The sequence below is a fragment of the Prochlorococcus marinus CUG1433 genome (genome assembly GCA_017644425.1).
GTDB classification, from domain to species: domain Bacteria; phylum Cyanobacteriota; class Cyanobacteriia; order PCC-6307; family Cyanobiaceae; genus Prochlorococcus_A; species Prochlorococcus_A marinus_U.
Genome location: JAEPLN010000001.1, coordinates 1 through 55761 on the forward strand (window position 1 = coordinate 1; position 55761 = coordinate 55761).

A 55761-nucleotide genomic window follows, 5' to 3' on the forward strand; every position below is an offset into this window, starting at 1 on the left:
AACCAGAAGAAATTGAAGTTAAAGAAGAATCAATAGAGGCAGAAGTAAAAGTATCTGAACCAGAAGAAATTGAAGTTAAAGAAGAATCAATAGAGGCAGAAGTGAAATCAATTAAACCAAAAAAAAGAGCAGCTAAAGATGAAATATTAGACGTAGAAGTGAAATCAATTAAACCAAAAAAAAGAGCAGCTAAAGATGAAATATTAGACGTAGAAGTTAATTCTGATAATAAATGAGATTTAAATTAAAGAATACCAAACGGAGTTGAAATCTAAAAGTTAGTTATTAGGAACAAAATATCATTACTTTAATTCAATTTAAAACGTCTTTATTTAATAATCTTGTGAAAGTTATAAAAAATATTTTATGAATCTAATGCTACTTCAATAGCTGCTATCAAGTTTTCGTCAAATGGTTTAACACCTGGTTTAAATCTTGCAATTACTTTACTATCTTTTCCTATTAGAAATTTCTCAAAATTCCATTCAACGTCTCCTTCAGGTTCAACTTTGTTAAGAGTTGTGTAAGGCTCTGTTGTATTACCTTTAGCGTGAACTTTTTCATAAATTTCAAACTTAACTCCATATTTTGTGGAACAAAATTCTTTTATTTCTGAAAGAGAGTCTGGTTCTTGTTTTCCAAAATCATTACATGGAAATGCAAGTATTCTTAGGCCTTTTCTTGAATATAAATCATGTAGCTTTTGAAGATCCTCATACTGAGCAGTATTCCCGCAATAACTAGCTACGTTAACCACTAAAATTACTTCCCCTGAGTATTCACCAAGTTTTATAGATGACCCATCTGCTGAAAGAACGGTAGTATTTTGAACGTCTACTTGCATGTCTTAAAAAAATCACCCCTTGAAGATAACATTGTATAGCATTTTTTGTGTCTAAATTATTCAATCGTTTTTAAGCCATTTCTTTTGTAAATTTTAATTTTTCATTTTTTTAACACTTTATAATTAATAATATTAGTTAATTTAAATTTGGACCCTTTAGACCCACTCACTGAAATTATTTATTCCGGTCAAGGTTTTTCACCTGCAATTGCTTTAGAAAGAATTGTTTGGGCAATGATTGGAGTCTTTTTTTTAGGAGCAATTTCAAGATCAATTACTAATAGTATGCGAAGACAAAATTGGATTGGTGAAAAATCTTTATTCAGTTATTCTAAAGATAAGAAAATTAAAGATGATTCATCTAAGCAACTTTCTGGTGATGATGACTAATTTTTAGAATTATGACAGATTCAATATTTTCTAAAAAAAGAATTTTATTACTAGGTAGTGGCGAGCTTGGAAAAGAATTAGTAATAGAGGCCAAAAGATTAGGATTAGAGGTAATTGCAATTGATAAATATAAGAATGCACCTGCAATGCAAGTCGCAGATTATTCAAAAGTAATTGATATGAGGGATAAAAGTATCTTAAAAGATGTTATTAAAGAATTTAAGCCTGACTATGTTGTGCCAGAAATAGAGGCACTTTCAATTGAAGCATTAAAAGAATTAGAAGATGAAGGTTTCAAGATTGTACCAAATGCAAGGACTGTAGAAATAACAATGAATAGAGACAAAATTAGAAACTTAGCTTCTAAAGACTTAAAAATAAACACTGCAAAGTTTGACTATATTTATGAATTTGATGATCTAGAAAAAAAAGCAGATGAAATTGGTTTTCCACTTTTACTTAAGCCATTAATGAGCTCTTCAGGTAAGGGACAAAGTTTGGTTGAATCAAAAAATGATTTATATAATGCGTGGAAACAGGCAAAATCAAATTCTAGAGGAAATGTTAAAGGTGTAATTATTGAAGAATTTATTAATTTTGATTCAGAGTTTACTCTTCTAAGCGTAAGAAAAAACAGTGGTGAAAATATTTTTTGTTTACCAATTGGACATATTCAATCTGATGGTGACTATCAATGCAGTTGGCAACCTATAGAGATCAATGAGTCTTTAATGATTGAGGCTAAGAGAATCACAACTAAAATATTAAATAACCTAAATGGGGCTGGATTGTACGGGGTAGAGTTTTTTATAAGAGGAGATGAGGTTATATTTTCAGAATTATCTCCAAGACCTCATGACACGGGTATGGTCACATTAGTTAGTCAGAATATAAACGAATTTGAATTACATTTAAGGGCGTTTTTAAATTTACCAATACCTTATATAGATTTAATAGAACCCTCTGCAACCAGAGTTATACTTTCTAACCAAGAATATATGAATCCTATTTATGAGGGTATTAATGAAGCATTAGTAGTTGAAAAGACAAAAGTGCTTATATTTGGCAAGCCAGTCTCCAGAAAAGGTAGAAGAATGGGTGTTGTGCTCTCATCAAATTCTGATATTAATTTGGCTAGAAAAAATGCAGATGAAGCTGCTCGTAAAATAAAAGTCAGTACTAAATAAATATTAAATAAAAATAACGAAAAAAATACTTATTTCCTTTGTTTTTGTTCTCAGTTTCTCTGGGTATTATTTAAATATGTTCTCTCTTTCTCAATGATAGAAAATTATAAAGGTTGGGATATAGCTTTAAATTGGGATAACAAAGACTATCTCGATAAGAATACTTCTAATGGCAATTTTTTTAATCAAAAGGAAAAATGGATTGGTGTTCACTTAAATGGTGAAAAAATCTATGGTTCTTCTCTAAAAGAAATTAGGCATATTATTGATTATCCTAGTTTGCATGCAAAGTAAGTTAAAAGATTTTTTTAATTATCCTGATTATTTTCATTATCTTCAATTAGTTCATTAGCAAGTTTTCTTAAATCTCCCTTAATTGAGACCCATGTAAAAGCGATTATAAAAATTGAAGCAGATATTGCAACAGTGATTTTTTCGATAGGGGACATCCCAAGTGCGATAGCAAACATTTCAAAGCAAATTATAATTTTTCATTATATTGAATTTTTTTAAATAGTCTGAATCAAATTTGTTTTTGCAATGCTATTTAATTATTCAAAATATAATATTTTTAATTTAAATTACTTATTTTATGTTTTGTTACTGATTTCAATTTTATTCAGTAAGATTAGATTATGGAAAAAAAAAATGCCCGCAATGTAAAAATTTAATTTTAAAAACTTCTCCAACTTGTCTATATTGTGGAAGACCTAATAAATTTATAACTAAGGAATACGTCAATAAAAAGTGGAATAAAGATTATAATGAAAAGGCATTGGATCATATCGTTGTTAACAAATATCTTTTATTAATTTTATTATTAATATTTACAATTGTTATTATTATATTTATTTAAATATCATTAATAAATCAATCTATAATTGCATCTAATACTTCTTTTGTATTTGTTGATAGTTTATTTTTTTTAATCTGCTTTATTGTTTCTTTCATATTACTTTTGTAAGGGTCCGAATAATAATTGTATCTACTAAATACTTTCACAAAACGGGAAATTACAATTGGATTTAATTTATCAAAGTCAATAATCTTTTTTGCGATATATTTATAACCAGAACCATCCATTGCATGAAAAGTACTATTTCTTGTTACGAAAGTATTTAATATAGCTCTTAAAGTGTTAGGTGATTTTGAATCAAAAAGCTTATTTTCAAATAATTTTTCAATGCTCCCTGTTTTTTCATCAATTTCTATTGATGCATTAAATGAGAACCAACTATCCAATACGACACTATTATTTTTCCATTTATTGAAAAATATATTTGAAATAATTTCTCTTTCAGGACAATTAATCCTACTGAAAGAATTCAATGCAGCTTTTGCAAGCGTCATCGAATTACTATCGATATAATTAATTATTTTGCTTTTAATTTCCTCATCATTACTGTGTAAGAGTAGTTTCCAAATAGTTTCGATTAGTTTTCTTTCATTTTTACCTTCTGGCCAAACTTTATCTAAATTCTTCTCTATTTCTTGGAGCTTAAAATATAATTCTTTTTTTAATTTGGTACCGAATAAATAATTTAGTTCGTCAATAGTTTTATAAATTTTTAGAGGGTCTATATTTTCCATCTCTGATTCAATTTCAGCAAATGTTGGAATACTTAGTAATTCTGATAAAAGAGATAAATTTATATCTTTATTTTTTATAAATGAAATTAACGTGCTTATTAATTTATTTTCAATTTCATGATCTGGTTTCTTATCTAATCTGCATAAAATGATTTTTTTATAAAATACTTTTACTGTATTAGATAGTATAAAAAAATCTTTTTCATATTTTAAGATTGAAAATTTTTCATCCAAGGAAGTGTCTGATTCCCACTCAACAGGTGCTGAGAATTCGCGAAAATAAGTTACTAAAGGAATTTTGAGTTGAGATTTTACATTCCTAAAAATAAATTCTTGTTTTTTTGTTTTTAAAACAACTGTTTTTTCTATTTTTTTATTTTCACCGCAAAATATAGCTAGATTTATGGGAATTATTAGAGGTAAATCATTATATGGGTTTTTCTTCAATGGATTACTTTGAGAGGCTTGAATTGTAAGTTTTTCGTTTGTTTGATCCCAGATTCTCTTGAATTTAACTTTTGGTGTGCCATTTTGCTTATACCAGATTTTAAATTCTTTAGGATCGATTTCTTTATTATGTTCTAAAATTTTATCGACAAATTGGTCAATTGTTGCAGCCTTTCCATCATATGTTGAGATGTAATTACTAAATCCTTTATAGAAATTTTCATCTTTAACAAGCTTGTTAAGCATTCTAATTATTTCTGATCCTTTTTCGTATATCGTGGTGGTATAGAAATTGTCAATTTCTTTATATTTTTCAGGCATTACAGGATGAGAAGTTGGACCTGAATCCTCTCTAAATTGATTTCTTCTAAGAAATTTTGCATCCTCAAGTCTCTTGATTTCATGATTATGAAGATCTGCAGTAAATTGTTGATCTCTGAATACTGTTAAACCCTCTTTTAAAGATAATTGAAACCAATCCCTACAAGTCACTCTATTACCCGTCCAATTATGGAAGTATTCATGGGCGATCACACCCTCTATTCTTTCTAATTCATCATCAGTGGTTGTTTCAGAATTAGCGAGTATTAGTTTTGAGTTGAAAATATTGAGACTTTTATTTTCCATTGCTCCCATATTAAAGTGCCTGACTGCAACTATATTGAATAATGACAAATCGTATTCAAGGTTATATTTGTCCTCTTCCCATCTCATGGATTTCTGTAAGGAACTTATCGCATGTTGAACAAATTTTTCATCGCCATACTCAACATAAATATTTATTTTTACTTTTTTATTCGATTTTGTTATGAAATTGTCTTTAACACAATTAAGTTTCCCCGCTACCAATGCAAATAGATATGAGGGTTTAGGATATGGGTCTTCCCAAATTATTTCATGTCGATTGTTTGTAAGATTATTCTCTTTTATGACGTTACCATTTGAAAGTAAAACAGGATAATCATTCTTGTCTGCTTCAATTCTCACGGTGTATTTGCTAAGAATATCAGGCCTATCAGAGTGAAAACTTATTCTTCTAAATCCCTCTGCCTCACATTGCGTAGTTATAATTCCATTGCTTTCATACATTCCTAGAAGTGATATATTTTCCTTTGGTTTAATTATTCCTTCTATTTTTAATAAAAAATAATCTTTATTTATATTTTTTATTTCTAAGTTATTTTCTTTCTGTTCGTAGTATTCCTCTTCTAATAGTGAGTCATCTATAAATATTTTTTTTAATAATATGTCCGTACCATCAAGAATCAGTTTTTTGGTATTTTTATTTTTCTTAACCAATTTTAGTTTCGTCGTAACATTAACAGCATTTTTTTTAATTACGAAGTCCAAAAATGTTTCTGGAATTTCATAATCAAATACTTTGTATTCTTCAAGTTTTACATATCGTGAAATGCTCTTTTGGTTTTTTGGGTTGTTCATCTTTACAAAGAAGTTCAGAGGTCAAATAATCTAGAATACTTTTTTTAAAATTATAAGTTAGAACTTTAATCTTCTGATTGACAAAAATGCGTTTTAACTTCTCCAGAAGGAAGTAGTTCGTATAATGAAGGATTATTAACATCAAGCGATCCGTCATTATTAAATTGGTACCTCCAGTCCCATTTTTTATCTGTAAAGGAAATATAATCTTTCCTTAGAGAGTATGGAAGCATAAGCTTTTTTTTATTCCAATTAATATTTATAAATGCGCCTGGCTTTAACTCAGATATCTTTTCTACTAGGGAAAAGTCACCATTAATATTATTTCTCATAACAAGATCAAGCTTTGAATTCTCACATATATAGCTACTATTTAAAGCTAATAAAAGTAATGAAGTAATTAAAAATGAATGAATTTTTTAACTCCTTATTATAAAAAATTTAATTTCAAGCTAAGTGACTTAATTAAGGATCTTTCTAGATCGATTAAATCATAATAGATTGCATACTCTTTAGATCTACAAGATTACAATTTAATTCCTCTTCATAATCCTGAACTGAAATAAAATTATTTAATAAACCTGAATATTTTGCATCTCCCCCTATGGTACTTGAAAGTATATATTTTGGATTGAATTTTTTAATCAATTTTGGGATTACATCAGCACCTTTTACAAAAGGACCTACTAGGGGTAATTCTAAATTTTTTGTAGGAGTAATGACTGCATCAAGACTTTGCTTGTTTAAATTTTCATCAAGGTAACCATGGGGTTCTATATAAAAACCATTATCTTGATCATCTTTAACAATATATCCGTTTTCTATTTGTGGTACTGGAGCCCCAGCAGTAGCCTCAAAATTTAAATTAAAATAATTTGTCTTTTCAGTTGGCTTAAGCACTTTAATTGAACTAAAACCAATTTTTTTTAATGTTTCAACAGCACTTTTAGGGCAAATTATAGGAATATCCTTGCTGAACATTTCTAATGTTGGAACATGACAATGGTCAGGTAATCCTTGGGTTAACAAAATAATATCTATTTTTTTATCTATTGAAATTTCTTCTTCTAGTGATCCTTTAAAAAACCACTCACCTGGAGGAAATATTAAATCTCCTTTGAGCCAAGGATCTATTATTAAATTCGTTTTTTTAAATTTTATTAGCCAACCATTTGAACCAAGGTAGGTCGCTTCAAAAGTCATTATTAATTTATTATTTATTCGACTATAGGGTAATTTTGGCTTTATCGAGAAATTACAAATTTAGATTAGTTTGCTTCATTTAAGATTTGAAATGACTTTCTTTTTAGATTAAATATTAAAACTTGATTATCTTTATAACTAATCTCAAAGTTTTCTTTTTCTAGCATTCGTATTGGTATTAGAGCTAGTCCTCCTGTTCCTGAAAATATGATTGGCATGGTGCTATTTTTAGTCCCATTCATTTTTTGTAAGTCTATAGCTTGAGAAACTATTTTTCTTGCTTTATCAAATCCGTAATCTTCTATTAATTCAGGCCATAAAAAGTTAACTGATTCATATTTCGAAAACTCAATTTGTACTGTTTTCATTAAAAAATAATAGATATATAGTGATTAATTAATTACGATATTTACTTAATTACTATTTTTAAACCTATCCATGACTAGTTGCAACATATCAACTACATCACCATCAGTTAAATTTAAATCCTTCTTTAAATCATTGCAAGTTAAATTCATTTCAAGTGCCGCTTCAGCCATATGATTAACTTTTTGGTTATCACCGCCCAATGAAATAAAGGGATTGAAGTTTTCTATCATTTAATATTTGTTGTTACCACTTAGTTCTAGCTAAGAAATAATTAATTATCATTTATTGATACAGAAGCTTATAAATATGTTATTTAATATTTAGAAAGTTTTTATTTTTAAACCAGGGATATTGATACACCTTTTGATATCAATGCGAATCTTCTGGCTCTGACTAGTAAAGGAAATATCAAATTTGTTCGTTTATTTGATTTAAACACTCTAGTAAGTAACAAAAGTAAACTACTTGAGGGATTATTTATCTGTTTGCAAATAGTATTAATTGCGTCTGCCCCATGAAAGATATTTTCATCTTTCAGGAGAATAGCTCCTTTATCTAGGTCATAACCTTTATCTAGGAGGGATTTAATTAGAGTTAAATTTTTACGACCATCAAGAATTTTAATATTATTTAACTTGCTTTTAATCTCAAGGAGCTCAGCAAAATGATTGCAGAACGGGCATTCTCCATCATAAATAAAGGTATAGTTGGAAGTCATTTGAAAAAAACAGTTTTGATGGTCTTAAAGTGCGTCAACAAAATAGTAACGCATTGATAATAAAACAAATAATAAAAATTTTGTGGATTTTTTATGATGGAATAGTTAAACGGTTCTAATAATTACGAAGAAATGTCTCAATATAGATATATTTTTCATAAAAATCTGTATGCTAACTCGGAGATATTATGTTTTAAAATCATGAATTTATTAGCTTCTTTTGCTTTAGGTGGTTTCAATCCATGGGCAGCAGGCTTTGGAATTGGTTCTTTAGTCCTTTTTGGTCTTGTTGGTCTAGTGGCGGGTCCAAACCTAAAGAATTTTGACCCTGATGCATAAATCACCATATTTAATATAGATTTTAAAAGACTCATTTGAGTCTTTTTTTTTGCGGTTTATTAAATTTATTTTTAGAATCAACCTAATCTATATTCTGCCAAAGAAATGTTGTTAAATCCTTTTTATCCATTTACTTTTTTGAAAATCTCTTCTCTTAAGGCTACTATTGTTTTTTTATCAATTCTTTTAATTAAATCAAATTTACTTAGATTAAAAGGGGGGCTAATAGGAGGTCTTTTTGCATTGATACTCATATCGGGGATTTTTGCCTCTAGTACAATAGCTTTAGGATCTTTAGTTTATGCTTATCGATTAAAGAAGAAATCTAATTCTGATGATAATCAAATGCAGGATTTAGAAACTGTTAACGTCTAAGATCTTTTGTAATGAATTTCACTTGGATAACCTAAAATGGAGTTCCAGGTACAAAATGCAAGACTAAAAATCCAAAACCGGCAGCAAAAACTATTGATACTGCGATGATTAGAAGGCCCGATGCCATACCCCCTTCGTTAAACGCCATTTAGTTAGTTATTTTTAAACTAATAATAGAACATATTTGTTCCCAGGTAATAGTTTAAATTACTTATATATCATCCAAATTTATTATTAATGGTATACAAAAGTAAAAAGATGGAAGTTAATGAGATGATAAAACCAAATATTATTAATGGTTTAGATTTGACGTTTTCTTCTTTGTTAAGCTTATTTTTAGAAGAAGAAAAATTTCTATCTTTTTTTTTATAAATAAGATTGGAAAAAGGTTTAATCACGATAAATTCTAGATTTAAACTAATTACCCTAAAGTTTTGAACAAATCTTTATGGTAATCAACAACATTTTGACAACTTATTACAGGTGTAAATTCCATATGGATGCCAAATTTGGCTCTCCATGGAGCAAAATGCTCGAAAATCTCTTTATCGCTCTCTGCCTTACATAAGCAAACTACTCTACCCTCCCCTGGAGCATGAACTCTAAATAACATCTCAAATTTATCTGTTTTATCTGATTTTGCAATTTCACCGTTTTCCCAAGCTTCTACAAATAATTGATAAGCTTTCACTTGATTCTCAATATCTGGGAATTGGCAGTCAGCAAGAAATAATTGCATTGGAGTATTCTTAAGGTTTAAATCATTATCCCTCAAATACTTATTTATTAATGGGACTGTTTGAATTTGAAGATCAGAAAAAGAATATTTTCCTAAATAAAGTGAGAAGAGAGAGTCTCAAGGAATTTTCCAATATCTTTTTTATATAAACTATCTGTTATTTTCAAAGAGAATAATTCATAATCATTTATATCTTTTTTTTTATCAAAATTAATATTCCCCTTTAATGAAATATTTTTCATGGAAATAGTTGATCACTATTTAAAATTTAAACAAATATACGTAAAGGGCAAATTTCTTTACATTATGTTTTTTATGAAAGAAATTTCTAATGCAATTAGGAAAAAATTTATTTATGAGTTAATTAATTTTTCTAGGATATATAAGAAAAAATTAGTTAAAGAAAAAATTACAGTTAATAGAGATGCAAAAACGGGTAATAAATTGAACCACAATTGCGAAGTTGTCATTTTTGAATCAATAGGCAGAAAATTGGTTCTTTTTTTAATTCTTATTTGTAACCAAAAAATAGATAATGGATAAATAATTCTTGAGAAATTAATTATCAATGAAGGCAAAATACCTTGGTTTGAATAAAGTATAAATCCTGAAAAAAGGTATAACACCCAAATTAGCACCCTTTGAATCAGAACAAATCCCTTGCTTTTGCCAGACATTATTAATTAATTAATTTTTATAATTTTAGTCATTTTATATCTTTCAAAAAAAATGTTATTTATATTAACTTTTTCTTTACGTATAATTTTCCATTCATTTTTAAGAAATAATTCATAACTTATTAAGCTTGCTTCAGTATAAAGAGAGTCTAAACCTTCTTTCTTTGCTTCATCTTCTAATTTATGGAGTAACTTAGAGCCGTAGCCTTTTCTTTGGAATTTACCTTTACAGTAAAATAGCGCAATTCTATCGGAGGGATGTCTTGTGGCAAAAGCAATAGTAATTCCATGTTTACTTATAAGCCATCCTTTTCCTTTAATTATTGACTTATCAAAATTTGGGTTATTCCAAGCTTGGCTTGACCAGGCTCTTTTTTGATCTTGACTATAAATTTTTTCATCTAAAGATTGAATTGAATCAAAATAAACCTTCTTTAATTCCAGTTGATCTTTAATGGTAATTTGTCTTAAATTCATATAAAAATCCATTATTCAATATGCTTAGTAAAAATATAGTCGCAATTGGGGGAGGAGGGTTTGGACGTTCATTAGGCTCTCTTGAAATTGAAAAATATATAGTTTCTTTAAGTAATAAAAATAGACCTAAAATTTGCTTTATTCCAACAGCTTCTGGGGATAGTAGTTTGTACAAACTAAATTTTTATAGAGCGTTTTCTAAACTTGATTGTATAACAAGTCATATTGATTTCTTCTCTAGAACAGAAAACTTAGAAGATAAAGTTTTAACTCAAGACATTATTTATGTTGGCGGAGGAAATACAAAAAGTATGTTAGCTGTTTGGAAAGAATGGAATTTACATAAAATTTTGCGAAATGCTTATGAAAAAGGAATTGTAATGAGTGGTGTAAGTGCCGGTGCTATTTGTTGGTTTGATAAAGGAATAACAGATTCTTATGCTGAAAAATTAGCCATAATTGATTGCTTAGGAATAGTTGAAGGCATTGCCTGCCCGCATTTTGATGAAGAAAAAGAGAGGGAACCTTATGTTAATGATGTTATAAATAGAGAAATTATTAAATCTTGTATCTGTATTGAGGGTAATTGTGCCTTGCATATCAAAAATGATTTTCAATATTCCTCGATAGATTTTGGTAAAGGTAAAAAATGTTTTAGAGTCAATAAAGAAAATAATAATTTAAAGAAAGAAATCCTTTAAAAAGCTTTATTTTAAATATATTTTAGATATCTTCATTTTTTGAGATAGAAGTAAATTCAATACCTTTGTACTTTATAAATGAAGCTGTCCATACTTCTTTAGAAAGATTGCCAAGATATTTTAAGAATTGTTGTGTATCTCCGTCTCTTATCCATTCAGATTTGATAAACGGAAGCTCCTTCTGCATCCTTTTAGGATGCATATGAACTAAAAGTAACCCTTTATCTTCAGAGACCCTTTTCAATGCACCTTCATCACTCCTTTGAAAAACTCTAAGCAGAAGATTTAAAACAACTTCTTCTCCAAGTTGTTTAAAATTTTCTGGATTGTCTAAACTATCTTTAACCTCTTTTCCTCCAAGAGGCATTGCTCTAACCAAGTTTTGCTCTATTAATGCTATTGCAATTAGATAATCTTGACTGGCCATATTCTAAAATAATACTTTTTTGTTATTCTAACCTCTCGAGTTCATGAAAATCCTTCATGGATTAAATATCTTTGATAAGACGAAAGGAAATAATTTATTAATTATTTTCCAATATAATTGGACTATTATTTTTATTTAATTTGTAAAATTAAATATTTTTTTTGTTATGAGGTTTTTTTTATTTTTATTTTTCGGGATTTTTGTAGGTCTTTATTTATCATGGCCAGGTTTAGTAATGCCAGAAAATTGGAAATGTTTTAATCAAATTATTGCAAAATCTGCAGAAGATAAAATTTCTCTAAAAGCTGTATTAGAGATTTCCCCCAGTTATTTTCTAAAGGCTAAAAATAAAAAGTCGACTTCAAAAATAAGAATCGTAGCAGATGCGTGTTTTCGTTAATATGTTTAGTGATTAAATATAACTACTAAATAATGAACGATAATATAAGATTTGAATTATCATTTAAAAATATTTCTCAGTTAGACAATAAACTTAATTTCTGTAAATTAAATAATATAAAAAATATCAATATTCCATGTAAAGGACTCATAAAGAAGGATTTATTTAATTCAACTATTAAATATATATCTAAAGAATATAGAGAATTTAATGTGACTTATCACTATAGTCTTTATCATCAATATTCAAAAAATAAAGAAAAATCGTATCAAGATTTTTTAGATTTTGTTAAAAGTTCTCAGACTAATAAAAATTATGAAATTCTGCTTGTATCCGGATCAATTAAGAAAAAAAATTTTGACTCAGTTGATGTATTAGCTAATTTAAAAAAAGAAAAAAATTTAAAAGTTAAATTAGGCATAGCTTACAATCCATATTTGAAAAAATATTATAATGTTTCTTCAGAAAGAGAAAGGTTCGAAAGAAAAATTTCGACTGGATTAATAAATTCAATTTGGTTTCAATATGGCACAGATATTAAAGTTCTTCAGAGTGAGTTGAATTATCTCAAGAAAATAGCAAAAGATGAAAGATTAAATCTATTTGGAAGTTTATTTATTCCTTCTAAACAATTTATAGCGCGTTTTAAATTTCGTCCTTGGAAAGAGGTATATATATCAGAAAAGTGTTTGTTTGCATTAGATAATTTTTTTGATTTTACAAGTCATTTAGTTAGTTTTTATAAAAATAATAATATTACTCCTATAATTGAATCTGATTTTTCATCATCAGAGAAACTTGATTCTGTTTATAGTTTTTTAGAAAATGAAAGATAATTTATGTCAATATTAAACTTATGAAAAGTGATGTTACTTATGACTTATTAATAATAGGTGGAGGTATATCAGCGAGTGTTTTCGCTTCGAAGTATATGAAAAATAATGTTACAAAAAAAATTGGATTAATTGAAATTGGTCGTGGTCTTGGAGGGAGGTCAAGTACAAGAATAAGCAAAAAATATAAAGGATGGAAACTAAACCATGGTTCTCCTAATTTTAATATATCTAACAGTAAAAATAATCTTCTATTAAAAAGATATATTGATGAATTATTGGAAAATAAGTATATAAAAATTGACGAATCAGAAATATTTTTTCTAAATGAAGATTCTAATTCAGAAATCAAAAAACTATCTGAATTTTCTTGCGGTGTTAATTATCTATCTTTAGATTCCATGGGTGAATTATCGAAAAAGATAATTGAGTCAAATAATTTAAAAGAGAAAATTGATTATTTCTTTGAAACTTCAATAGTTGATATGAAGTTCAATAATAAGGAATGGTTACTAACATCAAACAATGGCGACAAATTTAAGTCTAAATATCTAATTTGTTCCACTAATTTGTTGTTGCATAAGAGGTCTTTACAAATATTAAACGTCAATCAAATTCCATTAAGAAAAGCTATTCCAATTAATAATGATAAAAAAATAGATTTACTATTAAATTGCTTAGAAGAACAAACATTTATTCCCAGGTTAACTTTTTTAATTTATACAAATGAAAATTATAGTTATAAAGATTATTATTCTAAAAAACAAAGGTATTTTTATTTAAAAAATAATTTAGAAAAAAAATATAGATTCGAAAGAATCATTTTTCAGTTGCAAGATAATAATAAATTAGGAATTGTAATACATTCAAAAAACGCAGAGTTGATCAATTCTTATATGAGAGCTAAAGATAAAGAAGTTTTTAAAAAGAAAATAATTATAAATTTCAATAAACTTTTTGAAGAGAATTCGGTAGTTCATAAATTAACTTTTGATGAAAAAATATCTATTATGAAATGGAGAGCTTCACAGCCTTCTGGCCTTGCCGTACCATTATCTTTACAATTTAGTAAAAAATATAGAATTGGATTCTGCGGAGACTGGTTTGAAGGCGATGGATTTGGCAGAATTGAAGGCTCAATTTTAAGTGCTCTAATATTAGAGAAAAAAATTAAAGACTTAATTAAATAATTTTTTCAGAATGTGATCTAGATCGGTGTTTTTTTCAATAATAAATTTATTTGCATTATTTTTTATGCTATTAGGTTTGAATTTTTCATAATAAATGTTCCATGATTTTAAGAAATCATTCTCAGCTTGTTTTTTATCCTTCCCCCTTTCTTTTAAATCTCTTTGAACAACTCTTTTCATGCACTCATTTTTTTTAATTTTTATTTCTAAAAAAATATAATCATTATTATTTAAAGTGTTTGAGAATTCTCTAGCAAATATACCCTCAACAATTAAAAAATTAATATTATTTGTTTCGTTTAAGATATTTTGAATTGTTTTCTTTTCGAAATTATAAGAACGATCACAGATTGAAATCCCATTCTTATAAATAAAATCAAAATCTTTTTTGAATAGTTTGTTATTGAAACTAATACTTCTATCAAAAAAACCTTCTACAAATTTTGGTAGTAATTTACTTATTAACCCTGTCTTATAGTAGTTGTCAGTACTTAACACAATTCCATTTTTATTTTTTTTTATTATTTGATTTGATAAAGTTGTTTTCCCGCTTCCGGAAGGTCCACTTATAAAAATAAGCTTCATTTTGATGATCTGTTCTTTAATAAGATTTTAACTTTACTATTAATAAATACCTTTAAATTTTGAATATACATACTATCTTTTTTTAGCCTTTAAAATAATTTAGAATACCTTGCATTTGATCGTAAGCTTGCATAAATATTAAATGTGTGTCTTTATATAATTGTAAATAAATTATTTCTATTCAATTAGTCATTGTCTTGTTATTTATTCCTCTGGAATTTGATAATATTAAATTGAACAACTAATTTTATTACTTATATATTGCAATGATTTCTAAATTTCTCAGCAAACTAAAATCAATTTTATTTAAAAGTGCAGTAACTCCTGAAACTCCTTTAAAGAAAGAAAAAAAAGCAGCAAAGTCTGCAAAAACAAAAACAAAAACAAAAACAAAAACAAAAACAAAAAACAAAGCAGTAAATTCTAAGAAAAATATTGAAACTTTGTCTACACTTCCAGGTGTTGGAGCAAAAAGCGCAAAAGCTTTGTATGAGGCTGGATTTAAAACAACAAAGGCAGTAATCGCTGCTGATGAAAAAGATCTTCTTGCCGTGTCAGGAGTTGGAATAAATCTTGTTAAGAAGCTAAAAAAGCTTAAATAGTATAAATTTTACCTCTATAGAAATTAATAATATTAAAAATTCACAAAAAATTTTAAAGTTCTAGGAAATTATCTTCTTCTTGCTTTTCTTCTTTGTTGCAATTTTCTTTTGTATTTTTCGATAGGGGTTTCATGATGTCTAAGTCTTTTTAAATCTGCAAAGATTCCAGATTTAGATACTTGTCTCTTAAATCTTCTTAGGGCAGATTCAATTCCCTCGTTTTCTCCTACTGTAACCTGTGTCAAAATTTTCTAAATAAAATATATTCTAGCACTTCATAAGATTTATTTAAACTTAAAACTTCTTCTTGGGTATTGACGGTCTATTTGGCTAATTTTTAGCCCACTCCACAAATCTTTTTTTATTACTTTTTATATCTTTTAATGATTCAAAATAATATTTTTCCCAATTATCTTTAGGCAGTCCAAGAAATAACATTAGGTTTAATGGGTATTGATTGCTATCAGCACAATTTCTAAAGTCATCCCTGAATAAAAAGATTTCCTTTTTTAAAGCAATTGCGATACCTAATTCAATCATTACCCCTTCATCTGGTGGATTTCCATTAACAATCGCAAAAATACAATCACATTCTTTTAAATCAAGGAAATTACTTCTTGCAACCTGATATGCCCACTCACTTTCTTTTTGTATTAATGTTTTTGCTCTCTCAAAAGGTTCAAATACTTCTACATTTAAATCATTGAAGATTTGAATAAATTCATGTAGGAGGGTTTTAGTTTGTTTTGAAAATCCATATGGATTAGCCAAATATAATTTCTTTCTCAACTTAAACCTCTTTTTTTGATGTACTCTTGGCGGTCATTTTTTGAATTTAAAGTATTTTCCCAAGGGAAAACAATCCATTGATTTTTTTTTGTTACATGTACTGTATTCCACCATTTAGGTTTGACTTTACTAAATAATACAAAAAACATAGCCCCTTCAATATTTTTGAAGGTCGTCAATGTAATACCTGTTTCATAAACATCATCTACTATTAGTGAATTCTTTATTGGTTCAGAAATTAAATCAATTTTTAATTTATGGCTTAGTGCTACAGCAAGACATAATCCACCACGAGGAACTCCATATATTCCAGAAAATTCCTTAAGCCTACATTTATTAGCGATTTGTTCTACGCTCTTATCAAATTCGCTCCAAGTAAAATAACTTATCATCTTAATTTTCTTTTTTTTCTGTTTTAGTAGCGTAATTTGAGGCAATTACACTTAAAAGTGCTAATACTTGCTCATTTGGACAATTAGTATTTTTTTTTAAATTTTCACATTCATTTATTATATTGGCGTATGTATCCTCAACTATCCCGTTCATTTGATCGATACTAAAAGAATATGGTTTATTCATTTTTAAATTATTAGTTATTTTATTTTTACTTAAATGTCCAACGAAGTAAATATTTTTTGTATTTAAAGATAAAATTATTCCCACATTGGGTCATTTAATTTTTCATTTTTAAGCGAAGAAGGAACATAAGTGTGTAATGTTTCTATTTTTATAGCCCATTTTTTAGAGTTTCCCTTTAAGATTTCGCTTTCAATTAGGTGTTTTAGAGGAATCCTTTTTCTTACATTAAGAAGTCCTAAACAAACTTCCCAGGCTTCATGATTTTTATAAATATCTAACCAAAAATCAAAAATATTTTCCAAGATTTCTAAAGGAATATCAAATGGAATCCCTATTGAAGGTCTTGCAATTAAATAATTTTTCTTTCTTAGTTCATTTAATAAATTATTTACGTTTAAATTAATAGCTAAAAGAATATCTCTTGCTGATTCATTACCTATTAATTCTTTTCTATGGCAATCTAAAAGATTTTTATCTTCAAGGATATTTTCATCGCAATTTTTTATTCCCACAATCCAAAACCCTTCGCCATTATTCACTCCACTAGCAAGAAATAGATATTGAGGAGAATTCTCCAAGATTTCAAATTATTTTTTCCATTTTTAACATTTTTTGCTTTATATGAAAATAATTTAGCTATTCAATTAACAATATGAAGTTCTCGTAAAAAAAATTTTGTTGTTATATTGGAATTTTGAAAATGTTTGATTTAAAAGAGCTAAAACTAATGTTTTTAGATCCTACTGATTTAATAATCAATAATATAAATAAATATCTTTATAGTAATAAAGCAATTAAATTTATTTTTTCTTAGGAAACAATTTTCCTATCCTTTCTTTTTGTATAGTTTCCTTTTTCGTTCTTATTTTCTTATCTTCTAGTGATTCTTTATTAGTACTTACAGCATAAATAATATAAAAAATCATACCAGAAAAAATTAGTCCCAATAATAGGATAAATATCCCTAAAGGCTCACTAGGACTAAAAATTTTAAGATCTAAGGCAGAATTCAGGGAGATTATCATCAATAAATTGATTCCTTAAAAAGCTTTACTGAAGTCTATTTAATTTCTTCGTAACCAAAGAAAGTTGAAGAGTCAGAATTCTTATACCCGTTAGCTGCCTCCTGAGGATTCTGAGCGTCAATCTTTCTCGCTTTAGCATGTATCATATTAAATGGAAAAATCACTGCACCAACGAAAAAATGCAGTAATAAGAAGTCAGAAGGTAATCCATTAGTCCATTCAGGGAAAAATAACAGAGTCATCAATGATTCGTACATATTTGGGATTTCATTTAAACTTCTGATATTATTGCTGAACATATTGCAATACTATAAATTTTTAATAAATTGAAATTTAATTCTTCATTTAATAATTATTAGTCTGATTTGAAAAAACAACAAAAAAACTAATATATTATTTATTAGAATTAAATACCGGCTATTGTTAAATTTCTTTTTTAGTTTATTTTTCATTACAATTTATCTGTTAAAACCTCCCTTAGCAATTGCATTTGAAAAGTCTGATCCTAGTGTATCTTTACTCCAAAATAGAATCTCGAATAATTTTTCTCGAAAATATTGTAAAGCTATCCAAAATGGTTTTTCTAAAGATGAAGCAATGAAATCTGCTATTGTAAAAACAGAAAATATCATTTCTTTTTCTTATAATCCTCAAAAAAAATGGATTGAAAAAGATGACTTATCAACTCAAATTTCATTGAGAGTTGTAAATGATTGTGGTAGGTCATTTGGATTAATTGGAAAGGAAGGGGTTGATTATTTTAAATCATACTTTCTAGAAATTTACGAAAAAACCACTCCTGACAAAAATTTTTCTAGATAATTTAACTCCATGAATAATATTTCAGACAAATTAGTGATGACTATAATTCTAATTACAATTCTTTTTGTATTTGGATTAATTTTTTCTGTAAGGTCTCCCGAGAGAAGGGTCATCGATTCGCCAATAATGTGGAAGGATGATTATTCTAATATTTCAATTCTCAATAGTAATAACTATAAATACGAAGGAAACAAGATAATCTATTAAATTTAATTAAGTCTTGTTATCATAAACTCAAAAGTATTATTAGAGGTTCACTTACATAAGGAATAAATATTAGAAGTTTCAATTAATTCTTAATTTATGTAGTTTAATAGAACTGAAGCTAGTCTTAAATCATCATTAAACCAAGCTCTAATCGCCATAGACCTTCTAGGGTCATAAAAGTTTTGTTTCCTGTACCAACTAAGAACTTCAGAATCAGACTTTTGACCATTACATGATAAGCAACATGGCACACAATTACTTGTACTGCTTTCGCCCCCTTTCGACCTTGGATGCAGGTGATCAAGTGATTCTGATGGTTTACCGCAATAAATACATTTATATTTAGTGAGTTTGTGAAGTGACTCTCTCCAACTTTTATTACTTATCTTTGGACATAGCTGATCAAGGTAAATTGCATCTTGTTTATGCATAAAATTCTTGATATTTTTTTGATAATAACAGTTTTTTTTCAATATTGAATAAAAAAAGCAAGAGAAGGCACTGAAAGCCTTTTTTATCTTCTTAAAATTAGAAAAAAAATTATCAAGAATATTAAGATTTTGATTTTATGCTTTATTTATTAGTTGATCCAATAGATAACTTTGATCATTCTTTATATAAAAGTATCTCTATATTTTTCATCTCTTTTTTTTCTAATACTTTTTCAGCAATTTCCGGAGGTGGGGCAGGTTTATTACAATTGCCAGCTTTAATATTATCTGGCGTTCCATATTATCAGGCACTGGCTAGTCATAAATTAGCAACAGTAGCATTAGGAATAGGTGGTTCATTAAGAAATTATAAATCTCTAAAAAATGATATTTATATTATTCGGTTAATTTTAATTTTTGGTATACCAGGAGTAATTGCAGGGGCCTCTATCGTTAAATTTATATCAGAACAATATTTATACTTTTTTTTGGGATTATTCTCAATATTATTGGGTTTTTACTCGTTACTTAAACCAGATTTAGGTTTATCTTCTCGTAATAATAATCTTAATTTAATTCAAAAGATTAGATTTTTAATTTTTATTTCCCTCATAGGAGTTTTGAATGGTTCTATTTCCTCAGGTACAGGACTTATCGTAACAATACTTTTGATAAAAACTTTTGGAGTGGATTTTCTTCGTGCTATTAGTCTGACTTTTTTTACTGTTGGAATTTTTTGGAATCTTACTGGAGCATTTTTATTAAGCAAAATTGGATCACTTTCTTTAAATTTACTGATATTATTAATAATTGGTTCTTTTACTGGTGGGTATTTGGGAGCTCATTTATCAAAATTAAAAGGAAATATATTAGTTAAAAAAACTTTTACATTAGTGTGTCTTTCTGTTGGTGTTAGTTTAATTGTTAAATCTTTGATAAATTTCCTTTAGTTTATTGAAAATACTAATACTGTTGTTGTCAAGATCATACCAAAAGCTGTTGTTGCAGTTAATAAAGATAAATTCAATTTTTTAAATATTAGTTTTTAGACAATTAATCGTCGTATTAGATAGTACTTTTAGTTAAAAATTTTAAAAAAGTAAAAAAAAGACCTCACAAATGTGAGGCCAGGTGATGGGGAACCTTATTTTTAAACCAATTTCTAAAAAATTGCAAGCCCCTATCTGTAGCGGTAATTAATTAAGCTATAAGCACTACAGGTAGTGTTTAGGAATTCTTATTGATTTTAGTCAGCTAATTTTTAAATAATTTTATAATTGTTAAGACTCTTTGAAAAATTTCTTATTTCGAGATTTCAAGTGTTTTAGTAATTTAACTTGTTAAAAATTTCATGCATTGTATCATTCATAAGAAGTTTGTTAGTTAAAAAGCCTTAATGATTGAATTAACATTAATAACTCTTTTGAACTATGTTGGAGATAATTTTTGTGTATATAGAGACTTAGGTCATGATAATTATAAATCTTTACTTCTTTCTTATAGTGATGCAAGCAATAAATTTGGATCATTGGAAGTAAAAAGGGTTATAGAAAAATCAGATAATTTTAAAGTTACAGCAGTTGCTATTGCTGCAATTAAGTGCCCACAACATATAATTAAATAATGAAATTTGAATTAAAAACTGAAAATAAAGATTATGAAAAGTCATTTTCAAATTTTTTCAAAACTGTTTCTGTAATTATATTTATTGTTATCTTCTGTGATATTGCATTAAAATTGGGAACTATTTCTAGAGATTATCAAATTGAAAGCAGTTGTAAGCTTTTATCTGTTGAAAAATCTAAATCAAATTTTAAAAGAATATCAAGACTTTCTAATCTCAAAAGTAAACAGAATATTTGGGATTTTTGTAGGGAGATTATTAAATAATATTTAGCTCGAAGCTGATGAGTAGAATCTTAATGCAAACAACCAGAACTTTCTTGAAGTAAAAATAAATACAGTAGCAACAATTCCTTCAAGCAATATTTGCCATAATTGAGATTGATCCAGGAAAACTTCAGATGGAATTGTAGTTATAAATGCAATAGGGATAATCACACTAAAAAATATTCTTAGAGAAAATGAAAATGAACTAAGTGGAAATCTTCCTATATAAAGGAATGACCTTAATACTTCTGTCGCATTCCATGTTTTAACAAACCAAATAGTAGTTGTAGAAATAAAAAACCATAAGCTATATAAAATACAAATAGAACAGATTATAGTAATTAAAGATAAAGTAATAAAACTAAAATTGAAATTTATCTGATTAATTCTTCCGCAGTACAATAAAAGGCATAATCCAAGTATTATTTCTAAGAAGCCTGATGGGTTTATTTTTTTTAAGGAGATATAAAATTGACTATCAATAGGTTTTAAAAGTACAAAATCTAAAGTCCCTTCTCTTATGTGTTTAACTATTTCTGTAAGATTTGGATTGAACCAAGTATTAGTTATCCCATTTAATATTGTGTAAATAGCCTGTATTATCAATGCCTGTTTAAATTCCCAGCCTCCAATAATTCCATTATTTTGAAAGAAAATAGTTAATAAAAAAATACTACCTATTAAACTTAAAATAGCCGTAAAAAAATCAATTAAAATATTAGCCTTATATTCCAGCTCAGAAGCAAAAGAGGTGTGTAAAAATTTTGTATAAACTTTTAAATATTTTTTTAGATTCATGATCCCATAGCAGTATATTTTTTAGTTCCTACAGACCATATTTTTTTAAATGCTGGGAAAAGTAATAAAATCCATATGATTTGCATGCTAAAGCCTCTAATAATATTAGTTTCATTTCCTGAAAGTAAGTTTGCTGGGAAATCTATTAGGTATGGAAAAGGGGTTAAATAAATCCAAGATTTAACATGATCGGGAAACGAGACTACAGGTGCTAAAAGACCTGATAGAAATAAAGTTGGAATAAATAGTAATCTTTCTATTGATGATGCTTTTTCTGTCCAGAAACAAAGACATGCAACAACTGACTGAATTAAAAATTGAATCAAAAAGGACAAGAAAGTCGATATTGCAGACAGGAAAAAAATAACTAAATTTGGAATCCATATGCTTTCTGGGTTAAATATAAAAAAGAATAATGCGATTATTAGTGCGAAAGGAAATCTTGTTATTTGCTCCGCAAGATGTTGTGCAAAATATCTGAAAAATGGATTTAAAGGTTGGATTAGATACGGAGATATTTTTCCCATAAGAGAGTCTTCTTCAAAACTAAAAACAACCCAAACAACAGAAAATTGCCTTACAAAAAAAGCACACAAGAAATACCTAGAAAGCATAATATCACTAATATTTATGGATTCGTTAAGGTTATTGCTTGTCCATATGTTTAACATGAAAAAAGGAATTATTCCTGAAATCGCCCATAATGCAATTTCTATCCTATATTCCAACATATTTGAATATTGAACCTTTAGTAACGTGACTATTTTGCGATTAATCAGATTAGATATCATAATCTTTTTTATTTAATATTTTTCCAATAATTTCATCAATAGGAGGTTCATTTATATAAAAGTCTTCAACATCAAAATTATTTAGTATTGTTTTGAGTGCAGATGTTATGCAATTATTTTCAACTTTGAGTGTAATTTCGTTATTTGATCTGTTTTTAACAATAAAACCTGATTTTTCTAATTGAATAGCTTCTTCTTCTGAGCGAAAAACTATAAGTATTTCTTTCACAGGACAAAGTTTTTTTAATAATAGATCAAGTTTTCCGTCATAAGAGATGGATCCGTTGTGAACACATATTACCCTCTTGCATAACGAAGTAATGTCTTTCATATAATGACTCGTCAGGCAGATCGTTGCATTAGTATCCTCATTATATTTTTGAAGAAATTTTCTTAGATTTCTCTGTGCATTAATATCTAAACCAAGTGTAGGCTCGTCTAAAAATAATATATTTGGTTCATGTATCAAAGCTGCAAGTAATTCAGATTTCATACGTTGACCCAGAGATAGTTTTCTAACAGGTATGTATAATTCCTTGTCAATTTCAAGCATATCTGATAATTTTTTTATTCTTTTTTTTGCTTCGAACTTATCTATGTCATATATCGATGCATTTAAATAAAAAGATTCAATTGGTGGAAGATCCCAAATAAGTTGTTGCTTTTGACCCATTATTAAGGTGATATTCTTTAAAAAAGTTTCTTTTCTTCTGTAAGGTAAGTACCCAGAAACGAAAATTGAACCATCACTAGGATAAATTAATCCACAAAGTATCTTTAGAATTGTTGTTTTCCCGGCTCCATTTGCGCCTAGAAAACCTATTATTTCTCCTTCTTTGATTTCAAAGCTTATATTTTTAATGACTTTCAAACTTTTTGTTTGCCTTCTGAAAAAATGTTTAAATGTACCTTTTAAGCCAGGTTCTTTAGAAGAAACATCAAATGACTTAGACAAATTTTTTACATCAATAATATTCTTAACCATTTCCGTTTTGATAATCTATAAAATTTATTCAATTTATTTATTTACTAATTTATTCTAAAGATAAATTTTTGTGATTTAAAAAATATCTTTAAAAGATGCAATTAGCCAAAGAAAAAAGTTAATTGGATTAAGTAATTCCCTTACCTGATTTTTGTTTTCATACTGTAGCTCTTTTAAAGGATTAAAGACAATATCATAGTTCCCCTTTTTATAATTATAATTTCTTATTACATTACCGTTTTCGTCAAGGAGATCTATTTCATCTTCAAAAAACCATTGTTCTTTCCCATCAGATAATTGTAAGACTACTCCGATACCTTTACCATCGGTAATTCTAAAGTCACTAATTTTAGCAACTGATGAAACATTCACAGCATCAATAATTTCTTTTGTGAGTCTATCTTTGGATAGATCTAAATTTATTTGGACAGAGTTTCCTATTTTAGCCTTATCTAAAATTGACATTTTTAAGTCATTATACCTACTGATACAAAAATTACGAGATTAATACTAACTTATTGATTATTTCATTAATTAAGATTCCTTGAATAATGCTTCAAGGATTCTTTTAATTATAATTGCAAATACTCTCAAGAAGACAAAAAACAAACCTAACCATCCCAAAATGATAGCCATTGACAACAAAATTGAACCTAGATCACGCTGTAATAAATTCTGCATGAATTTCTAAATTAAATAGAAGCCACTCTAACTTAATAACTTACTTTTCAATCAGGAATAGTGACAAAGTACTGAACTTTTTAATATTCTTTTTGCTAGGTTATTTATAAGAAGTGATTTATGAGCTAGGATTTGTTTAAGAAACCTAATTAAATACTTTGGATTTATCTTTAAATTCTTATATTGGAATACTATTCATCCTTATAGGTTTAATAGTTAGAGTTGATTTTAAATTCTCCATGCAAAAGGATCTCTAAAAAGATTTTAAAGTCCCTTTTTCGCTTAAATAAATCCTTTCGTTTTTTTTTATCTATAAATCTTTGGAAATACAAAAAAAAACAGCCTAAATGGCCGTTTTTAAATGGTGGCGGGGGGGAGATTTGAACTTCCGACCTTCGGGTTATGAGCCCGACGAGCTACCAGACTGCTCTACCCCGCGGTATATATACAGCATACATCTGAAAGGGTTGTTTTTTCTAAAATCTTTAGGATTCTTGGAATTTTAATTGACCTTTAACTTCCATTCGAACTCCTTCAGAGAAATTAAACACTTTTTCTTCAATGTCTTGAATTCTTAAGTCAGATATCCACTCTAACTGTTTTAGCAAGTGGAGACTCACAGCGTGTTTAGCTCTTTTTGAACCATCTTCTACTTTTAAAGCCAATCCTATGCCTTCATTTATCTTGCACAGGCACTGTATTCCCTCAGCGCCACCTTTACCTATAACTTGTCCATGAGAAGCCTTAATTATTTCTGTATCAAATTTATTATTATCACTTATCATAATTGGATTGGTTGTCATGGCTCTACTGATTTGCTCTAATTCGGCATTTTCAGAACTGCTAAGAAGAGAATATAACTTAGACATTTCGATAAGTTTTAAATAAAGAGTAGGAGCTCCACAATCATCACGTTCTGCATTTATTTCAGATAACGGGATTTCAAGTAATTCGGAAACAATTCTGAATATTTCTATTTGAAGAGGATGATCACCCTTTAGATAACTATCTAATGGCCAATTCATTTTTTTGCATGTAGCTAAAAAAGCAGCATGTTTGCCAGAACAATTATGTTCTAGTGGACTTGTCTTTGATTTTGGACATTTAAGATTATTAATGTCAATGTCATATTCCCATAAAATTTTGAATGCTTCCCTTGAATGTATTTTTGATCCACTATGTGAACCGCATGATAATGCAATTGATTTTGAAGCATTATTTATTTTTGATGAAGCACCACTACTAACAAAAGGTATTGCTTGGAAAGGTTTTAATGCTGACCTTATAAAGCTTTTATATTCAGGATTTCCAGCGCACATTAAAACCCTACCTTTTTTATCAGTAATAACAGCGTGAATCTTGTGGATCGACTCAATATTTGATCCTCTCATTAGGGTAGCTTGCAAGGGAGGATTGTTTGATGTGTAAAGGTTTTTAAAGTTTGAACTCATTAAAAAATATTATATTGAAAAAACAAAATTCCTGTTAAAGCCAATACTGAAATAATAGAAAAAACTTGAATTAAATTTTTTAAAATAGGTTTTACCTCAATTGAGGCAATAAGTGCTTCTTTTTCTTTTAAAACTAATGGCTTTATCCATATTTGCCCGTCGTACCAGCCAGATTCTTCGTATTCAACTTTTTCAGAAGTTAATCTTTTAAATATATGATTCCAACCAAGATAAAGTCTTAAAGATATTAAGAGAGGTATAGATAAGCTACTAAACAAACTTAAAAGAAAATATCTTAAAGTGGATGTTTTGAAATATACACTTCCTGAAGAAATAACAAGAAACAGTAAAAACGAGCCTATCCAGAACTTAATCAATACAAGAATTAATGATTTTTTTGTTTTTGGCCAAGAAAAAATTTTAGATTTTGATAATTCTATGAATTCATTCGTTGGTTGTTGCTCCTTAGGGACAGGACATTTTGATTCGTTCATAAAAAGATAATTATGGAAATGAAAGATTATCCCCATTACTCCAGAATGATTCAAGATCATAATATTTTCTTACGTCTGGTTGAAAAATATTTACAATCAAATCACCATAATCAAGTAAAGCCCATTTCGCTTCGCTTACTCCTTCCTTTCTTAATGGTTCAACTTTAGCCTTCTCTCTCAACTCTCCCTCAACAGAATTTGTTATGGATCTAACCTGTACATCAGATAGGCCCTCAGCAATTAATATCCATTCACTAATGAAAGAGACCTTGTCAATTTTTATAAGCTTTATATCTTTAGCTTTTTTTTCGTCACAAGCTCTGGCGGCAATAAGAACCAAACGTTTATTGTCCATAAACATTTTCGCTAGAGACTGATTTTTCTGAACCTTCTTGTTGCGATAATTCTGATCTGGCTTTTTCAGCACTTTTTCTTAAAGCATCTAGTCTATCCTCAAAGAAGCTTCTTTTTTTCTTTTTTCGTGTCTTCTCAATGAGCTCTTTTAACGCTCCTCCAAGACTCTTATAAGCATTTGGGATGCTGTATCCAAATCTACAAGCAAGATCTATAGCTCTTTCATCTGCAAAGATCGCATCTTGTAGTTTTTTTTCAGAATTATTCTTTATATACAATCTATAACCTGCAAAACTTGATAAGCCAAGCGCTAGTAATAAAAGTAATCCATCTTGCACCCACAACTCTCCTATCGCTCCACCTAGGCCTATAGCTAGAGCCGCCATTTCCCATCCATCTCTGGGAATTGCGTCATTCTGTATTTTTCCAACCTCGTGCCAAAACAATAAATTTCTATGGTCAATAGCAAAGTTATCCCATTCATCTAGATCTATTTGTATTTCTACTTCATCACGACCAATTTCCTCAAGGGTTATTAATGGAGGATCAATTGCAGCCGCAGCTTCAATAAATACCCAACTTTCATTCTCTGGAGGCAACAAACTTTTAAGTCGCTGAAGTTCGCTCATAAAAAATTAATTTCTTTCAATACTATAGAAACAAATGTTGCTTTTCAAGTAACTTGATTAACATCTGATGATTTATAAGTAGCATGAAATAAACATAGGTTTTATATTATGCCTCAAAGAGGTGATCTTAAAAAAATTCTTATTTTAGGTTCAGGCCCGATTGTAATAGGACAAGCTTGCGAATTTGATTATTCTGGAACTCAAGCTTGTAAAGCTTTAAGAAAGGCTGGTTATGAAATAATCTTGATTAATTCAAATCCTGCATCAATAATGACTGATCCTGAGATTGCAAATAAAACATATATTGAACCATTAACTCCAGAAATCGTTTCACAAATTATTTTAAGAGAAAAACCTGATGCGATTCTTCCCACAATGGGAGGTCAAACTGCATTGAATCTAGCTGTTAAATTATCAGAGTCAGAATTTTTGATTAAAAATAATGTTGAATTAATTGGTGCTGATTTAAGAGCTATTAATAAAGCAGAAGATAGAAGATTGTTTAAGGAATCGATGGAAAAAATAAATGTAAATGTATGCCCATCTGGGATAGCATCTAATTTGACTGAAGCAAAAGATGTCTCAAAAAAAATTAATTCCTATCCTCTCATTATTAGGCCAGCATTTACTTTGGGTGGTGTAGGAGGTGGAATTGCATATAACCTTGAAGAATTCGTCGAATTGTGCAAAACAGGTTTAGATGCAAGTCCTACTAATCAAATATTGGTTGAAAAATCACTTATCGGATGGAAAGAATTTGAATTAGAGGTCATGAGAGATACTGCAGATAACGTAGTAATAGTCTGCAGTATTGAGAATTTAGATCCAATGGGTGTTCACACTGGAGATTCTATTACTGTAGCTCCTGCACAGACCTTAACAGATAAGGAGTATCAGAGATTGAGAGACTTATCCTTGAAAATTATTAGAGAGGTGGGAGTTGAAACTGGAGGGAGTAATATTCAATTTGCAATAAATCCAGATAATGGGGAAGTAATTGTCATAGAAATGAATCCACGTGTGAGTAGGTCATCTGCTTTGGCAAGTAAAGCAACTGGATTTCCCATAGCTAAGATTGCAGCTTTATTATCTGTTGGCTATACACTTGATGAAATTGTTAATGACATTACACAAAAAACACCTGCATGTTTTGAGCCGTCTATTGATTACATTGTTACCAAAATTCCTAGGTTTGCTTTTGAAAAGTTTAAAGGCTCTTCAAATACTTTAAGCACTGCAATGAAATCTGTGGGAGAGTCAATGGCAATTGGTCGGTCTTTTGAAGAATCTTTTCAGAAAGCATTGAGGTCCTTAGAACTTGGTATTTATGGATGGGAATCTGATGCATTAGATGATTTTGAGAGCGAGAACGACTTATTAAATAGTTTAAGAAACCCTACATCTGAAAGAATTCTCATAGTTAAAAAAGCTATGGAACTTGGAAAAACTAATTCTTACATTCAAAAGGTGACTAATATAGATTTATGGTTTATCGAAAAATTACGTAATATCTTTAATTTTGAAAATGATTTTTTGAAAGATAAGGAACTTTATACTCTAGATAGGGATTTGATGTTACATGCTAAACAATTAGGCTTTTCAGATCAACAGATTGCAAAGTTAACTAATTCTGAGTTTTTTGAAGTAAGAAGATATAGAAAAAAACTTAATATAAATCCAATTTATAAAACCGTTGACACTTGTTCAGCAGAATTCTCATCCTCAACTCCCTATCATTATTCAACTTACGAAGAATCTTTCATTAATTTTAATTCTCAAATTTTTGATAGCGAGATTTCAGAAAAAAGTAAATCAAAAAAAATTATGATTTTAGGAGGAGGTCCAAACAGAATTGGTCAGGGAATAGAATTTGATTATTGTTGTTGTCATGCATCATATCAAGCTTCTACAAATGGTTATAAAACAATAATGGTTAATAGTAATCCTGAAACTGTATCAACGGATTATGATACTAGCGATATTTTATATTTTGAGCCTGTAACTTTGGAGGATGTGCTTAACATAATAGAAGCTGAAAATCCTTATGGTTTGATTGTTCAATTTGGAGGTCAAACTCCACTGAAATTATCTTTGCCTTTATTTGAATGGCTTAAATCTAATGATGGGATCAGAACTGGATCAAAAATTCTTGGGACTTCTCCAATATCTATCGATTTAGCAGAAGATAGAGAGGAATTTACAAAAATTCTTGAAGAATTAAGTATTAGACAACCTTTAAACGGTATTGCACGTAATCAAAATGAAGCAGAAATAGTAGCAAAAAATATAGGGTTCCCCTTGGTTGTAAGACCTTCATATGTTTTAGGTGGAAGGGCAATGGAAATTGTTAAAGATGAGAATGAATTATCGAGATACATTTCTGAAGCAGTTAAGGTATCACCTGATCATCCAATTCTTCTTGATCAATATTTGAATAATGCAATCGAGATAGATGTTGATGCTTTATGTGATTCAGAGGGTTCCGTTGTAATTGCTGGCCTAATGGAACATGTGGAACCTGCAGGAATTCATTCAGGAGATTCAGCCTGTTGCTTACCATCCATTTCTCTTTCAAAATCAACAATAGACAATGTAAGGAACTGGACTAAATTAATTGCACAAAGATTAAATGTTGTTGGTTTAATTAATTTGCAATTTGCAGTAGTAAATGCAAATAATAAAGAAAATAAATTATTTATTCTCGAAGCAAATCCTAGAGCATCCAGGACAGTTCCATTTGTTTCAAAAGCCATAGGTAAACCAGTTGCAAAATTAGCTACTCAGTTAATGCAAGGTTTTACATTAGAAGATCTTAATTTCACAGAAGAATTTTCTCCAAAATATCAGGCAGTAAAAGAGGCCGTTTTACCTTTTAAAAGATTTCCTGGGTCTGATACATTACTTGGTCCTGAAATGAGATCTACTGGAGAAGTAATGGGTTTAGCTAAAGATTTTGGAATTGCTTATGCGAAGTCGGAATTAGCAGCAGGTAATGGTGTCCCTTCAGAAGGCGTTGCTTTTTTATCTACAAATGATTTAGATAAAAAAAATCTTGAGGAAGTTGCTAGAGAACTTTTGAATTTAGGATTTAAATTAATCGCAACAAAAGGTACAGCTTCATATTTGGTGAATTTAGGAATTCAAGTTGAAGAAGTTCTAAAAGTGCATGAAGGAAGACCAAATATTGAGGACCTAATTCGTTCGGGACTTGTTCAATTAATAATTAATACTCCAATTGGCTCACAGGCTCTTCATGATGATGCTTATTTAAGACGTGCCGCTTTAGAATATAATATTCCAACTTTTACAACTATTCCTGGAGCAAATGCAGCCATTAAGGCGATCAAAGCTTTGCAATGCAATAAGATTAATACTTACTCTTTACAAGAAATCCATAATTATTAAAATTTTATTCTAAGTTTTTTAGTTTTTCTCTTAATTGATTAACTAGAGAGTTTCGACTAATTGAAAGTAATTTGAGAGTATCTTGATGCATCTTAAGTTGTGTCTCCGCTATTTGTAGTACTTTTATAGATTCTTTTATTTCATTAGAAAGTTCATTTATTAAATATTTTTTTCCTTCAAAGGTTAAAACTGGATTTGCAGAATCATTTGTGTTTTCGCTCATGGATTTACTTTTTTAATAAATAAAATAGAACTATAATTTTTTAATCAGCTGTTTTTCACATAATTCTTTATAAATTCCAGGTTTATTTATTAAATCAATGTGTTTCCCAACTTCAATAATTTCACCTTTATCGAAAACTACTATTTTATTGGCCTCTTGAGTAGTGGCTAATCTATGAGCAATTACGATAACTGTTCTATCTTTCATAGCTCTATTAAGTCCTTTTTGTACTTCAGATTCTGATTCTGCATCTAACGCACTTGTGGCCTCATCTAAAAGGAGAATTGAAGGGTTCCCAAGTATTGCTCTTGCAATTGCTATCCTTTGTATCTGACCACCTGAGAAATTTGATCCTCTTTCAGTTATTTCAGTTTCATATTTCTCAGGAAGCTTTTGAATGAAGTTGTGAGCGTTTGCTTTTCTTGCTGATTCTATAACCTCTTCTTTGGTGAAATTTCTGCCCATTCTTATTACATCAATAATTGTTCCTGAAAACAAAAAAGGCTGTTGTTGTACTAAAGCAATGTTTTTTCTAATATCTTTTGTATTTAATATTTTGAGATTTTTATCATCTATAAAAATGTCTCCATTATTTGGAGTTATAAACTTTAATATCAAAGCCAACATTGTACTTTTACCAGCTCCAGAAGCTCCAACAAATGCTGTGACTTCCCCTCTTTTAATTTCTAAATTGATATTTTTAAGTACTTGATTATCTTTTTCGTAAGCGAAATTTACTTTCTTGAAACTTATCTTTCCTTCACAATTGGATATTCTTCGTAAATTTTCTTTGTCATCTTCGAAAGGTTCTTGATTAATATTTTTCAACCTTTTTATTGAGGCTTCTGCCTGTTTATAGTCATTAAAATTTGTACTTACATGGCTTATTGGATCAATAAGCATTAATATTGCTGCAAAAAAACTACTAAATTCTTCGCTTGTTAGAAGGCCTAGATTTATTCTTGCGGCTCCAAAACCTAATATTGCTAATATTCCAAATGCTTCAACAAATCCTACTACTGGATGTTGAAATGCAAGTAGTTTTAATGTTTTATATTTTGCTTTTTTATTTGTACTTAATCTTTTATAAAATCTTTTCTCAATCCAATTTTCTGCAGCAAAGGCTCTTATGGTGGACATTCCATTTATAGATTCACCTATTAATCCTGCTAAATTACTTGTTGATTCCTGACTTTTTTCGGATGCTATTAAAACTCTTCTTCCAAAACTGTTAACTGAAAGAATAATCAATGGTGCTAAAACGAATGTTGATACTGATAGTGACCAGTCTAAATAAAACATATAGATTATTACCGCTAACAACTGTAAAGTGCATGGAATAGTATCTTGAGCTGTTTTATAAATAACTTCGCTTACCCTGTCTGCATCTTCTGTAAGTCTATATGTAATGTCTCCGGCTGAAATATTTTCAACGGAATTCATCTTTATTTTTTGTATTCTTCTAAATAAATTTCCTCTCATCACTTCACTAATTTCTAAAGATGGTTTTGCTATGAATACATCCTGTCCAAATTGAGCAGTTTTCTGAACTAAAAATACAAATAAAGACTTAATTATTATGCTAGAAACCTTTGAAAGATCACCTGACCCAATTGCTGGGATTAAGTTTCCAGCTAAATAAGCTAATAAAGGCCAACAAGCTACGTAAATAAGCATGCATACAAAACCCTTGATAAACCTATTTGAATATGGTCTGACCGGTGGTATTAGTCTCAAGTTATTATATATTTAATTATTAATCCTACTTTATCAATATCTTTGGGTATAAAAAACAATGAAATTGGATCAATTCTTAAAATGGAAAAATTTGGCATCTTCTGGTGGCGAAGCAAAAATTTTTATTAAATCGGGTTCTGTTAAGGTTAATGGTCTAATTGAAACTAGGAGAGGAAGGAAGTTAAACAAGGGAGATAAAGTAATATTTCTAAAAAATGAATTAATTTTTGAATAGTAACTTATTCAACTCACTTTGTATTAGTATATTTTTCTTGGAGATAGTATTTTGAGAAAATCTGTAATTGCTGGTAATTGGAAAATGCACATGACTTGTGCTGAGGCTAAATCCTATTTAGAAAAGTTTATTCCCTTAATAAAAAACATTAAAGACGACCGTAAAATTGTTATTGCTCCACCTTTTACAGCTATTTCAACCTTTTCGGATCATTCTGATTTTGAATATTTAGATATTTCTAGTCAAAATATTCATTGGGAAGATCAAGGGGCATTTACTGCAGAAATATCTCCAAAAATGCTTCTTGAGCATGGTGTCTCATATGCAATCGTTGGACATAGTGAACCAAGGAAATATTTTAGTGAAAGTGATGAACAAATTAATAAAAGAGCAGTTTTTGCTCAATCTAGTGGACTTACTCCAATAGTTTGTGTAGGAGAAACACTAGAACAAAGAGAGAGAGGAGAAGCTGTTAGAGTTATTACTAGACAGGTTGAACAAGGATTAGAAAATACAGATCCATCTAATTTAATTGTTGCCTATGAACCAATATGGGCTATTGGCACTGGTAAAACATGTGAGGCAGAAGACGCTAATAAGATATGTTCTTTGATTAGGAAATTAATAGGTTTTGATGATGTAATTATTCAATATGGTGGATCTGTTAAACCTAATAATATTGACGAAATCATGTCAATGAGTGATATAGATGGGGTGTTAGTTGGAGGGGCTTCATTAGATCCGAATAGTTTCGCGAGAATTGCAAATTATCAATAAGAAAAATCCATGGCCAAAAGGGTGGGGCCAAAAAACTTCAATTATGGGAGTTATTAATTTAACTCCTGATTCATTTAGTGATGGTGGGGAATTAAACTCCTCAAAAAAAGTTATAGATCAAGTAGGCCATTTCTTGAGCAATGGTGTTGATGTTATTGATCTTGGTGCTCAAAGTACGAGACCTGGAGCTGAAGAAGTTGGATCTAATAAAGAAATAAAAAGATTGATCCCATATCTAAAATTAATAAAATCTGAATTTCCAGATGTTTTAATTTCTATTGATACTTTTAATTCTGAAGTGGCTTACGAAGCTCTTTTAAATGGTGCTAACTGGATTAATGATGTCACGGGAGGAAGAAGAGATATAAAAATTTTGGATGTTGTATCAAAATTCAACTGTCCATTTGTCATAACTCATAGTCGTGGTAATAGTCAAAATATGAATCAACTCTCTAATTACCAGAATGTATTGAGTGATGTTAAGTGCTCGCTTGATAATTTAATAAAAAATGCTTTAGAAAAAAATATATCTGAAAGAAATATAATAGTGGATCCTGGAATTGGTTTTTCAAAGGATATCATTCATAATTTGGAAATCTTGAGAAACTTAGATGTATTTAAAAAATGGAATTTGCCAATTTTGATAGGTGCATCTAGGAAAAGATTTATAGGAGAAATTTTGAATGAGAAAAATCCCAAAGAAAGAGATATAGGAACACTTGCAATAAGTTGTCTTTGTTCTCAATTTAATATTGACATTGTGAGGGTTCATAACGTCAAACTAAATTATCAAATCCTGAAAGTAGCTGATAAGATTTACAGAAAATAATAAATTTATTATTCTTTAACTCCTTCGATTTTATCTTCTACCTCTTGGTATAGTTCTTTCAACTGTTCAATATTCTCATCTGAAGTTTCCCAATATCCCCTACCATTAACTTCTAGCAAAGTTCCAACAATTCTTCTGAAACTATTAGGATTAAGATCCATTAATCTTTTCCTCATCTCTTCGTCATTTATAAATGTTTCATTAGTTTCTTCATATACAAAATTATCTACTTGACCACTTGTCGCACTCCAACCAAGAGTGTAATTAAGTCTGTTAGAAAGTTCTCTAACTCCTTCATAACCAGATTTAAGCATACCTTCATACCACTTAGGATTTAAAAGTTTTGTCCTTGAGTCTAACCTGATAGTTTCTCCAAGTGTTCTAACTTGAGCATTGGAGGTAGTAGTGTCTGCTATATAGCTACTTGGTTCTTTTCCGTCATCTCTAAGTGTCTTAATCAATTTTGTTGGATCGGAATCAAAATAATGACTTACATCTGTTAGTGAAATCTCTGAGGAATCAAGGTTTTGAAATGTAACATCTGCTGTTTTCATTACTGACTCAAATACCTCTCTTTTTTGATTCATCTCGCCTGGATTATCAGCATTAAAAGCATATGTTTTGCGTGATAAATACATTTCTTGTAATTCATTTTCTTCCTCCCAAGTTGAATTTTCTACAGCTAAATTAACATTTGAACTGTAGCTTCCACTCGCGTTAGAGAATACTCTCGCTGAAGCTTCTCTGATAGAGGTACCTTCTTTTTCTGCTTGTTCTAGTGAATGTTTCCTTACAAAATTAGATTCCAATGGTTCATCAGCCTCAGCAGCTAATTTGACCGCCTGATCTATTAATGCCATCTGATTTATAAATAGATCTCTAAAAACTCCTGAGCAGTTAACGACTACATCTATTCTTGGCCTACCTAATTCTTCTAAAGGGATTAATTCTAATTTGTTGATTCTTCCAACAGAATCTGGCTTTGGTTTTACACCGACAAACCATAAGATTTGAGCAAGTGATTCTCCATAAGTTTTGATGTTATCAGTACCCCATAAAACACAAGCAATTGTTTCAGGCCAAGTTCCTTGCTCTTCTTTTTGTCTTTCTATTAATTTGTCAACAACTGACTTTGCAGCAGCTACAGCTGCTGTAGTGGGGATTGATTGTGGATCAAGTGCATGGATATTTTTACCACTGGGTAAAACACCTGGATTTCTTATAGGGTCTCCACCTGGTCCAGGTAAAACATAATTTCCATCTAATGCTTTAATGAGGCTATCCATTTCTTTATCAGCACAGACCTGTTCTAAACAGAAAAGTAAGTAATCAAATAATTTATTTAATTCCTTCTGGTTAACTTCATTAAATCCATTTAAGTTGCAGACCCTTAGCCAAGGGGTAGGTAAATTAAAACCAAATACTTTAAGAAAGTCAAACAATTTGGAAAGAAGTGATTTTTCTAAATAAACTCTGCCATCAACAATTTTTAAAGAGTTGACCATCGCAAAAATAGACTCTCTTGCTGTCTTTATGATTTTTTCATTTAGCTCTACAAATTTAAGTTCACCTTTATTATTACCATCATAAATTTGTTCAATAGTTAGTCCCATGGATTCAGCTAGCAATCCAGGAAGAGATCTTAATCCCTCTTGCTCTCTCTCTAATGATGCAATATTTACAAGTGTTGCAACAGCTTCTTCTGCTGTTGGGGCTTCTCCAATAGTATGAAGACCGCAAGGTAATAATCTACTTTCAATTTCCATCAACTGTTTATAGACATTCCCAACAAATAAATCTCTTTCATCTATTGAGAGTTCTTCTATATCTTTTGAAGGGAGCTCAACATCTTTGTCAAGATTACATTGTTTAGAAGTCTCAACTATTGCATTAACAATTTGAATACCCCTGCTATTTTCTCTTAATTGTTGATAAGAACCAACGAGTTCACTTAGTTCTTTAAGTCCTTTGTAAAGTCCTGCATTTTCCGCTGGAGGAGTCAGATAACTAATAGTTGAAGCATATCCTCTTCTCTTCGCAATTGTTGCTTCAGATGGATTATTCGCAGCATAGTAATACAAATTAGGCAATGATCCAATGAGAGAATCAGGATAGCAAGTTTCACTCATGCCCATCTGTTTACCAGGCATAAATTCAAGTGATCCATGAGTTCCAAAATGAAGAACAGCATCAGCTCCCCAGATTTTTTCTACATAGGTGTAATAAGCGGCAAAACCATGATGAGGACTAGCACTTCTTGAATAAAGTAACCTCATTGGATCACCTTCATAACCGAATGTGGGTTGAACACCTATAAAAACATTTCCAAAATGTTTTCCATAAATAAGAAGGTTTTGTCCGTCACTATTGAGGTTTCCAGGAGGTTTACCCCAATTCTCTTCAAGTCTTTGAGAATATGGTGTGAACTCTTCGTATTCTTTTACTGACATCTTATGAGCAATATTTAACTCTGGAGAGCCATCCAACGCTTCAGGGTTGTTGATTACTTTTTCCATTAATTCTTTTGAATTACTTGGAAGTTCATCTATTTGATATCCTTTTGATTTCATTTCAAGAAGTACTCTATAAATTGAACCAAAAACATTCAAGTATGCTGCCGTACCAACATTTCCTTTGTCAGGTGGAAAACTAAATACTGTGATGGCTAATTTTTTATCCTTTCTTTGTTTAACTCTTAAAGTTGACCATTTTATTGCTCTTTCAGCTATTACATCAACTCGATCTTGGAGAGTATGCGCCTTACCTGTAGCATCATCACGACCTGAGAGAATAATAGGTTCAATAGCACCATCAAGCTCTGGAATTGCAATCTGTAGTGCTACCTGAACAGGGTGTAAACCTAGGTCACTATCTTCCCATTCTTGTGTGGTTTGGAAAACTAAGGGAAGTGCAACCATATAGGGTCTGTTTAACCTTTTTAGGGCTTCAATAGCTTTTGGATGATCTTGTCTTGCTGGACCACCAACTAGTGCAAATCCTGTTAGAGATACAACTCCATCTACTATAGGTTGATCCTTATTTATGGAATCATAATAAAATTCATTAACTGGTTTAGAAAAATCAAGACCTCCACAAAAGATAGGTAATACTCTCGCACCTCTGTATTCCAATTCTTGAATAACAGCAACGTAATGAGCATCATCTCCCGTAACGATATGACTCCTTTGAAGCACTAAGCCTATTGTTGGGGTTTTGTCATCTTTAGGATTTATATCTTTCCTGTTATTTTCCCAATTTTGATATTCTTTAAGACTCTCAAACATGCAAGGAGCAAGAGGATGCCAAATTCCCAAGTCTGGGAATGTTTCAGGGTCTTGAATTTTGAATTCTTCTATTTGATCTTTAATAGTTTCTGAAACAGCGTACTTTTCAGAAATCATTAACAAGAAGTTTTTTAGGTTCTCAGTGGTGCCACCTAACCAGTACTGAAAACTTAGGATAAATGTTCTAGCATCTTGAGCTTTTTCTACTGGTAGATATTTAAGTATTGAAGGTAGTGTATTTAATAACTTCAACATTGAATCTTGGAAACTTGCTCCATCAGATTCTTTTTTCTTTTTTATTAAATCACCAATAATACTTTTAGATTGACCAAGTTGGGCCATACTAAATGAACCTAGCTTATTTAATCTCATTACCTCTGGCATGGAGGGGAAAACAATTGATGCTTTAAGTTTGTCCTTAAATGGAGATACTGCATCAACAACTTTTTGAGCAAGGTCTTCAATGAAAATTAGAGAAGCAACGAATATATCTGCATTAGCTATATCTTCTTTAAAATCCTCAAAATTACTATCATTTCTAAGTTCTTCGATAAGATAGCCGCTAAGGTCTATACCTATTGGCCCATTCATATTATTAATTGACTTTGCAGCTTCTGTTAAGGAATTTTGGTATTGTGGCTCAAGGACAACATAAACTGCTTTTATTACAACTTTGTGTTTGTTATCCTCAACAGGAGATACTCTGCGGTTTGCTGAGCGGACCTGCGTAAACATTGATTTTCTTTAAGTATTTCTACCAGACTACGAATGAAAAGACGTTATTGTGTGCAATATAAATAGCGTGTAACAACCTTTAAAAAAAAAATTTTTAAAAAAATGATTGAAAATTCCAAAAAACCCATACCAGTACTAGTATCCGGAGCTTTAGGTAGAATGGGTAGTGAAGTTGTTAATACTGTATTAAATTCTACAGATTGTGAACTTGTTGCAGCAATCGACATAAACGAAAAGAACAATGGTACAAATATTTCTGAATTATTGAAGGTAAAAGATTGTGATGTTTTTGTTTCAAATGATTTTGAAGGAACTTTATGTTCTGTTAGTCAAAATCATAGAAATGAAAAAATCAAACCTGTGCTAGTTGATTTTACTCATCCTGATTCTGTATATGAAAATACCAGATCAGCTATTGCGTATGGTGTATCACCAGTAGTAGGAACTACAGGTCTAAGCCCTTCGCAAATACAAGATTTATCTGTTTTTGCTCAAAAAGCATCGGTTGGTTGTGCAATAATTCCTAATTTTTCAGTAGGTATGGTTCTTCTTCAGCAGGCGGCATCGGTAGCTGCAAGGTTTTATGACAATATTGAATTAATAGAGATGCATCATAATCAAAAAGCTGATTCCCCTAGTGGGACATGTATAAAAACTGCAGAAATGATTGAAGAATATCCAAAGAAATTTAATCAGAATTTAGTAAAAGAGTCTGAGTCATTGAAAGGTGTACGGGGTGGTCTCAGAGATTCAGGAATTAATATACATTCTGTACGATTACCAGGATTACTCGCTCATCAGTTGGTAATTATGGGATCTCCAGGTGAAACTTACACAATTAAGCATGACACTATTGATAGAAAGGCATATATGCCAGGAGTTTTACAGGCTATTAATAAAATTGGTAATTATGAAACTTTAGTTTATGGACTTGAAAAATTGATTTTTTAAAATGTTAATTCCAATTAATTCAAGTCAAATTTCAAAACTTATTCCTGCAGTTGGAACAGGAAGTCAATTTAAGTACGCGTTGGGGAATCCGAGAAAAATTCTTCAAAGAGTAATAGTTTCATCAATTGGTGGATTTATCTCATTAATTATTAGTTCTACTGGAGATCAAACTAATAATTTCTGGTTATTCCTATGTGTAGGTTTCTTTTTGTATATCATCTGGGGCCCAATTCTTGAATCAAGTAGAAAAAATTTGCAATTAAGAAAATATAAATTTTTTTCTATATTTGATGGCTATGTATCAGATATCTATAAAACAGAAAAGATTGAAAGTTCAAGAGAGCAATCTAATAGGCAAGGTCGATTAGAAGTTATCGAAAACAAAAGGACTTGGTTAGTACTTGAATTAGAAGATGAAGATGGTTATTTGGAAAAATTAAGTTTTCCTATGGAAAATAAGCATAGTCAAATTAGGGTGGGTTCGAGTATTAGATGTTTAATAACATCTGATAACCGTAATTTTGACAGAGATTTTTATTTGACCGATGCTTGGCTTCCTGAAATTAACTTATGGGTTGGTGAGTATCCTTATCTATTAAGACCAGCTTTTGAGGAAATTTGCTATATTTATCTGAATAGATAGTTGATGCTTATATAATCTAATGAAAAAAAATTTCAATTTTAAAATTGTTGGATCAGGTCCCACAGGTTTATTACTTTCAATTGCACTTTCAAAATTTGATTGCAATATTTTTTTAACTGATTTATTAACAAAAGATAGATTAATCGATAAGGATAAAACTTATGCAATTACTCACTCAACCAGAAAAATCTTAATTAAATTTAGTCTATGGGAAAAATTAGAACCATATTTATTTGGCTTTAATTCACTCTCTATCGCAGACAGCTTAACTTCTTCATTAACTAATTTAACTATTAATGATTTAGATGACGATTTATATTCTGCTGGAAATATTGGCTGGGTAGTAAAACATTCAGATCTTATGAATATATTTTTTCATGAGATTGATAATCACGAAAATATTTTTTTTATGACGCCACAAAAATTACTGAACAAAAAAATATTATTTGATTATCAATTCTTTTCTACTGGTGCCAACTCTCTTGATAAAAAATTTCAAGATTACATAGATATAAAAAAATCTTATAATCAGTCCTGTTTAACTTTTAAAGTTTCTATTAGAGGTAATTGTGATATGCGCGCTTACGAAATTTTTAGAAAAGAAGGACCCCTAGCATTATTACCTTTAGAAAAAAACTTATATCAAGTAATTTGGACTTCAAGTACATTAAAGTCTATTGACAGGTTAAATTCTGATAAAAATTTTTTGATGGATAATTTATCAACTATCCTGCCTGATAAATTTAAGATAGATCAAATAATTGGCGAGTTAAACATATTTCCTGTCTCATTATCATTAAATTTACCAGTTTTAAATTTTAAAAAATTAGTTTTTGTTGGTGATGCATTCCATACATTTCATCCTGTTGGTGGTCAGGGTTTAAATAGTTGTTGGCGAGATGTTAATACTATTTTTGATCTTTTTAATAAAAATATTGCTCTTTCTAAAATGTATTTTAGGTTCTTTAAATTTAAATATTTTTCAAGCAGGATTTTTGATATTATTTTTACAATTTTAATTACTGACTCTTTAATATCGATTTTTGCAAATAGAAATCTTTTTCTACTTCCAATAAGAAAACTTTCATTTCTTCTTTTAAATAATTCTTTTTTTATAAGAAAATTAGTTCTTAATCAAATGACCAAATCGCTTATTTATTCCAGAATTAAATAAAACTTATGAATAATTATGTTTCTAAAGATATGATAGTTTACCTAATTGATGAAATAGGTTTAGATGAGTCTTCTATAGAACTTGGTCTTAAATTATCTATAAAAAATAAGACTGCATTACCAATCTTATTGTGGAGTTATGGAATGCTAACTATTGAAGAACTGGATAAGTTATATTCATTTTTATTTAAAAAAATGTAATTATAATTCTGTTATAATCAGGTCAAATATTAAATAAAAACAATTATTCTTTTAACTAAAGGAAATCAGGTATCCCGGCAATCTATAGAGAAGCTTGATTTACTATTATTAATATTAGAGACCATTGATTTAAATGGTTTGGAGTCTCTTTATGCGCTATCTAATCAACTTAAGTTAAATGAAATTTTGCCTAATAAAATTACTATTTGGAAACTGAGGAATAATAATCCTTTGAGAAAATCTTATGTAAAAAATAATATCAGATTAGAGGAATTTGAAGCCCTTGTTAATATTACCGTTGAAATGTCAAAAATTTTATACCCATACATAAGAGAAATACTTCAGTCTAGAGAGGATCCAAAAAGTAATTCAGTTGTTTGGAGTGATTTTCATAAGCGATTTATAGAGTTAATTAATGAGAGATTTAACATAAATAGTATGAGAGTTAAAAAGCTTTTAAATCAAACTGAAAATGATGAAATTATCATAAAATCCTTGCTAACTTTGTCATTATGTATCTCTTCTGAGGGCAATAAAAAGTTAAAGAATTTTTTATTTGGTTTTTGATATGTTGCAGAATACTTTTTTATTTCATCAATCTTCAGTTAGTCTTGAGATCATAGGGTTACCCGATTTTTCCAATAATGAAAGTAAAAGTCAAATATCTATAATTTCAAAATGGAAATTAAACATTATCAATAAACCACTTATTGAAGGAAAAATTGACCATCTAGAGCCAATTATGAATGCATTTTATATTTATTCAAATCTTTTAGTAACTAATGAAAACCCTTTATATGAGTCCAAATTGATTGATATAAAAGCAGACAATCTTCATATACATAATATTGTTCTCAAGAGCTCTAAACCAGATGTAAAACCGTTAATTATAAAGATTGGTAATTCGTTGTTGTCAGATATCATCAACTGTTTTGATCAGTTAAATGAATCATCAAAAGTCAGAATAAAAAAATCTATTTTTTTTAATAATATGCCTAAAAGAGTAAAAATTCCATTAATCAAAAAAATTAAATTTACTAATTTTTTTCTACCGCCTTTAATCTCAATTTGTTCCCTAGTTCTATTTTCTTCTACTTTTATTTATTTTTATAATCCGCTTGAAAATAATGAAAAAAATGAATTTATTAATCTTAAATAAATACTTTGTAGCATCATTATTGCAAAAACGTTAATCTAGGATAATTTCTTTTTCATAACAATTATTAATTGTTTGAACTTTGGTATATGGCAGATTTAAACATCCCCAATTTGAATATGAAATCTGATAAATATATATTTAAAAAAAAATTAAGTTTAAGAAGAAAATCAAAAAAAAGATTATTTACTGAATCTACTCTTATGTTTATTTTAAGTCTTTTATTAATATATATTATTTATTTAATACCTGATAAAAATTTACTATTAAAAAATTTGCCTAGTGCTTTTAATAGATCTTTTCTATTGATAATTGATCTTTTTTCAAATATTTTTGACATATTTATAGTATTGTTTATTTTTCTCTCTTCATTTACTGCTTTGATTTTATTAATAGGATCTCTTTATAGGATTTTTAGGATATCTATTAGAAAAACAAAACAAATAAATTTTAGATAATTCAGATAGGTTGCATTAAGCCACCGCTACCGGAATCAGAGTCATCATCGTCATTTTCCGTTTCTAGTCCCAATAATGCGTAAATTCCAATTACTATGGATGACAAAATTAAAGATAAAGGAAGGATAGAACTTTGAATACCAACGTCTATATACTCACCCATGAACAAGAAAAATTTTAATAAACCTAACCGAAATTAAACTCTTTCGCGAATTTTAAATAATTTTTTAATAATTTATTCTTTTTTAACTATAAGATCTTTGTCGAAATTATTTATTTCTTTAACAAAAGAACCAAACCAATAAATTAATTGATCAACTTGATTTTGAATTTCTGTTACCCCTAATCCCCTTATGGTTATCATGGAAAATTGCTCTCCTTCATTAAAATTAAATTTATTTTGAACACTACTTGATAATGAATTTTTAAGAATTTTAAAAGTAGATTTTTTTAATTTTGTCTCAATCAAAATGTTTGGTTTTATAAGTTTGATTTTGTTAAAACCACATTTTTTAGCAAGTAATTTTAGTCTCATTATCATAATTAATGATTCAACAGGTTTAGGTAAAGTTCCATATCTATTAACCCAGTCTGTTGCTAATTCAGTTAATTCATCATTATTTGAACATTCAGTCGCAGACTTATAAGCCTCAAGCTTCTCCTCTCTGTTTAATATCCATGTTGCAGGTATAAATGCATTTATTGGAAGATCAATTTGTGTGTCGCTAACTTCTGGTATTTCTTGCCCACTGATTTCTGAAATAGATTCATGGAGCATTTCTATATATAAATCATAACCAATAGCATTAACCTTTCCACTTTGTTCTTCCCCTAGTAAACTTCCAACACCTCTTATTTCCATATCTTTCATTGCCAGTTGGTATCCACTTCCTAGTTCCGAAAAATCTTTTATCGCTTTCAATCTTTGTTTTGCAGCGTCATTAATTTTATTTATATTTGGATAAAATAACCAAGCATGTGCTTGTACCCCGCTTCTTCCAACTCTTCCCCTGAGTTGATAAAGTTGTGAAAGTCCAAATTTGTGTGAGTCTTCAATTATGATTGTATTTACTTTAGGGATGTCTAATCCACTTTCAATGATAGTTGTGCATATCATTAGATCTACTTCTCCATTATTAAAAGCAATCATTGCATTTTCAAGATCTGTTTCGTTCATTTGCCCATGAGCAACAATAAATTTTAAGTTTGGAAACATATTTGTTAATTTGTTTACTGCTTGATCAATATCAGAAATTCTTGGAAGAACATAAAATATTTGACCTCCCCTATCTAGTTCTTGATTAATTGCAGTTCTTATAACATCCATATCTATTTCAGATAAATATGTTTTTATTGATCTTCTTGATGGAGGAGGAGTATTTAGTAAGCTCATTTGTCTCAGTCCAGATAAGCTCATATATAGAGTTCTTGGAATTGGAGTTGCCGAGAGAGTTAACACGTCTATGTTGGTTTTGATTTTTTTAATTTTCTCCTTTTGTCTTACTCCAAATCTTTGTTCTTCATCAATTACGAGTAGTCCTAAGTTTTTGATTTCAATTTCTTTTCCTAAAATTTGGTGCGTTGCAACAACTAAATCAATTTTGTTATTTTTCAACCCTGCATAAATCTCTTTTCTTTCATTAACTGTTTTGAATCTATTTAGTAATGATACTTTTATTGGGTAAGGTGAAAATCTATTATTAATTGTTCTCCAATGTTGCTGAGCTAAGATCGTTGTGGGTGCTAATAATATTACCTGCTTGCCTGATGTAATAGCTTTAAAAATAGCCCTTACAGCAACTTCTGTTTTCCCAAATCCTACATCTCCACAAACTAGCCTGTCCATTGGCTTATCGCTTTCCATATCAGATTTTATTTCTTTTACAGCAGTAATTTGATCAGGGGTTGGTTGATAAGGGAATGAATCCTCTAATTCATCTTGCCAAGGACCATCTTCTGGGTATATGTGTCCCTTTAATTTTTCTCTCTTTGCATAAAGTTTTAAGATATCGAGAGCAACTTTTTTGATTTGTTTCTTATTTTTCTCTTTTATTCTTTCCCATTCTGTTCCTCCTAATTTATTTATTTTTGGCTTTATTTTTCCGGTAGACCTATATCTGTTAACACTACCAAGTTGATCAGCGGCCACACTTATCTTCCCATCTTGATACTGAATGACTAAATAATCTCTTGAATCTCCAGTTATATTTATTTTTTCTATTTTTAAAAATTTTCCTATTCCATGATTTTTATGAACTATATAATCACCTGGAATAATCTTGTTAACATTTATATTTGAACTGACACTTCTTTTTTTTCTTCTAATAAATACATTATTAAAAAAAGATTGTTGAGAAAATAATTCTTTATCTGTTATGAGGACAACCTTCCATATCGGAAGATAAAAACCCTCGATTTCATAATTGTTCTTATTTTTTATAATTAAGGGAATTGAATTATTAATAGACTTAAATGCTTCATCAATATCATTAGGATTGTTTAAGAAGTTTGTATTACATTCGTGCTCAAAAAGTAAAGTTCTAGTTCTCAATGGTTGTGCTGATAATATCCATACTTTTTCATTATTTTTTATATTCTTATTTATATCATTGGATAATTTTCCTATATTTTTAGAGTATGAATTTAATCTTTTATCGTTTAATAAAAACCTATTATCAATATTGTCTTTAGATTCAAATTCATAAAATTTTATTAAATTAAAATTTCTTATTGAATTTAATATTTCGTCAAATTTTAAATGCAAATTAGGTTTGGCCTTTAAATTAATATCATTATTTTTAAGGTTCTCATTTAATTCATTTACACAATTATCAAAATTACTTTCTGAATCTAAATACCAATTATTGGCAAATTTTTTACAATCTTCTAATTCATCAATTACTAGAATTGTTTCCCTATTAATAAAATCTATTATATTTGAGGGTTCTTTTTCAATTATTCCTAAATAACGATCAAGATTATTTTTATTTATATCTTCTGAATTAAAAATACTGTTCTTAGATAAATTCTTTAACTTATCATTTATTAGCAAATCAAATCCAGCCTGTATTATTTCAATATTATTGATACTTTCTAAAGTTTTCTGTGTATTGGGATCATATTCTCTTATTTTTTCAATTACATTATCAAAAAATTCTAATCTTACAGGAAATTCATTATTGACAGGATAAATATCTATTATTTCCCCTCTCCTACTCCAGAATCCTTCTACGGAAGTCACATTCTCCTTCGTATAACCCAACATAGTAAGTTTATTTGCTAATTCTTGAATCTCGATTTGAACTCCTTTTTGCAAATCTAACTTGTTTTCAATAAATAAGTTTTTATTTATTAGATGAGGTTGTAGTGATCTCTCTGTTGATATAACAATCTTTAGTTCTTTTTTCTCTTTTTTTATTAATTTAGATAAAACAGTAAGCTGACTAAATTCAATCTCTTTGGATTTATTAATTGATGCGTATGGTAGATGTTCTGTTGGAGGATAATATAAAACTGCTTTATCATTTATACTTTCAAAATAACCAATCCATTTGTAGGCAATTTCTACATTAGGACAAATTAATAATATATTTTTCCCCTCTTTTTTTGCGATGCTATCTAAGATTATTGATTTAGCATATCTACTTGAACCAACAATATTTAATTCATTATTTTTTGAAATTCTTTTTATTAATTCAGAAGTAATTTGTGAGTTAGAAATATAATCAACTAAAGTATTTAAACTCATTTATAATTATCAATCTTGATTACAAATATCCGATACATTATATTAGATTTTATACAGATTGTGAATAATATTTGATGGATTCAGCCGCAATAAATTCTTTTATACCCACACTAGATCAGGTAGACAGTTGGTACGAAATCTTTACACTTTTACCAATATTAATTGCTCTAGAATTATTATTGTCAGCTGATAATGCTGTCGCACTAGCTTCTCTTACTAAATCCCTCGAAAGTTCAGAATTAAGGTCAAGAGCCTTAAATATTGGTATAACAATATCTTTGTTATTTAGAATTATTCTCATCATATTATCTAATGTTCTTCTCAAATTTATTTTTATTAGGGTTTTTGCCGGTTTTTATTTAATATACTTATTCTTCTCTAATGTTTTTTTAAATTCAGATATAGAAAACTCTGAAAATGGTACAGATAATAAAAATAACAATTTTAAGTTCTTAAGAGTTGTAGCACTTCTTTCGATTACTGATTTTGCATTTTCTATAGACAGTATTACTACCGCTGTTGCTATAAGTGATCAATACATATTAATTATGTTTGGAGCAGTAATTGGTGTATTAGCATTAAGATTTACATCGGGGATTTTTCTAAAACTTTTGGATATATTTTCTAGATTAGAAACAGCCGGTTACGTAGCAATTTTGATTGTTGGGATTAAGCTTTTACTTAATACATTAATTAAAGAGTCTATTCTTCCAGACTATTATTTTTATATTTTGATTCTTTTTGCATTCATTTGGGGATTCTCTAAAAAAGAATCTAAAACTTAATCTGAGAAATAATCACCTACTGTTGGTTTTAATTGTTGTATCAATTGATTTTTGCTAGATATGTTTTTGCCTTCAAGCTTTGCTTCTAACAAAATAATCGGATCAGTTTTAGTTGAAATTATTATTCCTTCATTTTCTATTACGGCAACAATAATACCTGGTTTTGAATAATTGCTCCATAAAATGTATTTTTTATTTTTTATTTCATCACTACTCAAAACTTTGATTTTAATTATTTTTAGGTTCTTACCTCTAAAAGTTGTATTTGCTCGCGGGTATAATGCTTTTATTTTTTGAGAAATTTTTAATGCCTCATCACTCCAAACCACTTTATAATCTGATTTTTCAATCATTCTTGCGTAGGTAATTCCTCTTCCAAGGTTATTTTGTTTTGTTAATTGAAAATTAGTATTTTTATTTATATTTTCCTCGATTAATGATGTACCATTTAAAAATAATTTTGCCGATAAAATACTAAGTTTTCCCATAAGTGTATTTAAATTATCGTTATTATCAATTTTAATTTTTTCTTCCAACAATATGTCGCCAGTATCTAGTCCCTCATTCATTTTCATAATTCCTACACCAGTAAATTCATCGCCTTTTATCAGGGACCATTGGATTGGGGCAGCACCACGCCATCTTGGAAGTAATGAAGCATGTGCGTTCCAACAACCAAATTTTGGAATTTCCAATATCTCTTTGGGTAATATTTTTCCGTAAGCTATAACAATAAATAAATCACAAGAAAGTGATTTAAGTTCATTTATAAAATCTGTATTGCCCTTGATTTTTTCAGGAGTATAAATTTTTATAGATTCTTGCTCGGCAATTCGTTTAACAGGTGAGGATATTAATTTATTTCCTCTAGATCTTTTCTTATCAGGTTGGCTAACTACTGCAACTACCTCGTGCTTAGATTTAATAAAAATATCGAGACTTGCAATTGAATATTCAGGTGTTCCCCAGAATATAATTCTCACGCGTCACCAGTTATGGATAATTCATCTACCCATATATGTGGAGATATCCCACTTGTTGTTACCTCCTGGCTTGATTCTATATTTAGTATATTTTTCAAAAGATATTTGATGTCTCCTGCTACTGTGGCTGATTCTATTGAGATTTTTTCCCCGTTTTTATAGAGCCATCCATCAAATGGAAGAGAAAATGACCCTTGACTGGCTCTTACACCTGCATGGATTGCATTTAATTCTTCGATATAAACAAATTCTCCCTGATAAGTAGAGTGATCCAGTGATGTTTTGAGGTCAAAGTTTTCCTCTGATTTTTCAACTACAATCCAATCAGGGGATACTGAGACTTTTGACCCTAGTCCAGCGTGGCCAGTGGGATTTGTTTTAAATATTCTTGCAGTTGATTCAGAGTGTATAAAATTTTCAATTCTCCCTTTGTTAATTAAACATAGTCTTTTGGTTGGGGTTCCTTCTCCATCAAATGGGGAAGAAGAAATATTCTTTTCGTGTAGACCATCATCATAAATATTAAGTGCTTCTGTAGATATTTTCTCTCCAATTGAATTTTTATTAGATAAGCTAACTCCATCTATAATGCTTCTAGCATTAAACATTGAGCTGAAGGCGCTAATAATAGTTAAAAAAGACTCTGGGGAAAAGCATATTAAATATTTATCAGTTTTAATAGATGAATAATTTAAGTGAGAAATTGTCTTATTTGAAGCCTCTCTAATACACGACTCTATATCTATATCATCAACTCCGTATCCAAGTTTTATGGAACCTGAACTACGAGGTTTCTTATTTTTTTCTTCTGCTCTTGCATATAAATATAGCGCAGCTTGACTTTTGGAATAACTTCGAAAGGCACCATCACTATTTGCATAAACTCTCTCAAAAAAACTCTCAGATAAACCATTATATGGTACAGATTTTATGGATTCATGGCTTTTTAATAATTTTACTTCCGCTTCTCTTAAAAGAGTAAGTAATTTTTTTATTCCAACAGGATTTCTTTTTTTTACTTCCTTAACTTTAATAGGATCCTTCGATAGCGGTGAAAATTCTGTACTTTCATTCTTATTGCCAAAATCAGAGGCTATATTTGCTTGCTTAAGAGCCTTTTTAATACCAGATTCACTAATATCACTTGTTGTTGTAATACCAACTAAATTAGATTGATTCCAAACTCTTATAGTTAAAATTTGCTTTTGTGATGCCTTAAGTTGTTTAGCCTCTCCTTTATCTACTTGAACAGAGAAATCATTAGAAAAGCTTGCACCATAATCCCATTTTCTTAGATTTAGAGATTCTGCCGCATCTGAAATTTGAGTTGTTATTTCTCTTGAATTCATATCCTATCTTCCACCAACAGTGATTGAATCAACCTTAATATGAGGTTGGCCAACAGTTACATTGACACTTCCACTGATTGATCCACAAAATCCAGGTGCTAATTCAAGGTCATTCCCGCACATTGATATTTTTGGCATTACTTCTTTAGCCTCACCAATCAAAGTTGCTCCCTTTACTGGATTTGTTAATTTACCATTTTTAATTAGATAACCTTCTTCTACCGCAAAATTAAATTGTCCTGTAGCACCTACACTGCCTCCACCCATTGATTTGCAGTAAAGACCATCGCTAATACTATTTATAAGATCTTCTTTGGAGTAATCACCTTTAGCTATATAAGTATTTCTCATTCTTGAAGCTGCAGCAAAAGAATAATTTTGTCTTCTTCCACTTCCTGTTCTTTTATGACCAGTTCTTAATTCACCTGCCCTGTCAGATATGAATTTTTTTAATATTCCATCTTTTATAAGAACTGATTTTTCAGGTTCCATACCTTCATCATCCACTGATAATGAACCAAAGGATCCTTCTGATATCCCTTCATCTATTGCTGTTACAGATTCATGTGCAATTTTTTCATTCAATTTATTCTCAAATGGTGTTGTTCCTCTCTCAATTTGAGTAGTTTCAAGTAAATGACCGCAGGCTTCGTGGAATATAACGCCACCAAATTTATTAGCTAATACAACAGGCATTTGTCCAGCATCAACATAATCTGCATACAACATATTCATTGAGCTTTCAACCACATCATTAGCTGCTTTTTCGTGATCCCATAATCTGAATTCACTAGGAATTCCTGAAGATCCAAATCTTCTACTTCCACTAGATCTATATTGAGCATCACTAGCAATTACGTTGAGTCCAACTGTTTGATGCAACCTAATATCTGAGACATAGGTTCCGTCGCTGGAGGCTATTATTACTTCTTGCAGATTTCTTGAGTAACTTCCTTTTCTTGTTATTATTTTATTATTTTTTTTTAAAGACTTTGTGCTGACTAAAAGTTTTTCACTTATCTCATGAATTGAAGGGACTTCATTAATCCATTTCTTCTTTGATAAACCATAGTCCCTATGTTTATTTAAACCGTTAAATACTTCTTTTTTGTTGTCTGTTATGTCTAACATCTCAATAGCCTGAGATACCGATCTCATCAAGCCATGCTTTGTTAAATCATTTGTACTTACAAATCCATCCTTTTTTTCTTTAAAGATTCTAATACCAGCACCCCTTCCAAAGGATGGACTTACACTTGTAATAAAATCCTCCTCAGCTAATACACTGGAATTGTCGGTACTCTCTAAAAATATTTCAACAAAATCAGCACCAAGTCCAATTCCATAGAAAATAATTTCTTCTAATAAATCTTTATTGCAACTACCAAAAACAATTTCATTTGATTTGATTTGTGACGAAAGCATTTGAGTTTATGAATCTACTCTGTATAAAAGATTATCTAATCGAAGGTTGAAAATCTTTGCTATCAAGAGGCTTTAATAAGTATAGTCTTAATAATTGGTAACCGTTTGATAAATATTTAGGTAATTTCCTAAAAGTTTTGAATACTTTATTTCCATCATCGCTTGCAATATCGGTAAGAATCTTATTATTATCGACTATTTTATCTAATCTTCCATAAAAAGATTTATCATAAACGTCTAGTACTACAGGAAAAACTCTTGCAGAAGTTTCATTTGTTTTATTAATAACAAACTGGTCGTAATCTTTGGCATCTAATCCTAAAGAAGCGTAGAAATCTTTTTTGATTCCCAAATCCCTTGCATACATAGTTGCAAATACAGCAAGTAAGAAGAACCTAGACCATAACTTAGATGTTAATGGAAGATTGTTCAAAAAGTATCTAAATCTATGGAAATAGTCAAATAGTGGATGTGTGAAGGTAGAGCCCCCAATGGTAATTTTTTGGCTTAATGATTTAACTGTGCGAGGTTGTGCTTTCATTAATGCATCAAAGAAATCACCATGCCTATTTTCATCTTGACACCAATTCTCAAAATAATTAAATAGTGGAAAAATCTTACTATCTGGGTTTTTTTCAAGATGCCTGTAAATTGCTATGTATCTCCAATAGCCTATTTTTTCCGATAAATATGTGGCATAAAAAATACTTCTTGGTGGGAAATAAGTGTAATCCTTATTGGCTGTTAAAAATCCTAAATCTAACTGTAATCCAAAGTCGCTCATTGATTTGTTCAAGAATCCTGCATGTCTAGCTTCATCTCTGGCCATGTGAGCGAAACATTCCGCAAGAAGGGGATTTTTGTCTTTAATTCTTCTACTAAGCTCTTTATAAAGTAAAAAACCAGAAAACTCTGAAGTGCAACTTCCCTCAAGAAAATCAACAAAAAGTTCTCTCGTCTCAGGATCAAGTTTTTCTGCAGCTCCTTCGAATTCACTATTTCTTACAAAATGATGCCTATTATAATCTTTCCTAAATTCTTCGCATATAGCTTCTAATTCTTCCTCGTTTATTGATAAATCCATATTTTCCATTGCCTCGAAGTCAGTTGTATAGAACCTTGGGGACAATATTGTTTCCTTTGCGGGCACCTTCCCATTATTTATTTCTTTTTTATTTTTAGATTCAATGGTTGATTGAGACATCTTTATCTGTTTTATTAATACTATTATTTACTATGATTTGTATTTTCGAGGGAAAAGTTAACTTGGTGTCATTCTTTTATAATCAATTAACTCCTATAAGCTTTTGACCGTTTAATCTCTGCAGTACCCTTGAAATTATTAATTTAAGGGTAATTCTTTTCTCGTCGATTAAAAATGATTCTATAATGCTTGGCTCTTGATTTGGCTTCGATAATGAAATACTTTTTAATGAACTAATGTCTTCCTTCTCAAAGGAAAGCCAAAATATGCAAATATCTTTTATTTCACAATTTATTACCCAACATTTATCCCCGGCAATTGGTCTATTAGTATTTTTGAGATTAATAAAATTAATTTCTAAACCTCTTTGATTTATCTCATCTATAAATGCAGGAATCAAATGTTCATTAACAAATTCTTGGAATGGTTTTTTTTCTATAGGAAGTTCTTTTTTTGGCTTGGGGATATCTTTATCTGATTTAGATAATTCCGTTTCCTTTGGTTTAGATACATTAGTTTTGTCAGGTATTTCATTGTCGTCTTTAATATTTTGTTCTAGATTTTCTTCCATAAAAAAATTATATTACACATATTATAAATAAAAAATTATTTTTCATAAATATAAAAATTTTTTCTCCTACCAATCATCCTCTTCATCTTGCCAATCATCATTATTTACAGGGCTATTTGAATAATTTTGATTTCTATTTAAATTTTTATCTTCCATATTTTTTACTACTCTGTAATTAACCGATATTGTTGGTTGAGTATCTCTAATATCCCTTTGAGGTGGGATATCAATATTTGATTTTATTTCTTCTTCATTATTAGTTGGATCATAATTTTCTTCTATATATTCAAAGTTATTTTTTCTGGAGCTAGTAATTGTGACGTTTAATAAGGTACTCATAATAAGACCTGAAAAAAAAGAAATACTTATCAACTTACCTATTCTTACTTCTTGTATAGTCCATTTAAAATATCTAAACGAACTCTTCTGATTATTATTTGTGTATAATAAAACTTGTAATATTACAATTAAAAAGAGCGTTAATAATTTAAATTTATTTTTTAAAATCATACTTAAAGTTTTCTTCAAATTATTTTTGTATTAAAAATTCCATAATATTTTTTAAAGTTTTTTATGTTAACTCTAGATCAATTTGATATTTAAGAATATCTACTTTTATAATTTTTACGACTATTTCGTCTCCAACTTTATATGATTTCTTAGATTTCCTTCCAATCAATAAATTTTGCCTTGATCTGTATTCGTACCAATCATTATTAAGTGTACTGACGTGGACTAAGCCCTCCACATTGAGTTCGGATATGTCAACAAAAAAGCCATAACTTTGTACTGATAATATAGTGCCGCTATAAGTATTTCCGAGAAGTTTTTCTGCTTCTCTTACTTTCTTAATACTTATCATATTTGATTTATATTGATTTATTTTGTTTTTTTCTTCTTTAAGTTTATCTATAACAAATTTATTCAGTAGTGTATCGATGTTCTTTGAAATTGATGAATTAAATATATTCCAATTTATGTGCTCCATTGAATTATTCTCCATTATATTTACATCTTTAAAATTATTTTTCTTTGATTTCTTGCCATTAATTATCATATTTAAAATACAGTATTGGTTCAAAAGATTTGTCAAGTCATATCCTGGCATTGTCCATGGAGAAATAAATATTTTATCTGAATCATTATTATCTGAATCTTTAAAATGTAAGCTTATTTCATTTTCCTTAAATTCATTTATTAAAAGTTTATGTAGTATTCTTTTTTTATTATCATCATCACATAATTTAAGTATTTGACTAAAAGTTAAATTACCATCTTCATTTAGTTCTAAATTATTGCCGATAAATTCTGAATATTTAATGATTTCATTTACATTTATATAGTCCAAATCCTTTGAGATGTACCCTGCGCTTTTTAATCCGTATTGATTTGAATGTTTGAACCATATTGAATTCCCTTCGTACAAAATTGGAGCAAGATATGTTTGGCAATCTTCTTTTTTTAGAGGCTCAAAATATCCTTTAGAGTATTCAGCTGGGTTATGAATAAAAAATTCATCTAGTGATCCAATTTTATTTATTGGAGTAGGAATTTCAACTTTTCCTTCCAGAAGATGTTTTTTCCTAAGTGATTTTGAAATTTCTAATATTTTTTCTAATTCTTCGATATGGTCCTTGATAGGTTTTAATAATCGAGAAGTAATTCTAGTCTTACTTTTCCTAGATAGAAGTGCTTCAGTGTGTTCACTTCTAACGATTAATGAACACTTTACTAAAGTAAGATGAAATGACCATTTTGTAATTTCGTTATCACTATTCAAATGCATACAAAGACTTATTGCTTCTTTCGTTTCTCCTAATTTAAATTCAGAGTGTTTTCTTATGTTCTCACTGAGATAGTTTTGCCATTTGTTTAATAAAGGATATGACTCAGATCCGTTAAAAAATATCTCTAAAGAATTTTTACTATTTAGTTCTAGTCTTTCTGCAACACTATTTGTATGAATCCATAATTTTGTACATTTACCTTTATCTTGTTCTATTTGAATGATTGGGAGCATTGGTGAATTGTCAGAATCCCAACTTCTAAACAAATATGAATTTTTATCTGATAAGTCAATTCTTTCCCTTTTTTCTAGTTTCTTAGATTCAATGATGTTTTTATTACTAAAATTAATAATGTTGCTTTTAGATAAAACAAAATCAGTATCTAGTTCCTCATTATCATTAAGTTGTAATTCTTTTAAAACATGCCCTAACCCCTCGTCTTGACCTATAGGAAAACTATCAATCTCTACCTTAACTATGTTTTTATATTCTGGATTATAGTTATATTTTTTATCGTCTTCTGGAAGTTTTATTTTAGAGAGAATCCTATCATCAATAGGAATAGCATATGCATTGTTATTTATTATCTCAACTTTAGAAAGAAGAATCTGATTTGATCTTTCAAGAATACAATCGACTATTC

70 protein-coding genes and 1 tRNA gene (1 of these 71 only partly in view) are annotated in these 55761 nt (G+C 29.2%); 28 read left to right on the forward strand and 43 right to left on the reverse strand.

What is annotated here, in order from left to right; all coding sequences use genetic code 11:
• Nucleotides 1–236: hypothetical protein (locus JJ842_00005; GenBank protein ID MBO6970294.1), on the forward strand; the 236-nt coding region annotated here is incomplete at its 5' end.
• A gap of 128 nt (nt 237–364) precedes the next feature.
• On the opposite strand, the gene JJ842_00010 is transcribed toward JJ842_00005, so the two are convergent.
• Nucleotides 365–844: a glutathione peroxidase gene (locus JJ842_00010; GenBank protein ID MBO6970295.1), complete on the reverse strand. Its 480-nt coding sequence runs from the start codon at nt 842–844 to the stop codon at nt 365–367.
• Nucleotides 845–991: 147 nt separating this feature from the next.
• On the opposite strand from JJ842_00010, the gene JJ842_00015 reads away from it, so the two are divergent.
• From JJ842_00015 to JJ842_00025, 3 genes are all read left to right on the forward strand, one after another.
• Entirely contained in the window at nt 992–1234 is a 243-nt protein-coding gene (locus tag JJ842_00015) for a lectin subunit alpha (GenBank protein MBO6970296.1), read from the forward strand.
• An 11-nt stretch (nt 1235–1245) separates the two neighbouring features.
• Nucleotides 1246–2421: a formate-dependent phosphoribosylglycinamide formyltransferase gene (gene purT / locus JJ842_00020; GenBank protein ID MBO6970297.1), complete on the forward strand. Its 1176-nt coding sequence runs from the start codon at nt 1246–1248 to the stop codon at nt 2419–2421.
• Nucleotides 2422–2514: 93 nt separating this feature from the next.
• Nucleotides 2515–2715 carry a hypothetical protein gene (locus JJ842_00025; GenBank protein ID MBO6970298.1) on the forward strand — a complete coding sequence of 67 codons (201 nt, stop codon included), beginning with the start codon at nt 2515–2517 and terminating at the stop codon, nt 2713–2715.
• 14 nt (nt 2716–2729) lie between these two features.
• On the opposite strand, the gene JJ842_00030 is transcribed toward JJ842_00025, so the two are convergent.
• From JJ842_00030 to JJ842_00060, 7 genes are all read right to left on the reverse strand, one after another.
• Nucleotides 2730–2891, reverse strand: coding sequence for a photosystem II reaction centre N prot (locus JJ842_00030; GenBank protein ID MBO6970299.1), 162 nt, complete (start codon nt 2889–2891; stop codon nt 2730–2732).
• 400 nt (nt 2892–3291) lie between these two features.
• Nucleotides 3292–5898 (reverse strand): aminopeptidase N, encoded by a 2607-nt coding sequence (gene pepN / locus JJ842_00035; protein MBO6970300.1) that lies wholly within the window; start codon nt 5896–5898, stop codon nt 3292–3294.
• Nucleotides 5899–5963: 65 nt separating this feature from the next.
• Entirely contained in the window at nt 5964–6230 is a 267-nt protein-coding gene (locus tag JJ842_00040) for a hypothetical protein (protein MBO6970301.1), read from the reverse strand.
• Nucleotides 6231–6384: 154 nt separating this feature from the next.
• Nucleotides 6385–7101 (reverse strand): MBL fold metallo-hydrolase, encoded by a 717-nt coding sequence (locus JJ842_00045; GenBank protein MBO6970302.1) that lies wholly within the window; start codon nt 7099–7101, stop codon nt 6385–6387.
• A 65-nt stretch (nt 7102–7166) separates the two neighbouring features.
• Nucleotides 7167–7469, reverse strand: coding sequence for a hypothetical protein (locus JJ842_00050; GenBank protein MBO6970303.1), 303 nt, complete (start codon nt 7467–7469; stop codon nt 7167–7169).
• Nucleotides 7470–7514: 45 nt separating this feature from the next.
• The gene (locus JJ842_00055; protein MBO6970304.1) at nt 7515–7700 is read right to left on the reverse strand and encodes a hypothetical protein; all 186 of its coding nucleotides are present in this window, start codon (nt 7698–7700) and stop codon (nt 7515–7517) included.
• A 107-nt stretch (nt 7701–7807) separates the two neighbouring features.
• Entirely contained in the window at nt 7808–8188 is a 381-nt protein-coding gene (locus JJ842_00060) for a DUF393 domain-containing protein (GenBank protein MBO6970305.1), read from the reverse strand.
• Between the two features lie 132 nt (nt 8189–8320).
• Between JJ842_00060 and JJ842_00065 the strand changes: the two genes are divergently transcribed.
• Both JJ842_00065 and JJ842_00070 read left to right on the forward strand, forming a co-directional pair.
• Nucleotides 8321–8527 (forward strand): hypothetical protein, encoded by a 207-nt coding sequence (locus JJ842_00065; protein ID MBO6970306.1) that lies wholly within the window; start codon nt 8321–8323, stop codon nt 8525–8527.
• 105 nt (nt 8528–8632) lie between these two features.
• Nucleotides 8633–8902, forward strand: a complete 270-nt coding sequence (locus tag JJ842_00070) for a hypothetical protein (GenBank protein MBO6970307.1) — start codon at nt 8633–8635, stop codon at nt 8900–8902.
• A 421-nt stretch (nt 8903–9323) separates the two neighbouring features.
• Here the strand turns inward: JJ842_00070 and JJ842_00075 are convergent, their stop codons facing one another.
• Both JJ842_00075 and JJ842_00080 read right to left on the reverse strand, forming a co-directional pair.
• A complete protein-coding gene (locus tag JJ842_00075; GenBank protein MBO6970308.1) occupies nt 9324–9641 on the reverse strand; it encodes a DUF3303 domain-containing protein in 318 nt (105 codons plus the stop codon).
• 92 nt (nt 9642–9733) lie between these two features.
• Nucleotides 9734–9883, reverse strand: coding sequence for a hypothetical protein (locus JJ842_00080; GenBank protein ID MBO6970309.1), 150 nt, complete (start codon nt 9881–9883; stop codon nt 9734–9736).
• Between the two features lie 73 nt (nt 9884–9956).
• Here JJ842_00080 and JJ842_00085 point away from each other — a divergent pair, with 73 nt between their 5' ends.
• Complete coding sequence (locus tag JJ842_00085; GenBank protein MBO6970310.1) at nt 9957–10184, forward strand: hypothetical protein; 228 nt, start codon at nt 9957–9959, stop codon at nt 10182–10184.
• 140 nt (nt 10185–10324) lie between these two features.
• On the opposite strand, the gene JJ842_00090 is transcribed toward JJ842_00085, so the two are convergent.
• Complete coding sequence (locus JJ842_00090; protein ID MBO6970311.1) at nt 10325–10795, reverse strand: GNAT family N-acetyltransferase; 471 nt, start codon at nt 10793–10795, stop codon at nt 10325–10327.
• A 20-nt stretch (nt 10796–10815) separates the two neighbouring features.
• Here JJ842_00090 and JJ842_00095 point away from each other — a divergent pair, with 20 nt between their 5' ends.
• A complete protein-coding gene (locus tag JJ842_00095; protein MBO6970312.1) occupies nt 10816–11496 on the forward strand; it encodes a peptidase E in 681 nt (226 codons plus the stop codon).
• A gap of 22 nt (nt 11497–11518) precedes the next feature.
• Here the strand turns inward: JJ842_00095 and JJ842_00100 are convergent, their stop codons facing one another.
• The gene (locus tag JJ842_00100) at nt 11519–11923 is read right to left on the reverse strand and encodes a hypothetical protein (GenBank protein MBO6970313.1); all 405 of its coding nucleotides are present in this window, start codon (nt 11921–11923) and stop codon (nt 11519–11521) included.
• Nucleotides 11924–12089: 166 nt separating this feature from the next.
• On the opposite strand from JJ842_00100, the gene JJ842_00105 reads away from it, so the two are divergent.
• Genes JJ842_00105 through JJ842_00115 form a run of 3 tightly spaced genes read left to right on the forward strand, consistent with a single transcriptional unit; the run spans nt 12090 to nt 14346 of the window.
• Entirely contained in the window at nt 12090–12323 is a 234-nt protein-coding gene (locus JJ842_00105; GenBank protein ID MBO6970314.1) for a hypothetical protein, read from the forward strand.
• Nucleotides 12324–12355: 32 nt separating this feature from the next.
• Nucleotides 12356–13159, forward strand: coding sequence for a hypothetical protein (locus JJ842_00110; GenBank protein ID MBO6970315.1), 804 nt, complete (start codon nt 12356–12358; stop codon nt 13157–13159).
• A 20-nt stretch (nt 13160–13179) separates the two neighbouring features.
• Entirely contained in the window at nt 13180–14346 is a 1167-nt protein-coding gene (locus tag JJ842_00115) for an NAD(P)-binding protein (protein ID MBO6970316.1), read from the forward strand.
• Here the strand turns inward: JJ842_00115 and JJ842_00120 are convergent.
• The gene (locus tag JJ842_00120; GenBank protein ID MBO6970317.1) at nt 14335–14931 is read right to left on the reverse strand and encodes an AAA family ATPase; all 597 of its coding nucleotides are present in this window, start codon (nt 14929–14931) and stop codon (nt 14335–14337) included. The genes JJ842_00115 and JJ842_00120 overlap by 12 nt on opposite strands.
• 266 nt (nt 14932–15197) lie before the next feature.
• Between JJ842_00120 and JJ842_00125 the strand changes: the two genes are divergently transcribed.
• A complete protein-coding gene (locus JJ842_00125; GenBank protein ID MBO6970318.1) occupies nt 15198–15533 on the forward strand; it encodes a helix-hairpin-helix domain-containing protein in 336 nt (111 codons plus the stop codon).
• A 68-nt stretch (nt 15534–15601) separates the two neighbouring features.
• On the opposite strand, the gene JJ842_00130 is transcribed toward JJ842_00125, so the two are convergent.
• The 7 genes from JJ842_00130 to JJ842_00160 all read right to left on the reverse strand — a co-directional run bounded on the left by JJ842_00130 (nt 15602) and on the right by JJ842_00160 (nt 18183).
• Nucleotides 15602–15778 carry a 30S ribosomal protein S21 gene (locus JJ842_00130; protein ID MBO6970319.1) on the reverse strand — a complete coding sequence of 59 codons (177 nt, stop codon included), beginning with the start codon at nt 15776–15778 and terminating at the stop codon, nt 15602–15604.
• An 85-nt stretch (nt 15779–15863) separates the two neighbouring features.
• A complete protein-coding gene (locus tag JJ842_00135; GenBank protein ID MBO6970320.1) occupies nt 15864–16322 on the reverse strand; it encodes a nucleoside 2-deoxyribosyltransferase in 459 nt (152 codons plus the stop codon).
• The gene (locus JJ842_00140; protein MBO6970321.1) at nt 16319–16714 is read right to left on the reverse strand and encodes a phosphoribosyltransferase; all 396 of its coding nucleotides are present in this window, start codon (nt 16712–16714) and stop codon (nt 16319–16321) included. The genes JJ842_00135 and JJ842_00140 overlap by 4 nt, the downstream gene beginning before the upstream one ends.
• 1 nt (nt 16715) lies before the next feature.
• Nucleotides 16716–16901 (reverse strand): hypothetical protein, encoded by a 186-nt coding sequence (locus JJ842_00145; GenBank protein ID MBO6970322.1) that lies wholly within the window; start codon nt 16899–16901, stop codon nt 16716–16718.
• A 74-nt stretch (nt 16902–16975) separates the two neighbouring features.
• Nucleotides 16976–17479 carry a josephin gene (locus JJ842_00150; protein MBO6970323.1) on the reverse strand — a complete coding sequence of 168 codons (504 nt, stop codon included), beginning with the start codon at nt 17477–17479 and terminating at the stop codon, nt 16976–16978.
• A 222-nt stretch (nt 17480–17701) separates the two neighbouring features.
• Entirely contained in the window at nt 17702–17926 is a 225-nt protein-coding gene (locus tag JJ842_00155; protein ID MBO6970324.1) for a hypothetical protein, read from the reverse strand.
• A 35-nt stretch (nt 17927–17961) separates the two neighbouring features.
• A complete protein-coding gene (locus tag JJ842_00160; GenBank protein MBO6970325.1) occupies nt 17962–18183 on the reverse strand; it encodes a hypothetical protein in 222 nt (73 codons plus the stop codon).
• 163 nt (nt 18184–18346) lie between these two features.
• On the opposite strand from JJ842_00160, the gene JJ842_00165 reads away from it, so the two are divergent.
• Both JJ842_00165 and JJ842_00170 read left to right on the forward strand, forming a co-directional pair.
• The gene (locus JJ842_00165) at nt 18347–18748 is read left to right on the forward strand and encodes a hypothetical protein (GenBank protein ID MBO6970326.1); all 402 of its coding nucleotides are present in this window, start codon (nt 18347–18349) and stop codon (nt 18746–18748) included.
• Between the two features lie 9 nt (nt 18749–18757).
• Nucleotides 18758–18955: a hypothetical protein gene (locus JJ842_00170; GenBank protein MBO6970327.1), complete on the forward strand. Its 198-nt coding sequence runs from the start codon at nt 18758–18760 to the stop codon at nt 18953–18955.
• Nucleotides 18956–19044: 89 nt separating this feature from the next.
• Here JJ842_00170 and JJ842_00175 read toward each other — a convergent pair whose 3' ends face one another.
• The gene (locus tag JJ842_00175) at nt 19045–19386 is read right to left on the reverse strand and encodes an HNH endonuclease (protein MBO6970328.1); all 342 of its coding nucleotides are present in this window, start codon (nt 19384–19386) and stop codon (nt 19045–19047) included.
• Between the two features lie 137 nt (nt 19387–19523).
• On the opposite strand from JJ842_00175, the gene JJ842_00180 reads away from it, so the two are divergent.
• From JJ842_00180 to JJ842_00190, 3 genes are all read left to right on the forward strand, one after another.
• Complete coding sequence (locus JJ842_00180; GenBank protein MBO6970329.1) at nt 19524–20336, forward strand: sulfite exporter TauE/SafE family protein; 813 nt, start codon at nt 19524–19526, stop codon at nt 20334–20336.
• A 446-nt stretch (nt 20337–20782) separates the two neighbouring features.
• Nucleotides 20783–21010 carry a hypothetical protein gene (locus JJ842_00185; protein MBO6970330.1) on the forward strand — a complete coding sequence of 76 codons (228 nt, stop codon included), beginning with the start codon at nt 20783–20785 and terminating at the stop codon, nt 21008–21010.
• The gene (locus JJ842_00190) at nt 21010–21276 is read left to right on the forward strand and encodes a hypothetical protein (GenBank protein ID MBO6970331.1); all 267 of its coding nucleotides are present in this window, start codon (nt 21010–21012) and stop codon (nt 21274–21276) included. The genes JJ842_00185 and JJ842_00190 overlap by 1 nt, the downstream gene beginning before the upstream one ends.
• Before the next feature lie 3 nt (nt 21277–21279).
• On the opposite strand, the gene JJ842_00195 is transcribed toward JJ842_00190, so the two are convergent.
• From JJ842_00195 to JJ842_00240, 10 genes are all read right to left on the reverse strand, one after another.
• Nucleotides 21280–22074: an ABC-2 family transporter protein gene (locus JJ842_00195; GenBank protein MBO6970332.1), complete on the reverse strand. Its 795-nt coding sequence runs from the start codon at nt 22072–22074 to the stop codon at nt 21280–21282.
• Complete coding sequence (locus JJ842_00200; GenBank protein ID MBO6970333.1) at nt 22071–22865, reverse strand: ABC-2 family transporter protein; 795 nt, start codon at nt 22863–22865, stop codon at nt 22071–22073. Before JJ842_00200 ends, JJ842_00195 begins: the two co-directional genes overlap by 4 nt.
• The gene (locus tag JJ842_00205) at nt 22855–23850 is read right to left on the reverse strand and encodes an ABC transporter ATP-binding protein (protein ID MBO6970334.1); all 996 of its coding nucleotides are present in this window, start codon (nt 23848–23850) and stop codon (nt 22855–22857) included. The genes JJ842_00200 and JJ842_00205 overlap by 11 nt, the downstream gene beginning before the upstream one ends.
• Nucleotides 23851–23925: 75 nt before the next feature.
• On the reverse strand, nt 23926–24315 hold the full coding sequence (locus tag JJ842_00210; protein ID MBO6970335.1) for a DUF2862 domain-containing protein: 390 nt from the start codon (nt 24313–24315) through the stop codon (nt 23926–23928).
• 69 nt (nt 24316–24384) lie between these two features.
• A complete protein-coding gene (locus JJ842_00215; GenBank protein ID MBO6970336.1) occupies nt 24385–24531 on the reverse strand; it encodes a hypothetical protein in 147 nt (48 codons plus the stop codon).
• A 362-nt stretch (nt 24532–24893) separates the two neighbouring features.
• Nucleotides 24894–24970 (reverse strand) — tRNA-Met (locus tag JJ842_00220).
• 46 nt (nt 24971–25016) lie between these two features.
• Complete coding sequence (locus JJ842_00225) at nt 25017–25982, reverse strand: asparaginase (protein MBO6970337.1); 966 nt, start codon at nt 25980–25982, stop codon at nt 25017–25019.
• Nucleotides 25982–26476, reverse strand: coding sequence for a CGLD27 family protein (locus JJ842_00230; GenBank protein MBO6970338.1), 495 nt, complete (start codon nt 26474–26476; stop codon nt 25982–25984). Before JJ842_00230 ends, JJ842_00225 begins: the two co-directional genes overlap by 1 nt.
• Nucleotides 26477–26486: 10 nt before the next feature.
• Complete coding sequence (gene rsfS / locus JJ842_00235; protein MBO6970339.1) at nt 26487–26831, reverse strand: ribosome silencing factor; 345 nt, start codon at nt 26829–26831, stop codon at nt 26487–26489.
• On the reverse strand, nt 26821–27459 hold the full coding sequence (locus tag JJ842_00240; GenBank protein ID MBO6970340.1) for a DUF3318 domain-containing protein: 639 nt from the start codon (nt 27457–27459) through the stop codon (nt 26821–26823). Before JJ842_00240 ends, rsfS begins: the two co-directional genes overlap by 11 nt.
• 108 nt (nt 27460–27567) lie before the next feature.
• Between JJ842_00240 and carB the strand changes: the two genes are divergently transcribed.
• On the forward strand, nt 27568–30864 hold the full coding sequence (carB, locus tag JJ842_00245) for a carbamoyl-phosphate synthase large subunit (GenBank protein ID MBO6970341.1): 3297 nt from the start codon (nt 27568–27570) through the stop codon (nt 30862–30864).
• A gap of 4 nt (nt 30865–30868) precedes the next feature.
• Here carB and JJ842_00250 read toward each other — a convergent pair whose 3' ends face one another.
• Together JJ842_00250 and JJ842_00255 are read right to left on the reverse strand one after the other, a co-directional pair.
• The gene (locus JJ842_00250; GenBank protein ID MBO6970342.1) at nt 30869–31087 is read right to left on the reverse strand and encodes a hypothetical protein; all 219 of its coding nucleotides are present in this window, start codon (nt 31085–31087) and stop codon (nt 30869–30871) included.
• Between the two features lie 30 nt (nt 31088–31117).
• Nucleotides 31118–32824 carry an ABC transporter ATP-binding protein gene (locus JJ842_00255; protein ID MBO6970343.1) on the reverse strand — a complete coding sequence of 569 codons (1707 nt, stop codon included), beginning with the start codon at nt 32822–32824 and terminating at the stop codon, nt 31118–31120.
• Nucleotides 32825–32882: 58 nt separating this feature from the next.
• On the opposite strand from JJ842_00255, the gene JJ842_00260 reads away from it, so the two are divergent.
• From JJ842_00260 to folP, 3 genes are read left to right on the forward strand one after another with little or no spacing between them, the layout of a single operon-like run.
• Nucleotides 32883–33059 carry an RNA-binding S4 domain-containing protein gene (locus JJ842_00260; GenBank protein ID MBO6970344.1) on the forward strand — a complete coding sequence of 59 codons (177 nt, stop codon included), beginning with the start codon at nt 32883–32885 and terminating at the stop codon, nt 33057–33059.
• Between the two features lie 51 nt (nt 33060–33110).
• On the forward strand, nt 33111–33836 hold the full coding sequence (locus JJ842_00265; protein MBO6970345.1) for a triose-phosphate isomerase: 726 nt from the start codon (nt 33111–33113) through the stop codon (nt 33834–33836).
• Nucleotides 33820–34665: a dihydropteroate synthase gene (gene folP, locus JJ842_00270; GenBank protein MBO6970346.1), complete on the forward strand. Its 846-nt coding sequence runs from the start codon at nt 33820–33822 to the stop codon at nt 34663–34665. Before JJ842_00265 ends, folP begins: the two co-directional genes overlap by 17 nt.
• A gap of 8 nt (nt 34666–34673) precedes the next feature.
• Here folP and JJ842_00275 read toward each other — a convergent pair whose 3' ends face one another.
• A complete protein-coding gene (locus JJ842_00275; GenBank protein ID MBO6970347.1) occupies nt 34674–38684 on the reverse strand; it encodes a magnesium chelatase subunit H in 4011 nt (1336 codons plus the stop codon).
• Nucleotides 38685–38786: 102 nt separating this feature from the next.
• On the opposite strand from JJ842_00275, the gene JJ842_00280 reads away from it, so the two are divergent.
• The 6 genes from JJ842_00280 (at nt 38787) to JJ842_00305 (ending at nt 42811) form a co-directional block, all read left to right on the forward strand.
• Nucleotides 38787–39635 (forward strand): 4-hydroxy-tetrahydrodipicolinate reductase, encoded by an 849-nt coding sequence (locus tag JJ842_00280; protein ID MBO6970348.1) that lies wholly within the window; start codon nt 38787–38789, stop codon nt 39633–39635.
• Nucleotide 39636: 1 nt separating this feature from the next.
• Nucleotides 39637–40278 carry a hypothetical protein gene (locus JJ842_00285; protein ID MBO6970349.1) on the forward strand — a complete coding sequence of 214 codons (642 nt, stop codon included), beginning with the start codon at nt 39637–39639 and terminating at the stop codon, nt 40276–40278.
• A gap of 19 nt (nt 40279–40297) precedes the next feature.
• Complete coding sequence (locus JJ842_00290) at nt 40298–41452, forward strand: 2-octaprenyl-6-methoxyphenol 4-monooxygenase (GenBank protein ID MBO6970350.1); 1155 nt, start codon at nt 40298–40300, stop codon at nt 41450–41452.
• A 5-nt stretch (nt 41453–41457) separates the two neighbouring features.
• Complete coding sequence (locus JJ842_00295) at nt 41458–41652, forward strand: DUF2949 domain-containing protein (protein MBO6970351.1); 195 nt, start codon at nt 41458–41460, stop codon at nt 41650–41652.
• A gap of 84 nt (nt 41653–41736) precedes the next feature.
• Nucleotides 41737–42219: a DUF3038 domain-containing protein gene (locus JJ842_00300; GenBank protein MBO6970352.1), complete on the forward strand. Its 483-nt coding sequence runs from the start codon at nt 41737–41739 to the stop codon at nt 42217–42219.
• Between the two features lies 1 nt (nt 42220).
• A complete protein-coding gene (locus tag JJ842_00305; GenBank protein ID MBO6970353.1) occupies nt 42221–42811 on the forward strand; it encodes a DUF4335 domain-containing protein in 591 nt (196 codons plus the stop codon).
• 456 nt (nt 42812–43267) lie between these two features.
• On the opposite strand, the gene JJ842_00310 is transcribed toward JJ842_00305, so the two are convergent.
• Together JJ842_00310 and mfd are read right to left on the reverse strand one after the other, a co-directional pair.
• Nucleotides 43268–43429, reverse strand: coding sequence for a hypothetical protein (locus tag JJ842_00310; GenBank protein ID MBO6970354.1), 162 nt, complete (start codon nt 43427–43429; stop codon nt 43268–43270).
• A 72-nt stretch (nt 43430–43501) separates the two neighbouring features.
• On the reverse strand, nt 43502–47014 hold the full coding sequence (gene mfd / locus JJ842_00315; GenBank protein ID MBO6970355.1) for a transcription-repair coupling factor: 3513 nt from the start codon (nt 47012–47014) through the stop codon (nt 43502–43504).
• A 74-nt stretch (nt 47015–47088) separates the two neighbouring features.
• Between mfd and JJ842_00320 the strand changes: the two genes are divergently transcribed.
• On the forward strand, nt 47089–47799 hold the full coding sequence (locus JJ842_00320) for a hypothetical protein (protein MBO6970356.1): 711 nt from the start codon (nt 47089–47091) through the stop codon (nt 47797–47799).
• Here the strand turns inward: JJ842_00320 and JJ842_00325 are convergent.
• The 7 genes from JJ842_00325 to JJ842_00355 form a co-directional block, all read right to left on the reverse strand.
• Nucleotides 47796–48782: a methionyl-tRNA formyltransferase gene (locus JJ842_00325; GenBank protein ID MBO6970357.1), complete on the reverse strand. Its 987-nt coding sequence runs from the start codon at nt 48780–48782 to the stop codon at nt 47796–47798. The genes JJ842_00320 and JJ842_00325 overlap by 4 nt on opposite strands.
• Nucleotides 48779–50131: a TldD/PmbA family protein gene (locus tag JJ842_00330; protein ID MBO6970358.1), complete on the reverse strand. Its 1353-nt coding sequence runs from the start codon at nt 50129–50131 to the stop codon at nt 48779–48781. Before JJ842_00330 ends, JJ842_00325 begins: the two co-directional genes overlap by 4 nt.
• A gap of 3 nt (nt 50132–50134) precedes the next feature.
• Entirely contained in the window at nt 50135–51556 is a 1422-nt protein-coding gene (locus tag JJ842_00335; protein MBO6970359.1) for a TldD/PmbA family protein, read from the reverse strand.
• 31 nt (nt 51557–51587) lie between these two features.
• Nucleotides 51588–52760, reverse strand: a complete 1173-nt coding sequence (gene acsF / locus JJ842_00340) for a magnesium-protoporphyrin IX monomethyl ester (oxidative) cyclase (GenBank protein ID MBO6970360.1) — start codon at nt 52758–52760, stop codon at nt 51588–51590.
• Between the two features lie 82 nt (nt 52761–52842).
• Nucleotides 52843–53331: a DUF2996 domain-containing protein gene (locus tag JJ842_00345; protein MBO6970361.1), complete on the reverse strand. Its 489-nt coding sequence runs from the start codon at nt 53329–53331 to the stop codon at nt 52843–52845.
• Between the two features lie 66 nt (nt 53332–53397).
• Nucleotides 53398–53838 (reverse strand): hypothetical protein, encoded by a 441-nt coding sequence (locus tag JJ842_00350; GenBank protein ID MBO6970362.1) that lies wholly within the window; start codon nt 53836–53838, stop codon nt 53398–53400.
• Between the two features lie 64 nt (nt 53839–53902).
• Nucleotides 53903–55761, reverse strand: the 3' portion of a protein-coding gene (locus JJ842_00355) for an RNB domain-containing ribonuclease (protein ID MBO6970363.1). 364 nt of this gene lie beyond the right edge of the window; 1859 of the gene's 2223 nt are visible here — the last part of the coding sequence; its start codon lies beyond the right edge, outside the window — the gene reads right to left on this strand; the stop codon is at nt 53903–53905.

Coding starts and splice junctions, on each gene's coding strand:
- JJ842_00010 (MBO6970295.1), bottom strand. CDS start 844: ATGCAAGTAGACGTTCAAAATACTACCGTTCTTTCAGCAGATGGGTCA.
- purT (MBO6970297.1), top strand. CDS start 1,246: ATGACAGATTCAATATTTTCTAAAAAAAGAATTTTATTACTAGGTAGT.
- JJ842_00025 (MBO6970298.1), top strand. CDS start 2,515: ATGATAGAAAATTATAAAGGTTGGGATATAGCTTTAAATTGGGATAAC.
- JJ842_00030 (MBO6970299.1), bottom strand. CDS start 2,891: ATGTTTGCTATCGCACTTGGGATGTCCCCTATCGAAAAAATCACTGTT.
- pepN (MBO6970300.1), bottom strand. CDS start 5,898: ATGAACAACCCAAAAAACCAAAAGAGCATTTCACGATATGTAAAACTT.
- JJ842_00040 (MBO6970301.1), bottom strand. CDS start 6,230: ATGAGAAATAATATTAATGGTGACTTTTCCCTAGTAGAAAAGATATCT.
- JJ842_00045 (MBO6970302.1), bottom strand. CDS start 7,101: ATGACTTTTGAAGCGACCTACCTTGGTTCAAATGGTTGGCTAATAAAA.
- JJ842_00050 (MBO6970303.1), bottom strand. CDS start 7,469: ATGAAAACAGTACAAATTGAGTTTTCGAAATATGAATCAGTTAACTTT.
- JJ842_00055 (MBO6970304.1), bottom strand. CDS start 7,700: ATGATAGAAAACTTCAATCCCTTTATTTCATTGGGCGGTGATAACCAA.
- JJ842_00060 (MBO6970305.1), bottom strand. CDS start 8,188: ATGACTTCCAACTATACCTTTATTTATGATGGAGAATGCCCGTTCTGC.
- JJ842_00065 (MBO6970306.1), top strand. CDS start 8,321: ATGTCTCAATATAGATATATTTTTCATAAAAATCTGTATGCTAACTCG.
- JJ842_00070 (MBO6970307.1), top strand. CDS start 8,633: ATGTTGTTAAATCCTTTTTATCCATTTACTTTTTTGAAAATCTCTTCT.
- JJ842_00075 (MBO6970308.1), bottom strand. CDS start 9,641: ATGCAATTATTTCTTGCTGACTGCCAATTCCCAGATATTGAGAATCAA.
- JJ842_00080 (MBO6970309.1), bottom strand. CDS start 9,883: ATGAAAAATATTTCATTAAAGGGGAATATTAATTTTGATAAAAAAAAA.
- JJ842_00085 (MBO6970310.1), top strand. CDS start 9,957: ATGAAAGAAATTTCTAATGCAATTAGGAAAAAATTTATTTATGAGTTA.
- JJ842_00090 (MBO6970311.1), bottom strand. CDS start 10,795: ATGAATTTAAGACAAATTACCATTAAAGATCAACTGGAATTAAAGAAG.
- JJ842_00095 (MBO6970312.1), top strand. CDS start 10,816: ATGCTTAGTAAAAATATAGTCGCAATTGGGGGAGGAGGGTTTGGACGT.
- JJ842_00100 (MBO6970313.1), bottom strand. CDS start 11,923: ATGGCCAGTCAAGATTATCTAATTGCAATAGCATTAATAGAGCAAAAC.
- JJ842_00105 (MBO6970314.1), top strand. CDS start 12,090: ATGAGGTTTTTTTTATTTTTATTTTTCGGGATTTTTGTAGGTCTTTAT.
- JJ842_00110 (MBO6970315.1), top strand. CDS start 12,356: ATGAACGATAATATAAGATTTGAATTATCATTTAAAAATATTTCTCAG.
- JJ842_00115 (MBO6970316.1), top strand. CDS start 13,180: ATGAAAAGTGATGTTACTTATGACTTATTAATAATAGGTGGAGGTATA.
- JJ842_00120 (MBO6970317.1), bottom strand. CDS start 14,931: ATGAAGCTTATTTTTATAAGTGGACCTTCCGGAAGCGGGAAAACAACT.
- JJ842_00125 (MBO6970318.1), top strand. CDS start 15,198: ATGATTTCTAAATTTCTCAGCAAACTAAAATCAATTTTATTTAAAAGT.
- JJ842_00140 (MBO6970321.1), bottom strand. CDS start 16,714: ATGATAAGTTATTTTACTTGGAGCGAATTTGATAAGAGCGTAGAACAA.
- JJ842_00145 (MBO6970322.1), bottom strand. CDS start 16,901: ATGAATAAACCATATTCTTTTAGTATCGATCAAATGAACGGGATAGTT.
- JJ842_00155 (MBO6970324.1), bottom strand. CDS start 17,926: ATGATAATCTCCCTGAATTCTGCCTTAGATCTTAAAATTTTTAGTCCT.
- JJ842_00160 (MBO6970325.1), bottom strand. CDS start 18,183: ATGTACGAATCATTGATGACTCTGTTATTTTTCCCTGAATGGACTAAT.
- JJ842_00170 (MBO6970327.1), top strand. CDS start 18,758: ATGAATAATATTTCAGACAAATTAGTGATGACTATAATTCTAATTACA.
- JJ842_00175 (MBO6970328.1), bottom strand. CDS start 19,386: ATGCATAAACAAGATGCAATTTACCTTGATCAGCTATGTCCAAAGATA.
- JJ842_00180 (MBO6970329.1), top strand. CDS start 19,524: ATGCTTTATTTATTAGTTGATCCAATAGATAACTTTGATCATTCTTTA.
- JJ842_00185 (MBO6970330.1), top strand. CDS start 20,783: ATGATTGAATTAACATTAATAACTCTTTTGAACTATGTTGGAGATAAT.
- JJ842_00190 (MBO6970331.1), top strand. CDS start 21,010: ATGAAATTTGAATTAAAAACTGAAAATAAAGATTATGAAAAGTCATTT.
- JJ842_00195 (MBO6970332.1), bottom strand. CDS start 22,074: ATGAATCTAAAAAAATATTTAAAAGTTTATACAAAATTTTTACACACC.
- JJ842_00200 (MBO6970333.1), bottom strand. CDS start 22,865: ATGATATCTAATCTGATTAATCGCAAAATAGTCACGTTACTAAAGGTT.
- JJ842_00205 (MBO6970334.1), bottom strand. CDS start 23,850: ATGGTTAAGAATATTATTGATGTAAAAAATTTGTCTAAGTCATTTGAT.
- JJ842_00210 (MBO6970335.1), bottom strand. CDS start 24,315: ATGTCAATTTTAGATAAGGCTAAAATAGGAAACTCTGTCCAAATAAAT.
- JJ842_00215 (MBO6970336.1), bottom strand. CDS start 24,531: ATGCAGAATTTATTACAGCGTGATCTAGGTTCAATTTTGTTGTCAATG.
- JJ842_00225 (MBO6970337.1), bottom strand. CDS start 25,982: ATGAGTTCAAACTTTAAAAACCTTTACACATCAAACAATCCTCCCTTG.
- JJ842_00230 (MBO6970338.1), bottom strand. CDS start 26,476: ATGAACGAATCAAAATGTCCTGTCCCTAAGGAGCAACAACCAACGAAT.
- rsfS (MBO6970339.1), bottom strand. CDS start 26,831: ATGGACAATAAACGTTTGGTTCTTATTGCCGCCAGAGCTTGTGACGAA.
- JJ842_00240 (MBO6970340.1), bottom strand. CDS start 27,459: ATGAGCGAACTTCAGCGACTTAAAAGTTTGTTGCCTCCAGAGAATGAA.
- carB (MBO6970341.1), top strand. CDS start 27,568: ATGCCTCAAAGAGGTGATCTTAAAAAAATTCTTATTTTAGGTTCAGGC.
- JJ842_00250 (MBO6970342.1), bottom strand. CDS start 31,087: ATGAGCGAAAACACAAATGATTCTGCAAATCCAGTTTTAACCTTTGAA.
- JJ842_00260 (MBO6970344.1), top strand. CDS start 32,883: ATGAAATTGGATCAATTCTTAAAATGGAAAAATTTGGCATCTTCTGGT.
- JJ842_00275 (MBO6970347.1), bottom strand. CDS start 38,684: ATGTTTACGCAGGTCCGCTCAGCAAACCGCAGAGTATCTCCTGTTGAG.
- JJ842_00280 (MBO6970348.1), top strand. CDS start 38,787: ATGATTGAAAATTCCAAAAAACCCATACCAGTACTAGTATCCGGAGCT.
- JJ842_00285 (MBO6970349.1), top strand. CDS start 39,637: ATGTTAATTCCAATTAATTCAAGTCAAATTTCAAAACTTATTCCTGCA.
- JJ842_00290 (MBO6970350.1), top strand. CDS start 40,298: ATGAAAAAAAATTTCAATTTTAAAATTGTTGGATCAGGTCCCACAGGT.
- JJ842_00295 (MBO6970351.1), top strand. CDS start 41,458: ATGAATAATTATGTTTCTAAAGATATGATAGTTTACCTAATTGATGAA.
- JJ842_00305 (MBO6970353.1), top strand. CDS start 42,221: ATGTTGCAGAATACTTTTTTATTTCATCAATCTTCAGTTAGTCTTGAG.
- JJ842_00310 (MBO6970354.1), bottom strand. CDS start 43,429: ATGGGTGAGTATATAGACGTTGGTATTCAAAGTTCTATCCTTCCTTTA.
- mfd (MBO6970355.1), bottom strand. CDS start 47,014: ATGAGTTTAAATACTTTAGTTGATTATATTTCTAACTCACAAATTACT.
- JJ842_00320 (MBO6970356.1), top strand. CDS start 47,089: ATGGATTCAGCCGCAATAAATTCTTTTATACCCACACTAGATCAGGTA.
- JJ842_00330 (MBO6970358.1), bottom strand. CDS start 50,131: ATGAATTCAAGAGAAATAACAACTCAAATTTCAGATGCGGCAGAATCT.
- JJ842_00335 (MBO6970359.1), bottom strand. CDS start 51,556: ATGCTTTCGTCACAAATCAAATCAAATGAAATTGTTTTTGGTAGTTGC.
- acsF (MBO6970360.1), bottom strand. CDS start 52,760: ATGTCTCAATCAACCATTGAATCTAAAAATAAAAAAGAAATAAATAAT.
- JJ842_00345 (MBO6970361.1), bottom strand. CDS start 53,331: ATGGAAGAAAATCTAGAACAAAATATTAAAGACGACAATGAAATACCT.